41 protein-coding genes, 2 tRNA genes and 1 pseudogene are annotated in these 48,728 nt (G+C 37.1%); 27 read left to right on the plus strand and 17 right to left on the minus strand.

Going from position 1 to position 48,728, the window contains the following annotated elements; translation table 11 throughout:
* Window positions 1–140: 140 nt before the first annotated feature.
* The 13 genes and pseudogenes from sprA to Q0039_RS09470 all read left to right on the plus strand — a co-directional run.
* Window positions 141–5,726, plus strand: a pseudogene (gene sprA, locus Q0039_RS09410) (cell surface protein SprA); the annotation flags it as partial.
* A gap of 72 nt (window positions 5,727–5,798) precedes the next feature.
* Window positions 5,799–6,179, plus strand: coding sequence for a glycine cleavage system protein GcvH (gene gcvH, locus Q0039_RS09415; RefSeq protein ID WP_297512001.1), 381 nt, complete (start codon window positions 5,799–5,801; stop codon window positions 6,177–6,179).
* On the plus strand, window positions 6,172–6,537 hold the full coding sequence (locus Q0039_RS09420; protein WP_297512003.1) for a VanZ family protein: 366 nt from the start codon (window positions 6,172–6,174) through the stop codon (window positions 6,535–6,537). Before gcvH ends, Q0039_RS09420 begins: the two co-directional genes overlap by 8 nt.
* Before the next feature lie 68 nt (window positions 6,538–6,605).
* Window positions 6,606–7,349 carry a deoxyribose-phosphate aldolase gene (gene deoC, locus Q0039_RS09425; protein ID WP_297512005.1) on the plus strand — a complete coding sequence of 248 codons (744 nt, stop codon included), beginning with the start codon at window positions 6,606–6,608 and terminating at the stop codon, window positions 7,347–7,349.
* Window positions 7,321–9,444, plus strand: coding sequence for a gliding motility protein RemB (locus tag Q0039_RS09430; RefSeq protein WP_297512007.1), 2,124 nt, complete (start codon window positions 7,321–7,323; stop codon window positions 9,442–9,444). The genes deoC and Q0039_RS09430 overlap by 29 nt, the downstream gene beginning before the upstream one ends.
* Before the next feature lie 94 nt (window positions 9,445–9,538).
* The gene (cyoE, locus tag Q0039_RS09435; protein ID WP_297512009.1) at window positions 9,539–10,441 is read left to right on the plus strand and encodes a heme o synthase; all 903 of its coding nucleotides are present in this window, start codon (window positions 9,539–9,541) and stop codon (window positions 10,439–10,441) included.
* A 1-nt stretch (window position 10,442) separates the two neighbouring features.
* Window positions 10,443–11,021 carry a cytochrome c oxidase subunit 3 gene (locus tag Q0039_RS09440; protein WP_297512011.1) on the plus strand — a complete coding sequence of 193 codons (579 nt, stop codon included), beginning with the start codon at window positions 10,443–10,445 and terminating at the stop codon, window positions 11,019–11,021.
* A gap of 43 nt (window positions 11,022–11,064) precedes the next feature.
* Window positions 11,065–12,093, plus strand: a complete 1,029-nt coding sequence (locus Q0039_RS09445) for a cytochrome c oxidase subunit 3 (RefSeq protein WP_297512013.1) — start codon at window positions 11,065–11,067, stop codon at window positions 12,091–12,093.
* Window positions 12,094–12,112: 19 nt separating this feature from the next.
* A complete protein-coding gene (locus Q0039_RS09450; RefSeq protein WP_297512015.1) occupies window positions 12,113–12,463 on the plus strand; it encodes a cytochrome C oxidase subunit IV family protein in 351 nt (116 codons plus the stop codon).
* A 76-nt stretch (window positions 12,464–12,539) separates the two neighbouring features.
* Window positions 12,540–13,196, plus strand: a complete 657-nt coding sequence (locus Q0039_RS09455) for a hypothetical protein (protein WP_297512017.1) — start codon at window positions 12,540–12,542, stop codon at window positions 13,194–13,196.
* Between the two features lie 2 nt (window positions 13,197–13,198).
* Window positions 13,199–13,891: an SCO family protein gene (locus Q0039_RS09460; protein ID WP_297512019.1), complete on the plus strand. Its 693-nt coding sequence runs from the start codon at window positions 13,199–13,201 to the stop codon at window positions 13,889–13,891.
* A 3-nt stretch (window positions 13,892–13,894) separates the two neighbouring features.
* The gene (locus Q0039_RS09465) at window positions 13,895–14,440 is read left to right on the plus strand and encodes a DUF420 domain-containing protein (RefSeq protein WP_297512022.1); all 546 of its coding nucleotides are present in this window, start codon (window positions 13,895–13,897) and stop codon (window positions 14,438–14,440) included.
* The gene (locus Q0039_RS09470) at window positions 14,430–14,660 is read left to right on the plus strand and encodes a hypothetical protein (protein ID WP_297512024.1); all 231 of its coding nucleotides are present in this window, start codon (window positions 14,430–14,432) and stop codon (window positions 14,658–14,660) included. The genes Q0039_RS09465 and Q0039_RS09470 overlap by 11 nt, the downstream gene beginning before the upstream one ends.
* Here the strand turns inward: Q0039_RS09470 and Q0039_RS09475 are convergent.
* Window positions 14,657–16,042: a DUF4403 family protein gene (locus Q0039_RS09475; RefSeq protein ID WP_297512026.1), complete on the minus strand. Its 1,386-nt coding sequence runs from the start codon at window positions 16,040–16,042 to the stop codon at window positions 14,657–14,659. The genes Q0039_RS09470 and Q0039_RS09475 overlap by 4 nt on opposite strands.
* Window positions 16,043–16,170: 128 nt before the next feature.
* On the opposite strand from Q0039_RS09475, the gene Q0039_RS09480 reads away from it, so the two are divergent.
* From Q0039_RS09480 to tsaB, 3 genes are read left to right on the plus strand one after another with little or no spacing between them, the layout of a single operon-like run.
* Window positions 16,171–17,547, plus strand: a complete 1,377-nt coding sequence (locus tag Q0039_RS09480) for a TolC family protein (RefSeq protein ID WP_297512029.1) — start codon at window positions 16,171–16,173, stop codon at window positions 17,545–17,547.
* A 5-nt stretch (window positions 17,548–17,552) separates the two neighbouring features.
* Complete coding sequence (locus Q0039_RS09485; RefSeq protein ID WP_297512032.1) at window positions 17,553–18,842, plus strand: efflux RND transporter periplasmic adaptor subunit; 1,290 nt, start codon at window positions 17,553–17,555, stop codon at window positions 18,840–18,842.
* Between the two features lie 8 nt (window positions 18,843–18,850).
* On the plus strand, window positions 18,851–19,510 hold the full coding sequence (gene tsaB, locus Q0039_RS09490) for a tRNA (adenosine(37)-N6)-threonylcarbamoyltransferase complex dimerization subunit type 1 TsaB (RefSeq protein WP_297512035.1): 660 nt from the start codon (window positions 18,851–18,853) through the stop codon (window positions 19,508–19,510).
* 1 nt (window position 19,511) lies between these two features.
* Here tsaB and Q0039_RS09495 read toward each other — a convergent pair whose 3' ends face one another.
* From Q0039_RS09495 to Q0039_RS09540, 10 genes are all read right to left on the minus strand, one after another.
* A complete protein-coding gene (locus Q0039_RS09495) occupies window positions 19,512–20,339 on the minus strand; it encodes a mechanosensitive ion channel domain-containing protein (RefSeq protein ID WP_297512037.1) in 828 nt (275 codons plus the stop codon).
* 3 nt (window positions 20,340–20,342) lie between these two features.
* Window positions 20,343–21,182 (minus strand): pseudouridine synthase, encoded by an 840-nt coding sequence (locus Q0039_RS09500; protein WP_297512042.1) that lies wholly within the window; start codon window positions 21,180–21,182, stop codon window positions 20,343–20,345.
* Window positions 21,183–21,240: 58 nt separating this feature from the next.
* Window positions 21,241–22,020, minus strand: coding sequence for a glutamate racemase (gene murI, locus Q0039_RS09505; RefSeq protein WP_297512046.1), 780 nt, complete (start codon window positions 22,018–22,020; stop codon window positions 21,241–21,243).
* A 66-nt stretch (window positions 22,021–22,086) separates the two neighbouring features.
* On the minus strand, window positions 22,087–22,584 hold the full coding sequence (locus tag Q0039_RS09510; RefSeq protein ID WP_297512048.1) for an OmpH family outer membrane protein: 498 nt from the start codon (window positions 22,582–22,584) through the stop codon (window positions 22,087–22,089).
* A gap of 35 nt (window positions 22,585–22,619) precedes the next feature.
* Window positions 22,620–23,642, minus strand: coding sequence for an OmpH family outer membrane protein (locus Q0039_RS09515; protein ID WP_297512051.1), 1,023 nt, complete (start codon window positions 23,640–23,642; stop codon window positions 22,620–22,622).
* A gap of 34 nt (window positions 23,643–23,676) precedes the next feature.
* Window positions 23,677–26,388 (minus strand): outer membrane protein assembly factor BamA, encoded by a 2,712-nt coding sequence (gene bamA, locus Q0039_RS09520; RefSeq protein WP_297512054.1) that lies wholly within the window; start codon window positions 26,386–26,388, stop codon window positions 23,677–23,679.
* A complete protein-coding gene (locus Q0039_RS09525) occupies window positions 26,315–27,061 on the minus strand; it encodes an isoprenyl transferase (protein ID WP_297512057.1) in 747 nt (248 codons plus the stop codon). Before Q0039_RS09525 ends, bamA begins: the two co-directional genes overlap by 74 nt.
* A gap of 3 nt (window positions 27,062–27,064) precedes the next feature.
* Window positions 27,065–27,745 (minus strand): DUF6089 family protein, encoded by a 681-nt coding sequence (locus Q0039_RS09530; protein ID WP_297512061.1) that lies wholly within the window; start codon window positions 27,743–27,745, stop codon window positions 27,065–27,067.
* A gap of 164 nt (window positions 27,746–27,909) precedes the next feature.
* Window positions 27,910–28,794, minus strand: a complete 885-nt coding sequence (locus Q0039_RS09535; RefSeq protein ID WP_297512063.1) for an NAD kinase — start codon at window positions 28,792–28,794, stop codon at window positions 27,910–27,912.
* 4 nt (window positions 28,795–28,798) lie between these two features.
* A complete protein-coding gene (locus Q0039_RS09540) occupies window positions 28,799–29,461 on the minus strand; it encodes an acetoin utilization protein acuB (protein WP_297512066.1) in 663 nt (220 codons plus the stop codon).
* Between the two features lie 97 nt (window positions 29,462–29,558).
* Here Q0039_RS09540 and Q0039_RS09545 point away from each other — a divergent pair, with 97 nt between their 5' ends.
* Entirely contained in the window at window positions 29,559–30,272 is a 714-nt protein-coding gene (locus Q0039_RS09545) for a pyridoxine 5'-phosphate synthase (RefSeq protein ID WP_297512070.1), read from the plus strand.
* A gap of 64 nt (window positions 30,273–30,336) precedes the next feature.
* Window positions 30,337–31,101, plus strand: a complete 765-nt coding sequence (locus Q0039_RS09550) for an alpha/beta fold hydrolase (protein ID WP_297512073.1) — start codon at window positions 30,337–30,339, stop codon at window positions 31,099–31,101.
* A gap of 51 nt (window positions 31,102–31,152) precedes the next feature.
* On the opposite strand, the gene Q0039_RS09555 is transcribed toward Q0039_RS09550, so the two are convergent.
* Entirely contained in the window at window positions 31,153–31,971 is an 819-nt protein-coding gene (locus tag Q0039_RS09555) for a T9SS type A sorting domain-containing protein (RefSeq protein ID WP_297512075.1), read from the minus strand.
* Between the two features lie 98 nt (window positions 31,972–32,069).
* Here Q0039_RS09555 and Q0039_RS09560 point away from each other — a divergent pair, with 98 nt between their 5' ends.
* The 4 genes from Q0039_RS09560 (at window position 32,070) to clpX (ending at window position 36,095) form a co-directional block, all read left to right on the plus strand.
* A complete protein-coding gene (locus Q0039_RS09560; protein ID WP_297512078.1) occupies window positions 32,070–32,414 on the plus strand; it encodes a phage holin family protein in 345 nt (114 codons plus the stop codon).
* A gap of 94 nt (window positions 32,415–32,508) precedes the next feature.
* Window positions 32,509–33,843, plus strand: coding sequence for a trigger factor (gene tig / locus Q0039_RS09565; RefSeq protein WP_297512082.1), 1,335 nt, complete (start codon window positions 32,509–32,511; stop codon window positions 33,841–33,843).
* 283 nt (window positions 33,844–34,126) lie between these two features.
* Complete coding sequence (clpP, locus tag Q0039_RS09570; protein ID WP_297512084.1) at window positions 34,127–34,813, plus strand: ATP-dependent Clp endopeptidase proteolytic subunit ClpP; 687 nt, start codon at window positions 34,127–34,129, stop codon at window positions 34,811–34,813.
* A gap of 52 nt (window positions 34,814–34,865) precedes the next feature.
* Window positions 34,866–36,095 (plus strand): ATP-dependent Clp protease ATP-binding subunit ClpX, encoded by a 1,230-nt coding sequence (gene clpX, locus Q0039_RS09575; protein WP_297512085.1) that lies wholly within the window; start codon window positions 34,866–34,868, stop codon window positions 36,093–36,095.
* A 251-nt stretch (window positions 36,096–36,346) separates the two neighbouring features.
* Here clpX and Q0039_RS09580 read toward each other — a convergent pair whose 3' ends face one another.
* Window positions 36,347–37,870 (minus strand): GH3 auxin-responsive promoter family protein, encoded by a 1,524-nt coding sequence (locus Q0039_RS09580; protein ID WP_297512105.1) that lies wholly within the window; start codon window positions 37,868–37,870, stop codon window positions 36,347–36,349.
* A 66-nt stretch (window positions 37,871–37,936) separates the two neighbouring features.
* Here Q0039_RS09580 and Q0039_RS09585 point away from each other — a divergent pair, with 66 nt between their 5' ends.
* On the plus strand, window positions 37,937–38,737 hold the full coding sequence (locus tag Q0039_RS09585) for a DUF2797 domain-containing protein (protein ID WP_297512087.1): 801 nt from the start codon (window positions 37,937–37,939) through the stop codon (window positions 38,735–38,737).
* Between the two features lie 16 nt (window positions 38,738–38,753).
* On the opposite strand, the gene Q0039_RS09590 is transcribed toward Q0039_RS09585, so the two are convergent.
* A complete protein-coding gene (locus Q0039_RS09590; RefSeq protein WP_297512089.1) occupies window positions 38,754–41,327 on the minus strand; it encodes an AsmA-like C-terminal region-containing protein in 2,574 nt (857 codons plus the stop codon).
* A 143-nt stretch (window positions 41,328–41,470) separates the two neighbouring features.
* Window positions 41,471–43,228: a signal peptide peptidase SppA gene (gene sppA, locus Q0039_RS09595; protein WP_297512092.1), complete on the minus strand. Its 1,758-nt coding sequence runs from the start codon at window positions 43,226–43,228 to the stop codon at window positions 41,471–41,473.
* 135 nt (window positions 43,229–43,363) lie between these two features.
* On the opposite strand from sppA, the gene folK reads away from it, so the two are divergent.
* The gene (folK, locus tag Q0039_RS09600; RefSeq protein WP_297512095.1) at window positions 43,364–44,506 is read left to right on the plus strand and encodes a 2-amino-4-hydroxy-6-hydroxymethyldihydropteridine diphosphokinase; all 1,143 of its coding nucleotides are present in this window, start codon (window positions 43,364–43,366) and stop codon (window positions 44,504–44,506) included.
* A gap of 76 nt (window positions 44,507–44,582) precedes the next feature.
* Here the strand turns inward: folK and Q0039_RS09605 are convergent, their stop codons facing one another.
* Together Q0039_RS09605 and Q0039_RS09610 are read right to left on the minus strand one after the other, a co-directional pair.
* Complete coding sequence (locus tag Q0039_RS09605) at window positions 44,583–45,122, minus strand: RNA methyltransferase (protein ID WP_297512097.1); 540 nt, start codon at window positions 45,120–45,122, stop codon at window positions 44,583–44,585.
* A gap of 60 nt (window positions 45,123–45,182) precedes the next feature.
* A complete protein-coding gene (locus Q0039_RS09610) occupies window positions 45,183–45,650 on the minus strand; it encodes a DUF1573 domain-containing protein (RefSeq protein WP_297512100.1) in 468 nt (155 codons plus the stop codon).
* A gap of 145 nt (window positions 45,651–45,795) precedes the next feature.
* On the opposite strand from Q0039_RS09610, the gene mutS reads away from it, so the two are divergent.
* The 3 genes from mutS (at window position 45,796) to Q0039_RS09625 (ending at window position 48,702) form a co-directional block, all read left to right on the plus strand.
* Entirely contained in the window at window positions 45,796–48,402 is a 2,607-nt protein-coding gene (gene mutS, locus Q0039_RS09615; protein ID WP_297512103.1) for a DNA mismatch repair protein MutS, read from the plus strand.
* Window positions 48,403–48,533: 131 nt separating this feature from the next.
* Window positions 48,534–48,606, plus strand: a tRNA-Gly gene (locus Q0039_RS09620).
* A gap of 25 nt (window positions 48,607–48,631) precedes the next feature.
* Window positions 48,632–48,702, plus strand: a tRNA-Leu gene (locus tag Q0039_RS09625).
* Window positions 48,703–48,728 lie beyond the last annotated feature (26 nt).

A 48,728-nucleotide genomic window follows, 5' to 3' on the forward strand; every position in this document is an offset into this window, starting at 1 on the left:
CCCCAAAACCCCAAAACCCCTAAAGCCCTAAACTCTATTCTTATTAGTTAAAGTGAAGATTAATTCAAAAATAATAATTATTAAAATCTTTAGATAAATATTTACATGCTAATAATAGAATCTTCTAAAAGTATAAATATTTTAAATTCAATATTTTATATACAGATCCTTCACCATTGAACTACATTGTGGCGGCGAATACTACTTCACCACTACCCAATGACGTAAAAGACACTCCGTTAATGCGTGTTTTTTCAATGGATCAATTAAATTTTGCAAACGATCCGCAAACAGGCGGTGATGGATTTTTTGACTTCGTTCCAGGCTTAACAATTGATCAGCAAAATGGACGAATTATTTTTACCAAGGTAGAGCCTTTTGGACGCTATTTGTTTGAAAAATTACGAACCAGTCCAGGAGAGAATTACTTTGGGGATCCTATTTTAACTTCAGATTTTAATGCCAATCAGAATAAATATGTTTTCCGAACATTATACGCCAGCACTCAAGCGGCAGCCTTACAGGATAGTGAAAAGAATAAATTCCAATTAAGAGGAAAGTTCAAATCGGCGGGAGGCGATGGGATTCCTATAGGAGCATTTAATGTGCCGCAAGGTTCGGTTGTAGTTATGGCAGGCGGCAGACGTTTGGTCGAAGGTGTTGATTATACCGTTAATTATCAAGCTGGAAGGGTTCAAATTTTAGATCCTTCGCTTCAAGCTTCCAATACGCCTATTGAAGTTTCGGTAGAGAATAATTCTGTATTTGGTCAACAAACGCGTCGTTTTTGGGGAGTGAATGTTGAACATAAATTTAATAGTAAGGCTCTTGTAGGCGCTACTTTATTAAAAATGTCGGAACGCCCATTTACCCAAAAATCCAATTATGGACAAGAATCGGTAAATAATACGATATTCGGAATCAACACGAGTCTATCTTCCGAAGTTCCTTTCTTTACGCGATTGGTGAATAAATTGCCAAATATTGATACAGATGTAGCTTCCAATGTTTCGTTTAGAGGAGAAGTGGCGTTTTTGCAACCTGGAACTCCAAAAGGAGATCGATTTAACGGCCAGTCAACGTTGTATATTGAAGATTTTGAAGGTTCCCAAACGAATATTGATCTCCGTACGCCATTGTCTTGGTTTTTATCGTCAACGCCCTCGCGACCCACTACAGGTAATGTAGATTATTTTGATTTTAATGCGTCCAGTTTTCAATTAAATTATGGGTATAACCGCGCTAAATTAGCATGGTATACAATCGATCCTATTTTTTATACCCAGCGCCCCAGTGGAATTTCTCAAGACGATTTGTCAATAAATAGTACGCGACGAATTTATATGTCGGAGTTGTATCCGCAAACGGTAGTTGCTCAAGGGCAGTCGCAAGTTGTAAACACCTTGGATTTGGCTTATTTTCCTCAAGAACGCGGACCCTATAATTACAATCCCGATGCTGTTCCCTCTGGGATACTGCCCAATCCACAAAATAATTTTGGTGGTATAATGCGTCCATTGAATGCAACCAATTTTGAACAGTCCAATGTTGAATATATCCAATTTTGGATGATGGATCCCTATTACGATCCCAATAATCCCGGTGCTGCTACAGATCCTAACAATGCGGGACAATTGTATTTTAATTTGGGTGAAATTTCAGAAGATGTTCTACAAGATGGGCGTAAATTCTATGAAAATGGTTTAGGTCCAGGCCAAGTGGTTACCAATCAAACTTGGGGGAATGTTCCTGCCTCGCAATCGTTAATTTATGCATTTGATACCGATACCAATACCCGTAATGCGCAAGATGTGGGCTACGATGGTTTAAGCGACGCTGAAGAAACAACAAAGTTTAATGCATTTGCCTCGTTTTCTGATCCTTCTGCAGATAATTATACGTATTTTTTAAATACGGACGGCTCCGTTTTAGATCGCTATAAAAACTATAATAACGTTCAAGGCAATTCACCAATTGATGTTACCGATACCAATAGGGGTTCGACTACCATTCCCGACGTCGAAGATGCCAACCGGGATAATACGATGAATACTATAAATGCGTATTATGAATATAAAGTAACCATCAATAATACAGGAGCCCTTAGTAATGTTGGTGCCAACTTTATTACAGACATTCGGGAAACAGAAGTTACAGCGGCCAATGGATTGCCCGTAAAAGCGCGCTGGCTTCAGTTTAAAATTCCTGTAGCGACACCAACGGCAACCATCGGAAGTATTTCTGATTTCCGATCGATCCGCTTTATGCGTATTTTCTTGACTAATTTTAACCAGCCGGTAACCCTTCGCTTTGGCGCATTAGACCTTGTTCGTGGAGAATGGAGAAGGTTTACCAATACTTTGGATGCCTCCGATTCTGATCCTGAAGATGATGGGACTCCCTTTGATGTTCAAGCATTGAATATTCAAGAAAATGGTACCCGAAGTCCAATTAATTATGTAACTCCTCCAGGAGTACAATTAGAACAGTTATTCAATAACAATACATTAATTCCGCAAAACGAGCAGTCATTGTCGATTCGAGTACCTGAATTAGGATTGGAACCTGGTGACTCTCGTGGTGTATTTAAAAATGTAAATGTTGATATGCGTCAGTTTAAGAAACTAAAAATGTTCTTACACGCTGAAACGCTAACCGATGAAAGTGTGACATCATCTCCTTTAAACTGGGATGATACAAATGATGAATTGGTCGCGTTTATTCGATTCGGTAATGACGTCACAGACAACTTTTATCAAATTGAAATTCCGTTAAAGAAATCCCGATACAATCAAAATACCCCTGTAGATGTCTGGCCGGATGAAAATCAAATCGATGTAGCTCTGAGTTTGTTAACAGCGCTTAAAGTGAAAGCATTGAGCCATATCTATACGGCACCTGGCGAAATTTATTACAAACGCGAAGATGAATTGGATGCGTCGCTAGCCGGCAAAGTTAATTTGGCCACTTTGGGTATTCGAGGAAATCCCAACTTCGGATTAATTCGCGTATTAATGATTGGTGTAAAAAATAACACCAAAAAGCTCTATGACCCCTCCGACCCACGTTACCGTCGATTAGGAGGTGAAGTATGGTTTAATGAATTGCGTATTGCTGAAATGAGTAATAAAGGAGGAATGGCTGCTGTGGCTAATTTAGATGCAAATCTTGCCGATTTCGCAAATGTATCGGCCACCGGTAAATTGAGCACTATCGGTTTCGGTTCGATTGACCAAGGGCCTAATGAACGCAGTCGTGAGGATGTTTTGCAGTATAATATTGTTACCAATATGAGCTTGGGCAAATTATTGCCTAAAAAATGGAATATTAACCTTCCGTTCAATTATTCAGTTGGGGAAGAAATTATTACGCCAAAATATGATCCGTATTATCAAGACATCGAATTAAAACAACTAATCGATATTACAGAGGACGAATCGCAAAAAAGAAATATTCGCAACCGGGCGATTGACTATACCAAGCGAAAAAGCATTAATTTTATTGGAGTCAAAAAAGATCGTGGTGACAAACAAAAACCTCATTTTTATGATGTAGAAAACGTTACGCTTTCTTATTCCTACAATCAAACCGACCGCCACAGTTATGAGTTGGAAAACTACCAAGACCAACAAGTTAATACGGCAGTAGATTATACATTCGCATTTCAAAATAAGCCGCTGGAACCGTTGAAAAAAGTTAAAACGTTTCAAAAAAGTAGTTATTGGAAGTTGCTTAGCGATTTTAATTTTAATTTTCTACCCTCAAACATTTCGTTTAGTTCCAATATTAATCGCCAGTTGAACCGCCAAAATTACCGTTTGGTTGATGTAGAAGGAATTGGTTTAGAAACGCTTTATCAACGGAATTATTTGTTTAATTACCAATATGGATTTAACTACAATTTAACCAAGTCATTGAAACTTAATTTTAATGCTACTTCGAGTAATATTGTACGAAACTATATTGATGAAAATAATGTTCCGGATAATTCGTATACGCTTTGGTCTGACTTCTGGAATCCGGGAATTCCAAATACGCATAATCAACAAGTAACGGTGAATTATGAGTTGCCGTTGAGTAAAATCCCATTTTTAGCATTTATTAAACCAACATATACCTATAACGGTACGTTTTCTTGGCAACGTTCTTCGGTAGCTTTATCGAGTTATTTTGATGCAACTACCAATACGACCTATGATCTTGGAAATACGGTTCAAAATTCAGGTAACCATAAGTTGAATACCCAATTTAATATGGAAACCTTCTATAAGTATATTGGTCTCACAAAAACAAAAAAGAATACAAAAACAACGCAAACGGGACCACCAAAACCCGGACAAAAAGTAACCAATACTGCGGTTACTCCTACCTCAGAGCGAAGTGCGTTTGTTGAAGGGTTAATTGGCCTTGCAACCAGTATCAAGAATATTCAAATTAACTATTCCGAAAATCAAGCTACAGCACTACCAGGATATACACCAGGTCTCGGATTCTTTGGGTCAAGCAAGCCTTCGTTAGGTTTCGTTTTTGGAATTCAAGATGATGTGCGTTTTGAAGCAGCAAAGCGCGGTTGGTTAACCGATTATCCCAACTTTAACCAAAGTTATACGGAAGTTTTAAATCGAACATTAGATTTTACGGCCAATATTGATTTGTTTCCCGATTTTAAAATTGATTTATCGGGTAATCGAACGTATGCTTCCAATTTCTCTGAACAGTATGATGTGTCGAATGGCGAATATAACTCCCGTTCACCGTATTCAACTGGAAATTTCGCAATCTCAACCAATATGATTGCTACTTCGTTTAAAACTAGTGATGAATTTGGTTCGGCTGCGTTTAATCAATTCCGAGAAAACCGTTTGGTCATTGCGCATCGCTTGGCACAAAGCTATTATGCAGGTGGCACCTATGCCCTTGATGCAGAGGGATATCCCGTTGGATTTGGGAAAAATAGTCAAGATGTATTATTGCCCGCTTTTGTTGCTGCTTATACGGGTAAAGATGCCAATAAAGTTTCAACAGGGATTTTTAGAACCATTCCTATTCCTGGGTGGAACATAAAATATAATGGATTGATGCGTTATACATATTTTAAAGAGCGTTTTAAACGATTTTCAATTCAACACAATTATAAAGCATCGTATACGATTAATTCATTCCGTTCAAATATCGATTATCAAGCTGATGTAATCAATCCAGCGAATAACAATTTTTATCAAACAACAATTGTAGGTAATGTAAATATGGTCGAACAGTTTAGCCCATTGATTCGCATCGATTTTGAAACTAAGAGTTCGTTCAAATTGTTAATGGAAATGAAAAAAGATCGCGCACTATCCTTTAGTTTCGATAATAATTTATTGACCGAGCAGCAAGGTGTGGAGTATGTAATTGGAACCGGATTCCGTTTTAAAGATGTGGTAATTTCATCGCGTTTGGCCGATAATCCGACAGGGGTAATCAAAAGTGATATCAATATCAAAGTTGATTTATCGTATCGTAATAGTAAAACGATTGTGCGTTATTTGGATTACAATAATAATCAATTGGGTGGCGGACAGGATTTGTGGTCGGCAAGAGTAACTGCAGATTATTCGTTTAGCAAAAACTTAACTGCGATTTTCTTTTACGACCATACGTTTTCACAGGCTGTGATTTCAACCTCCTTCCCAATTACCAATATCCGAACAGGCTTTACCCTACGTTATAATTTTGGCAACTAATTGAAAACCTAAAAAAATCGTTTTTAAGTACGAGAATTAACCTTACATTTGACCCAAAATAATTAAATACAAATGAATATTCCTTCAAATTTAAAGTATACCAAAGACCATGAGTGGGTTTCTTTGGAAGGTGATGTAGCCACAGTTGGTATTACCGATTTTGCACAACGCGAATTGGGTGATATCGTTTATGTTGAAGTTGAGACTTTAGATCAAACCTTAGCACAAGACGAGGTGTTTGGTACGGTTGAAGCGGTTAAAACAGTTTCCGATTTATTTCTTCCTATGAGCGGTGAAATTATTGAATTTAATGAAGAATTAGAAACAACACCTGAAACAGTTAATACTGATCCCTACGGAAAAGGTTGGATGGTTAAAGTTAAAATTTCGGATGCTTCCCAATGGGATGGTTTATTGGACGCAGCTGCTTACAAAACTTTAATTGGTGCATAAACCCAATTGGTTTCTTTTTTTGGCTCTTATTTGGACCAGTCTAATCACTTGGTTGAGTTTGGTCACTATAGGATCCATAGGAGGAAGAATTCCTATACCGCATAAAGATAAAGGGGTTCACTTTATATTTTATTTGGTATTTGTAGTTTTATGGGTAAAAAGCAGATTAAAGATCAATAGACCTATTCTTTACACTGTTTTTTTAATTGCAATTGGATACGGAGTGAGTATGGAAATTCTTCAATATGCAATTACCAATAACCGTTCAGCTGATGGTTGGGATGTGCTTGCAAACACACTTGGTGCATTGACAGGATTACTACTTATGAAAAATAAATTAGAAAAAGCCGCTCATTAGGGTGGTTTTTTTATGGAATCGAATCAAGCTCATTGAGAATTTGTATTTTTGGAGCCAATACTTATCCAATGAATATTAAATCGTATCTGGATTCTACCTATTTAAAATTGCCGGAACAAGTTGGACTTTCGGAGGAGGAGCATTTGAAAGTTGTAAAAAACTGCATTCAAGAAGCAATAGATGAAGCTTTTAAGCTCATCATGATTCGCCCAGAAATGGTTAAAATTGCTCGTGAAATGATTGATGAAGCGGGTTCAAAAGTAGCGGTAGGTACAGTAATTGGTTTTCCCGAAGGGACAGCTTCATTAACCCAAAAACTTGAAGAAGCCAATCAAGCCATTAAAGAGGGAGCCGATGATTTGGATTTTGTTTGCAATTATCAAGCATTTAAAGCAGGAAATAACGCTTTGGTAAAACAAGAAATTTTGGAAGGCACGCGTTTAGGGCTAGAACACCATAAAGTTGTGAAGTGGATCATAGAGGTAGCAGCATTGACTCATGAAGAGATTATTCGACTGGCTACTTTGATTAAAAATGTAATTATTGCCAACTTTAAAGAACCGCAATTCCCTAACGTTTTTGTAAAATCATCAACTGGATTTTATCCCACTACAGAAGGTCTTCCCAATGGAGCTACGATACCAACTGTAGTGCTAATGTTAGAAAATTGTTGGCCACTACCCGTAAAGGCAGCTGGAGGGGTTCGCACAACATCTGAAGCGCTTGAGATGATTAAATTAGGTGTAAAACGAATTGGAACATCAGCTGCAAAAGCCATTGCTCATGGCGAAATTAGTACAACAGCATATTAAGATTATGAAAAAAATACTACTTGTATCATTCTTTTGGATTGGAGTATTGCTACACGCACAATCGTTTAAGCAAAATCCACCAGTGTTTCCAAATTGTTCAACTGTGGAGGGTGTTGAAACCCAACGGTGTTTTGATCGGGAAGTGCAGTTGTTTATTTTTCAAAACTTTAAAGCACCCGAACAGTTCAAAGGGACAGTTATTGTGGTTTTTGAAGTGAATGAGAAAGGCGCATTTTTACCTTTATTTATTGATGCTGCTGATGAAAATGTGGTCAAAGAATGCCGACGTGTATTTGCACTACTGCCCCAAGTTAAGCCTGCTACATTTAATGGAAATCCAACCTATGCCAAATACACGGTTCGTTTTTCGGTGCCTTTAATTAACCCCGATGAGTTACCAAAAGAACCTGTAATTGCAGCTCCTAAAGTGGTAGCCACTACAAAATTTCAAAAGGATCTGGAATTAAAGGAAATCGATAGTATGGTTTATAAGCCATTTTCTAAACCCCAATTTGAAAGCCGTTTGACAATACCTTTTTCGCATCGTGTTTATGGACAATTTGATTGGGCTTTAAACCAAGTTGGAGCTAATTCACACACGTCTTCACAGCCCTATTCCTATGCTGAAGTTGCAAAATATTATAATTTACGCGAAGCAAATCAAGCGCTAATGCTCAATAAAACCAGTTGGTGGGGGCGGAAATTATGGAATGAAGATTTAGTTGCTTTGCAGGGAGCCGATTATTGGTTTACCTTAAATCCGGTGGTTGATTTGCAATTGGGTATGAGTACACCGGCAGCGAAAAAACTAACCTATATCAATACCCGCGGAATTCAAATTCGTGGAGGCTTAGGCAATGAAGTGAATTTTTCAGCCACTATTTTTGAAAGTCAAGGGCGTTTTGCCGATTATTTCAATGCCTATGCAATGCGTTTAAAGCCTTCTGGTGGAAATCCTGCAACAATACCTGGAGTAGGAATCGCAAAAGATTTTAAAACCGATGCTTTTGATTTTCCTATGGCAGAGGCCTACATCAACTATGCGCCTGGTAAACATGTCGATTTTCAGTTGGGACATGGCCGAAATTTTATTGGAGATGGCTACCGCTCCCTTTTATTAACAGACGGCGTAAGTCCGTATCCGTATTTTAAAATCAATACGAAGTTTTGGAAAATTAAATACACCAACTTGTATACTTGGATGAAGGATAGCCGTCCGGAAGTTACCATTGACGGAACCTATGCAACTAAATTTGTAGCGAGTCATTACTTAAGTTGGAATGTTAATTCGCGCCTCAATATAGGCTTGTTTGAGTCGGTTGTTTGGTCCAATCAAAACGACCGTGGATTTGATATGAATTTTGTAAATCCAATCATTTTTTATAGAGCTGTAGAGTTTTCGTCGTCATCAAAAAGCGGTAATGCATTATTGGGCTTAACAACCAAATACAAATTCAGTAATAGTGTGAATTTCTATAGTCAATTTTTGTTGGATGAATTTTCTTTGGGTGAAATGCGCTCGGGGAAACGCAGCTGGAAAAATAAATATGCTTACCAAATTGGTTTGAAATACTATAATGCATTTGCTGTCGATAATTTAATGCTTCAAGTCGAATACAATGCCATTCGTCCGTATGTGTATTCCCATAGTAATGTTTTGACCAATTATGGGAACAATAACCAGAGTTTGGGGCACCAATGGGGAGGAAATACGCGGGAGTTAGTGGCCATTGCAAAATATTATAAAGGGCGTTATTACGCAACAGCTAAGGTCAATTATGGCATTCGTGGGTTGGATTTCAACACCGCTGAAGACAATTATAATTATGGGGGGGATATTTATTTGAATTATAATGATCTTCGTCCAAAGAATGAAGGTGTCGTGATAGGGCAAGGGAATAAAACATCCATTTTAATTGCCGATATTCAAGCGGGTTATACGCTTAATCCAACCACCAATTTAAAAGTATTTGCCAATTTAATATACCGAAATTTTAACCCAACTACTGAAACTACTCAGGTTAAAGACTCCAATACAACTTGGTTTATGGTTGGAATTCGGACCGATATTTTCAATTGGTATTTTGATTATTAAGAATTCAATAATATTTAAGTATTGTTTGTTGGCAAATCCTCTTGGATAAACTATTTTTGCACCCAATTAATACCTAATTCTTAAACGAATTACCTTGAATACAGTTACTGCGTCCCTACATCCGCTGAAAATTATTTTGGATTTCAAAGAAATAACCAAAGCCGGTCTTGCGGTTAGTGTTGTTTTTTCTTCTATTGCGGGATATTTATTAGGGGTAAGTGATAAAAACCCATTCAGTTGGTTAACTCTTTTTGTGTTGGCTGTAGGAGGATATTGTATGGTAGGGGCTTCCAATGCCTTCAATCAAGTCATCGAAAAAGACCTGGATGCTTTAATGGATCGTACAAAAAACCGTCCGGTACCTTCAGGGCGGATGGCACCCAATGTAGCTTTATTTGTAGCAAGTGCACTTACCATAACGGGTTTGATTTTGTTGTACTGGATTAATCCGAAATCGGCTATGTTTGGTGCGATTTCAATATTTTTATATACAAGTGTCTATACCCCTTTAAAAGCAGTTACCCCTTTATCGGTATTTGTTGGTGCTTTTCCGGGAGCAATTCCTTTTATGTTGGGATGGGTGTCGGCAACGAATCACTTTGGAATAGAGGCTGGGACCTTATTTTTGATTCAGTTTTTTTGGCAATTCCCTCATTTTTGGGCAATAGGATGGTTTTTATATGAAGATTACGAAAAAGCAGGATTTTTTATGTTGCCCACGGGTCAACGGGATAACCGTACAGCCTTGCAAATTATTTTATACACACTTTGGTTGATTGTAGCTTCTATTTTGCCAAGCTTTGGTTACACGGGGCAGTTGTATATAAGCACACCAGCTACTATTGCGGTATTGCTTTTGGGGCTGTGGATGTTATTTTATGCCGTTAAATTATACCGTTTACGCACGCCCAAAGCTGCACGAGTGCTTATGTTAGTTAGTGTTTCTTACATAACTTTACTGCAAATAATTTACATTACAGATAAATTTTTACGATAGTATGATGACAGCAATTGAAAATAAAGCGCGTACGGAAAGATCCTATAAATTACTATTGATTTTTGGGATGATCAGCATAGTAATGCTTTTTGCAGGGTTAACGAGTGCTATGGTGGTGAGTAAATCCCGCCCCGATTGGTTAAAGGATTATGAAATGCCCACTGCTTTTTTGATTAGTACGGTATTGATTGTACTATGCAGTCTCACATTTTATTTGGCACAACGATTTATTAAACAAGGAAACCGAACGATTACCACCTTCATGTTGTGGTTAACATTAGTGCTGGGAGGATTGTTTGTGTACTTTCAATTTCAAGGATTTGATCAGTTGTTTGCCCATCGGTTATTTCCAACCGGGAAGTCGGGTTCAATAACTATTGCATTTATGTATATCCTTGTATATGTGCACTTAGCCCACTTATTTGGAGGCATAATTTCATTATTAATTATAATTTATAATCATTTTAAACAAAAGTATACTTCAGCTCAATATATTGGAATTGAGCTGGGTGCGATGTATTGGCATTTTCTAGATGCCTTATGGTTGTATTTATTTTTATTTTTGTATTTCTTTAAATGAGAAAAAAATGTAAATTTGGGAACTTTTTTAACTACTATTTAATATGGGATCTACAGTTACTACAAACAATGGTGTAGCTAATGTTTGGAACGGCGGAGGCGCTGAACCGTTAGGAGCGAGCTATGGAAAGTTGATGATGTGGTTTTTCATTCTTTCGGATGCTTTAACCTTTTCTGGATTCATAGCTTCATACGGTTTTTCGAGATTTAAATTTATTGAAACATGGCCAATTGCAGATGAAGTATTTACACACTTTCCGTTTATGCATGGTGTGTCAATGCCTATGTATTATGTGGCTTTTATGACTTTTGTGCTTATCTTTTCTTCGGTTACTATGGTGTTGGCAGTAGATGCGGGACACCAGTTGAAACAAGGAAAAGTAGCGCTTTACATGTTTTTAACCATCATCGGGGGTTTAATCTTCGTGGGTTCTCAAGCTTGGGAATGGAAAAACTTTATCAAAGGCGAATACGGAGCTATCGAAACCAAAGGAGGTAGTATCTTACAATTCGTAAATTCAAAAGGCGAACACATCAAGTTATCCGATTTTGCGGTCACTCTTCCAGAAGAACGTGAGCAGTTAACACGAAGTAAAGCAACTTGGTTCATGTCTGAGCCATCATTGCCTTCGTATTCAGTTAATGAAGTAGTTGAAGGCTTCAAAAAAAATCCAGATGTTTTAGTTCGTACTGAAGTTATTTATTCTGAGGCAACTGCTAAAGGTGCAAGTGGTCTTCACCCAACCTTGAATCATGTAAAACACAAAACAATTTTAACGCGCGAAGAGTCGCTTAAACGTCTTGAAGCTGCAAAAATTGTTGTTGAAGGTGCTGATTTACACCGAAATGAATATGGAAGTAAATTGTTTGCTGATTTCTTCTTTTTTATCACCGGATTCCACGGATTCCACGTATTTTCAGGTGTAGTATTCAATATTATTATCTTTATCAATGTGTTATTAGGTACCTACGATAAAAGAAAATCCTATGAAATGGTTGAAAAAGTAGGTCTTTATTGGCACTTTGTAGACTTAGTTTGGGTATTCGTATTTACTTTCTTCTATTTGGTATAATTTTTAAAGGCAAAGAATCATGGGACACGAACACGTTTCTAATACAAAAAGAATTTGGCTAGTATTTGGTTATCTATCGATTATTACAATTGTTGAGGTAGCTTTAGGGATTAAACGTCCCGATTCATTATACCATTCCGATTTCTTAACGATGAATCTATTAAACTGGATCTTCATTATTTTAACTTTAGTAAAGGCTTACTATATTGTATGGGCATTCATGCACATGGAAGGTGAAACAAAGGCATTGCGTCGCGCTGTAGTGTGGACAGGGATTTTCCTAATTTTGTATTTGACCTTCATTTTATTAGCAGAAGCAGATTATGTTTTCACTGTTTTTAGAGATGCCACTATAAAATGGAATTTTTAACAACACATTATTTATAGTTTAAGGTACGCGATAGCGTACCTTTTTTTATTTTTGTATTAATGAAACCTACCGATTCATGAAAAAGAATATTGTCTTATTCATCTTATTTATATTGCCTATAGTGGCCTACCTTTTTTTTGCTTCTGGGGTAAATAGTTTTGCCAAACTACCGGTACTTACACCCACAATTCCTAATATCGAAACGTGGTCTACGCTCGATGGTAAAAAGGCAACGCTCAACAATAAGATTACCATTTTAGGATTTATTGGGTATGATGTAGAAAAACATAAAGGCGGTTTTTTTAATCTATATGAAAAAATTTATAACCGTAATAAGGATTTTAAAGATTTTCAAATGGTAATGGTCATGCCCCAAGGAACTCAGTCAAAAGTGATTCAATTACAAGAAAGTTTAAAAAAACTAGGGCCACAAACCAATTGGAATTTCATTTTTGCACCCCCAAGCGAAATCCAAAATTTCTATAATTCTATGAAGTTAGTTGGAAAATTAGACAGTCAATTGGGTACTCCAAGTGTTTATATTATTGACAAAAAGCGCAACTTACGTGGCCGCAAGGGGCAAAATAAAAAGGGCGAAGAAGAATACCAAGAAGGTTATAACACTTTTAAAGTGTCCGATTTATATAACAATATGATTGATGACGTGAAAGTTATCTTAGCGGAATACCGATTAGCTTTAAAAGTGAACAACAAAGCCAACCGCAAGATTTAAGGATGAAAAACAAATCATACATCGGACTTTCCTTTATTATTTTAGTTTTTGGAATTCTTTTTGTTCCAAAGATTGTGGACCGTATTAAAAACGGTGACGTAGTGCGTAATGATCGAATGAGTTTATCTTATGAAATTAAAAAAGATGCCGCCAAGTCAAGCTTAGTGATTATGGGTAAGGCCCCCGATTTTAAGTTAACTGATCAAAATAATAAATGGATTACTAATGCAGATTACAAAGGGAAAGTGTATGTATTGGAATTTTTCTTTTCTACTTGTCCGAGTATCTGCCCCGTAATGAATAAAAATATGGTTCGGCTTCAAGATACGTTTAGTACTAATCCTAATTTTGGAATTGCTTCCATTTCTATTAATCCCGAAAATGATACTCCAAAGGTTTTAAATGAACATGCAAAAAAAATTGGAGTCACTAGTCAAAATTGGCATCTATTGACGGGTGATAAAAACTATATTTTTAATCTTTCCAACAAAGGATTTAATATTTTTGCAGGAGAGTCTAAAGAAAAAGTAAACGGAGGCTTCGAACATTCTGGCTTGTTTGCTTTGATCGATAAAAATGGTGCTATTCGCTGCAGAAGAGATCAACACGGCAATCCAATTCTGTATTATGATGGATTAGAAGAAGCTGGAATAAAAGCAATAACAGAAGATATAAAACTACTTTTAAACGAATAAAAAATGGAAAATACATCCCTTGTAGAAAAAAAGTTTAAGACCCCTATTATTTTGGTTTCAATCTTGATTCCAGTTGCTGTGGCGGTTTTATTTTCAATAAAATTAAAAGATTTCGGAATCAATGTAGAGCCGTTATCCTTTTTGCCTCCAATTTATGCAGGGATTAATGCAATTACAGCCGTATTATTAGTTTGGGCTGTTGCCGCTATAAAAAAAGGAGACCGCAAAAAACATGAAAAATTAATGACGGCAGCTATAGCTTGTTCTGTGGTTTTTTTGGTGATGTATGTGGCGTATCATTTAACTTCAGAATCCACAAAATACGGGGGCGAAGGTCTATTGCGTATTGTATATTTCTTCATTCTAATTAGTCATATTACCTTATCGGTAGCTATTATTCCTTTAGTACTTTTCTCGTATGTGAGAGCACTATCTGAACAATTTGATCGTCACCGTAAATTGGCTAAAATCACGTATCCTTTGTGGTTATACGTGGCTGTTACAGGAGTAATTGTGTATTTGATGATTTCGCCCTACTATGCGCAATAATCGTTTTTTAGCCGCAATTGTTTCCATAGTATGTTCATCGGTAGCTCTAGGGCAGTGTGCGATGTGTCGCGCTTCTCTCGAAAGTGAAGGTAATGTTGAGAAAGCAGAAGCGGTTAACGACGGTATAGTTTATTTGATGGTTTTTCCCTATTTGTTAGTTGCAGTAGTGGGCTTTGTTTTGTATCGAATGTTTACCAAGAAAAAGCAAACCGAAGGTTAATCCATTCCATCAATTTTAACGTTCATTTTACCATTACCATTAATGAACGCAATAATAAGATCATTGGTTAATTCTATTTTTTCAAATTCCAATTCTCCAATACTACCATTAATAAAAACTCCTTTCATTGGAGAAAAATTACTCAAATAGTAGAGTAAGTTCTTTTTGCCTTCTTCCATATTGGGGCGAATAGAATAGCGACAAGATTCCTGCATTTTACGAATGATATACCCTTGTAATAACCAATTTGCGGCTTTGGTAAGCAGTCCTTTTGTGTTCAATACATAATCTAGGTTCTCAAAATAGATCTCCTTATTTACAGGGTCATATTTTGGTATTCCCGATAAATAAATAGTACCCGTTATACTGCCACTCAAATTCAAAGCGATAATCATTCGGCCATCTTTCCCCCATAAAGCAACTTTTTCGACTTTTATTTTCCGATTTCCCGATGTAAATTCTTGTCCTTTAAAGTTCTGAGAAATTAATTGGGAAGCATTTTCATAGGTTGTAATTGCAGCAATAGAAGCAGTGGTGCGTTCTGGAAGTTTTGCCGCCGCTTTAAACGATATTGCATTTCGATCCATCCCCGACTTTGGCTGTTGACCTACTATAGTTGTCATCCCGCATTTGAGTCCTAAGTTCATTGCAATTTTAGTTTTATCCAAAACGGCATCCGTAACATATACTTCCATTGGGATTAATTTAAACCAGGCCTGATAAGCTTCGCTGGTTAATAATGGTTTGCTTAGGGTTTCCAATACATCCAAAACATAGGGCTTAAAATCGCAGGATTTGTTAATTGCTGCATCAATTTTTTGAGCCACTTTCGCTTTGAATAATGATAGAGTAGGGTTGATAATATAGGTTATCGGAACATTCTTACCGGCAATCTGCAGCGTCGGACTTTCACTCCACACCACATCTTCAATCGTGCTTTGGGTATTCATGGTCCAATTGGATAATTGGGCATCACTCAATAGGGTTATTGTTCCATTTAAATTAATCTCTCGTGTGTCATTCAAACCTAAAAAATCGGTTCCATATTTGAGTTTTGCCCATATTTTAAGAGGAATAATGGATTGTATTTTTCCATTTTTTTCTTCCAATTGAATCGTGGCTGTTTTCCAAATTTTCATTTCTGTTTTGTCATCTTCTAGATTTGTATCTTCATAGATTAATCCGTTCAATGACTTGTTGAGTTGTTGCTCTATCTCGCGTAAACTTATTTCCAAGGGCATGCTTATAAATGAAGTTGTGGTTTTATAGGCCATGTCTACATTAGAGGAGCGTGTTGGTTTTTCTGCAATAATTTGTTGTGTTCCTGAACAAGCGCTAACGATGAGCAGCAAAAGCGGGAGTAAAAGCCATTTTGTTTTCATAAAATTCAGAAAAATTTAGGCGTGAATGTAACAAAAAATCAATAAATCCGTCAGATAGTTAACGTTAAAATAGTAACGTTTTTTTATTTCGCTTACCTTTGTTCTGACTTGAATGAATTCGATTTCGCATGAAAAATAAATGTATCTTGATTTGTCTTATAGGCCTCTTTTTGGTAACTAACCTCGGTTGGAGTCAAACAAAACCTTGGACTTTGCGCGAATGTGTTGAATTTGCGATGAAAAATAATATTTCGATTCAACAATCGGAATTAGATTTACAGGCTAGTCAACTTACAAAAAAAGATGCCATTGGAAATTATTTGCCCAATTTGAATGCCAATACTTCCCATTCTTGGAATATTGGTTTGAACCAGAATATTACAACCGGTTTGTTAGAAAATCAAACGACTCAATATACATCAGCTGGGCTCAATTCAAATGTTACGATTTATAATGGGCTACAGAATTACAATCGTTTACGCCGGTCCAATTTGAGTATTCTTTCCTCCCAATACCAATTGGCTAAAATGAAAGATGATATTGGATTAAATGTGGCTAATTCTTACCTGCAGATTCTTTTTAATAAAGAAAATTTGAAAGTACAACAAGAGCAATTGGCCAATGATGAAAAGCAATTGAAGCGCGCTGAAGAATTGGTTAAAGTCGGAGCTGTTCCCCGTGGCGATTTATTAGATGCACAAGCAACTGTAGCCGCCGACCAACAACGGGTTATAGCCGCTGAAAACACCTTGTTTTTGTCAAAGTTGAGTATGACACAATTGTTGCAATTGGAGGATTTTAAGAACTTTGATACTGCCGATACAAGTTTTGAGGCCGTCCTGAGCTTACCCCTTTCCGAAACACCAGAAACGATTCTCGCAAAAGCGAAACAAGAACGTGTGGAATTAAAAATTGCCCGTACTAATTTAGCAGGTGCCGAAAGTGATTTAAAAATTGCTAAAGGAGCTTTACAGCCCTCAATAGTTGGTTTTTATGGCTTCGGAACACGTGCTAGTTACGCTGATCGTATTATTGGTGTTGATGCAAATGGGAGTTTTATACTGACAGGTCCTAAGTCGTTGATTGACCAATTTAGTGACAATAAAGGACATAATTTTGGATTCCAACTTTCCATCCCGATTTTAAATGGATTTAATGCTTCCAATGCAGTTTCCCGCTCAAAAATAGCTTTAGAACGTTCAAAAATCGCTCAAAAACAAGCGGAATTGGATTTGGAGCGTAATGTGTTTACTGCGATTACCGATGCGAAAGGTGCTTTGAATGCCTATGAATCGGCTCGGTCTGCGTTGAGAGCACGTAGAAGTGCATTTGAATATGCCCAAGAGAAATTTAATGTAGGAATGATGAATAGCTTTGAGTTAAGTCAAGCACAAACTTTGTATAGTAATGCGCAATCGGAATTGATACGCACCAAATACGATTATATTTTTAAAGTTAAAGTCGTAGAATTTTATTTTGGAATTCCCATTGTGGATAAATTGTAATTAGTATGGACAAAAGAAAGTTAAAATGGACAATCGGCCTACTTAGTGTACTTATTGTAGGGTTAATAGGACTCTCCAAAATGGGTGTTTTTGGCGATCGCGAGACTAGTAAAGAAGTTGAATTAGCCAAAGCCGATGAAATAACAATTGTTGAAACCGTTTCTGCTACCGGAAAAATACAACCCGAAATCGAAGTAAAAGTTTCTTCACAGGTTTCGGGAGAAATTATTCAATTGCCTGTAAAAGAAGGACAATCTGTAAAAAAAGGCGATTTATTAGTAAAAATCAACCCCGATATTTATACCTCAGGATTAAACCGAACGGTATCCAATTATGCAGGAACAAAGGCGGGTTTGTCGCAAGCTGATGCTTCGTTTAAAGAAGCTCAAGCCAACTTTGATCGTAATAAAACGCTATTTGAAAAAGGGATTATTTCTAAATCGGATTGGGACAAGGCGGTGGCTAATTTTGAAGTTGCAAAAGCCAATAAACAAGCAGCCTATTTCAACGTTAAAAGTGCAAATGCATCTGTAGTTGAAGCTAAAGATAATTTGGGGCGTACTACGATTTATGCGCCGGCAGACGGAACTATTTCTGTTTTGAATGTAGAATTGGGTGAAAAAATTCTAGGCACCCAACAAATGGCAGGAACAGAATTGCTGCGTGTAGCCAATTTAAATAATATGGAGGTTGAAGTCGATGTCAACGAAAATGACATTGTGAAAATAAATATCGGTGATGCAACAAATATTCAAGTCGATGCCTATTTAAAGAAAGAGTTTAAAGGTATTGTTACCAGTATTTCCAATTCGGCAAGTACGAGTACAACTGCCGACCAAGTAACTAATTTTAAAGTGAAGGTCCGAATACTAAAAGAATCCTATGCCGATTTGTTGGAAGGTAAACCGGCTACGTATTCCCCATTTCGCCCTGGGATGACGGCAACGGTTGATATTATCACCAAGCGTAAAGAAAAGGTCATCGGTGTGCCTATTAGTGCGGTTTTGGTAAAATCGGATACTACGGCTAATCCTGTTGAAACAATGTCAGATGAAGAAAGTGAGCAGCCAAAAACCGTAAAATCGAAGAGTGATAAAAAATTTGAGTGTGTTTTTGTTAAAGTTAACGATAAAGCACAAATCCGCGTGGTTAAAACAGGAATACAAGACGATACCAATATAGAAATAATTTCGGGCCTCAAAAAAGGAGATGAAATTATTATAGGGCCGTATACTGTTGTTTCTAAAGATTTAAATTCAGGGGATAAAATAAAAAGCAGCAATGCTTTAAAATAAAAATAAAAATGGCCTTACTATTGGCTTTAGAAACCGCTACTCGAAATTGTTCGGTGGCTTTATCCAACAATGGAAAAGTACTTGCTTTTCGAGAAGTAGCAGCACAAGGGTATACCCATGCCGAACAACTTCATGTGTTTATTGAAGAAGTCTTAGCCGCCGCTGGAATTGGATTTTCCGAATTGGATGCAATTGCTGTAAGTAAAGGGCCGGGGTCCTACACGGGTTTGCGTATTGGAGTCTCAGCGGCTAAAGGACTTTGTTATGCGCTGCAAAAACCCTTGATTGCCATAGACACCTTAACTGTTTTGGCCCATGCGGTACCCCAAACGGATGGCACGATTATCCCGATGATCGATGCGCGAAGAATGGAGGTATATGCTGCAATTTATAGTGGTGATAAAAAAATAATTCGTCCGGTTCAAGCCGAGATTCTTACATCGGAAAGTTATGCAACCGTCCCAGGTACTATTTATGTTGTTGGCGATAGTTCAGACAAAGCCAAAACTGTCTTGCAAGATGAACGCTTTCAATTTTTGGATACGGTACAATTTCCTTCGGCACAAGTTTTATCTTGTTTAGCATTTCAAAAGTGGCAATTACAAGAATTTGAAGATGTGGCTTACTTTGAGCCCTTTTATTTGAAAGATTTTATGCTTTCTAAGTAAGTTATTTAGCCCCCTCTCGAGCATAAGGTTGAATTATAATTCCTTTTTCATCAAAGGCGGTTTTGCATTGTTCCAAGATATCGGATGAAATGCAATTAAAGTCTTCATTTTTGCACCAAGGACGTATCGCCAAATGAATCGCATTGTCGGTTAAATCCCGCACCATAATCTCGGGTTCCGGTGATTTTAATATATTGGGATGATTTAGTACGACGGCTTTGACAATTTCTTTGGCTTTTTTAATATCGGTGTCATACGACAATGAAAAAACCAAATCTGCTCTGCGTTTTCCGGCAATTGAAAAATTAGTGATTATTCCATTAGACAGAATTCCATTGGGGATAAAAATAGTTTCATTGTTTCCAGAGATCATTTGGGTAACAAAAATTTGAATATCCATAACGGTGCCTACAACTCCTTGTGCTTCAATTGTGTCACCAACACGAAAAGGTTTGAAGACAATAATTAATATTCCGCCGGCAAAATTTGATAATGAACCTTGCAGCGCCATTCCTATTGCAAGTCCGGCAGCACCTAAAATAGCTACAAATGAAGTGGTTTCAATGCCGAGTTTAGAAATAAACGTAACAAATAATAATGCACGCAAACTCCACAACAAACTACTGGATAAAAATTCAGCTAGCGTTCGCTCAACTTCTTTTCTCTCCATAATTTTCTTTGCCATACGTGTGATGAAACGAATAGCATAAAGACCTATGAATAGGATAATTAAAGCAGAAACTAAACGAGGTGCGTAATCGATTAGTACATTATAAAATTCAACGGAGTAATCTTTAACAGAAGTAACATATTTGCCTCCTGAAGCCATTTCTTAAATATTTTTTAAGTTAATGATTTCTTGATCGGTTAGATGGCGAAAAAATCCGCGCGGTAAGTTTTTCTTGGTTAAGCCGGCAAATGATACGCGGTCAACTTTTATTACATCGTATTTGAAGTGTTCAAAAATGGCACGTACTACTTTCACATTGGCGGTTCTTAATTGAATCCCAATTTCAGTTTTAGGTTGGTTTTCTATATAACTTATTTCATCAGCATAAATGCGATGCCCGTCTAAAGTAACTCCAGCAGCAATACTTTCTAGATCTTCAAATTTCAAATTGCGATCAAGGGAAACTTGATATATTTTCGTTGATTTTTGCTGTGGTTTGGAAAATTTCAACACCAAATCAGTATCATTAGTTAAAAGGAGTAAACCGGTAGTTGATTTGTCCATTCTACCAACGGGTTGTAATTTGGTTTTAGTCGTTCCTTTTAATAATTCTAAAACATTACGTGAACTGCCACTATCTTCACCAGAGGTAGTAAAGTTTTTGGGTTTATTTATCAAATAGTATTCTTTCTTACCGGGTGTAATTTCGGTGCCGTCAAAATTAACCACATCACCAGGTTTCACTTTAAATCCCATTTCAGTGATTACTTCGCCATTTACTTTTACATTGCCCGAACGGATATAAATATCAGCATCGCGTCGAGAACAAATACCCGAATTGGCCACATAACGGTTTAAGCGAATTTCGTCTGGATTTTCTTTAACCGTTTGTTGCTCCTTCTTTTTGGGAGCCGAAAATTTTTTAAACGGCTTATCATTCCCCTGTGATTTGGGTTTGAAGCTGGGTTTTTTGCCCGATCGATTGGAGTTAGAACGATTCATTAACCTTTATTTTCGGTAAAGATACTTCTTTTCTTAGAACTGAGGGTTGCGCATTTTCTCAAAAATCATTTTGAATCACTGCATACTGCGCTCCCACGAAAAATTGCAACACCTTTGGGGTTGTATTGGTATAAAAAACTTGGTTTGACGGTTGTGTCGGATCATGAAAGCCACAATGATCGTGAATCATTTTTTGCGTTTGTCGAGCTACAGCTTCTCCCGAATCTATGATCTGTATCGAAGAGGGAAGTAACGCTTTAATCTGAGGTATTAAATAAGGATAATGGCTACAACCTAATACCAAATAATCAATATTAGCGGCAATCATCGGTTCGAGATACGTTTTGAGCAAGGTTTGCATTGCAGGGCTATTGATTTCTCCGGCTTCAATTAATTCGACCAAGCCATGGCCAATTTGCTCCATGAACGTAACATTTTTGTACTGCTGCAAGCTGTTATGGAATAGTTCGCTGTTAATTGTCCCTTTGGTAGCTAATATTCCAATTTTTTGGGTTTTTGAATGCAATGCTGCGGGTTTAATTGCCGGCTCAATTCCAATAAACGGAACATCATAGTTGGCTCGAAGTACTTTAATGGCATTTGTAGTTGCAGTATTGCAGGCTACTACGATAATTTTACAATTATGATTTAGTAGAAATTCAGTGTTTTTGCAACTTAACGCGATAATTTCATCTTTAGATTTCACCCCATAGGGCGCATTTTTACTATCGGCCAGAAATAAGGTATTTTCATTAGGCATCAATTGATGGATTGCCTTCCAAATGGAAGTGCCCCCAATACCTGAGTCAAAAAGTCCTATCGAATTGTTATTAAACATACACAAAGGTAAAAAAAATGCCCGTGGTAATTATACTACGGGCATTTCAATGGATTGTTTTGTTTTTTAGAATCCTAAATCTTTTTTAACTTCAGCAGTGATATCAGGACCATCCGCTAATAATAAGCCAGAAGCATCAAGAACATATTGGTATCCTTTTGCTTTTCCTACTTTTGAAATAGAGGCTTTGATTTTGTCAATTAATGGCTTCATCAATTCTCCTTCTTTCTTTTGTAATTCTGTTTGAGCAGTTTCTTGAAAATCGCTGATACGTTTTGCCATATCTTGCATTTCTTGTTGACGCGTTTGATTTACAGCATCTGAAACTGTACCTGATTCTGCATCGTATTTTTTTGCTTTAGCTTGATATTCTTCAACTAAAGTTTTATAGTCTTTACTGTACGATTCATTAAGTTTTTCCAATTGCTTTCTAGCTTCAAGAATAGAAGGCATTTTTGTAGTGATTTCATTCACATCAACATGAGCAGTTTTAGCTTGAGCTTGAGCAGTTTGCATTCCGATAATGGCTACTACAGCTAAAATGGCATTTTTAAACGTTTTCATCATTTTGAATTAAATTTAGTGTTTCAATATTAGTATTAAGGTTTTGCAGTGCGCACACTGTCTTTTGCTTTTTTAGCAGCTTCTCGAGCTTCCAGCTGTTGTTTCCGTCGTTCTTCGGCCGCTTTTTTACGATCTTCTATTAATTTTTTACGGTCTTCAACCGATTTGGTTTTGGCAGCTTCTCGTTGCGCTTTGGCTTCATCTGCAGCTGCTTTATTTTCATCCGCTTTTGAAGTATTTGTTTTGTCTATTGTTGAAGTTTCCGTATTTGGCTTTCCTTTCGATGTATCAGAAACTGTGCCAGTTTTTTTATTGTTTTTTTCTTCCAATTGCTGCTTGCGTTTTTCATCCGCTGCTTTTTTGCGTTCTTCGGCAGCTAACTTTTTCTCTTCAATCATTTTCAAACGGGCTGCTTTACGCTCTTCCATTTGTTTTTGACGCTCCGTCATTTCTGGATTGTCAGCTATCATGTCTTCCAACTTTTCTTTGGATTCTTCTTCCTTCAATTGTTTTTTTGACATTTGCTGTCTTCGTTCAGCACGAGTTAACACACTAATGACGCGATCACTAATATCGTGTTTTTTAGCCGCAAAAAGCATCGTTAAATCTGATGATTTGTCGAAAACATAATCATATTTTCGAGCTTCAGCTAAATCTTGAACCGCATTAAAAACTTGATCTTGAATTGGTTTTACTAAAGTTGCTTTTTGAACCACTAGGTCGCCATTTGGGCCAAATCGTTTTTGTTGATAATCTAATAATTCTTTTTCTTGGAATGCAATTTCTTCTTCGCGCTCTTCGATTAATTCTTTTGTTAAAAGGACTCGTTCGGTTTTTAAGACTTCTTTTAACTTTAAAATATCATTTTTTTTTGTTTCAATTTCTTGTTTCCATTTTTCTGCTTTTTGGTCCAATTGGTTTTTAGCTTCCGCATAGGCAGGTACTTTATCCAAAATATAGGCCATATCAATATAGCCTACTTTTATACCGCGGGATTGTGAAAAACTCCAATTTATAGAAGCGAGAATCACAAAAAAAAGAAAAATCAGTTTTTTCATAAAGATGCGTATTAGCATTGCTTTAGCAAATATACTAAAATTGTTGTCCAATAATAAAATGCGTTTGCCATCCGCCTATTTGTGTCGTACCCGGGATATAATCAAAGCCATGAGCAAAGTCAATACCCAATAAACCAAAGGCCGGCATGAATACACGAATACCAAAACCGGCAGATCGTTGTATAGCAAACGGATTATAGTCCTTAAAATTGTCATACGAAGCCCCACCTTCTAAAAAAGTGAGCCCGTAAATTGATGCGGCCGCTTTTAAAGTTATAGGATAACGCAATTCAAGGGAGAATTTATTATAAATCGTCCCACCAAAAACAGACGATAATGATTGGTTTGGATAACCACGTAATTGGATCATTTCACGGCCGTCTAATGAAAAGTTGGCCAATCCATCTCCTCCAACAAAGAAGCGTTCAAAAGGCACAACTCCTCGGGAAGCATTATAAGCGCCCAAGAATCCAAATTCAGATAAGCTACGTAAAACTAAATTACCTCGAACTTTGGTGAATACTTCACTTTTAAATTTGATTTTATAATATTCTAGCCAGTTAAATCGTTTTTGGTCGTACTTCGATTGGTTTAAATCGGCATCCAAATAATTGTCCACTTTTGCATAGGTTCCATCCTCCAATTTTTTAACATAATCATTCGGAGTGATTCCACTGCTTGCCGCAATCATCGTATTCGGGTCAAATTTTAATTTATATTCAGGGGATTGTTTTAATGCATCATAATCGATTTTACTTATCAACGAGTAAGGAGGCGAAAATTTGGTAGAAATACTAAATTCTGATCCACGGGTTGGATAAATCGGATTGACACCCTTATTATTTCTTGTTAAACCAAGGTTGATTCCAAAATTGCGCGAACTCCCGTTCCCAAAATTAAATAATCCAGTATTGTAATTGTTCAAATTGTAGTATTGGAAACTTAGATTTGACGATGCTACAAAATAATCATCAGGTATGGTTAATCGTTTTGCTAAACCTACAGATACCGTAGTGATATCAAAGCTTTTGGATCGGTCTACACTATTGATTGAACCGGTAAATAGAAACTGTTTACTTTGTGAAATCGATGTCGAAAAACTCACGGGCTTTTTCCCGCCAAACCAGGGTTCTGAAAATGAAAAACTATAGGTTCTAAAAAAGGTACTAGCTTGAAGACGCAACGATAATTTTTGACCATCTCCCATAGGAAGCGGGTGATACGCTTCTTTTTTAAATAGGTTTTGAATGGAGAAGTTATTAAATGAAAGTCCGAGCGTTCCGATAAAACCTCCGCCGCCATAACCCCCTTGGAGCTCAACCTGACTGGATCCTCGTTCAACTAAATTGTATTCAATATCTACTGTACCCGCAGTGGGATCTACATTTTTAAATTTAGGATCAATTGCTTCGGCATCAAAGAATCCCAATTGTCCAATTTCACGAACGGTACGTACCAAGTCATCTTTACTGTATTTTTCACCCGGTTTTGTTCGTAATTCACGATAAATAACTTTGTCGTTGGTTTTGTCATTGCCGACTACTGAGATTTTATTGAAATAAGCCACGGGGCCTTCAATTACTCGTATTTCAAAATCGATGGAGTCTTTTTCAGTTTTTACTTCTACTGCATTAATTGTCGAGAAAAGGTAGCCATTGTTTTGGTATAAATTGGTAATATCCTCTCCATCAGGTTTTGTTTTATCAGAAATACGTTTTTCTAATAAAACACCATTATACGTTTCCCCTTTTTTAATTCCTAGTAAGCTCGCTAGTACTTGATCAGAGTAGACGGAATTTCCTAAAAACTTAATATTTCCAAAATAATATTTATTACCCTCTTCAACTTTAATTTTTAAAGCGAGTTTTTGTTTTTTCTCATTCAACCAAACCGTATCTGAAACAATACGCGCATCACGAAAACCTTTTTCTTTGTATTTATCTACAATTTTTGTTAAGTCCTCGGTGTATTTGCTTTTGATAAATTTAGAAGCTTTAAAAACACGTATTAGATTACGTTGTTTAGTTTCTTTCATTGCTTTGCGCAACTTAGCATCGGAAAATTTTTCATTCCCTTCAAAATCAATCGAAGCAATTTTAATTTTGTTTCCTTTGTTGATGGCAACCAACATATTCACTTGATTTGAAGTGGTGTCGGTGGGTGTGGTCTTTACAATAACTTTGGTGTTGAAATACCCTTCTTTTTTGTACTTGTTTTCTAAGTAATTTCGCGTTGTTGTAATTAAATTTTCATTGACAATTTTTCCTTTAGTCAATGCGTTTTCTTTAATAAGATCTTCAATTTTATTTTTTTTAATACCGTTAATACGAACCTCATTCAGTTTAGGTAGTTCAACAATGTTTAAATCTAGGTCTATGGTGTCTCCGCGAACATCCCCTACATAAAAGTCAATGTCGCTGAACAAGCCTAGCTTCCCTAATTTTTTGATTGCATTACTAATTTGCTCACCGGGAACCGTGATTTGTTGTCCTTTTTCAAGTCCAGCAAAGGTAACCACCGTCATTTGGTTGTAACTGATTTTTCCGGTTACATTTACATTTCCGAGTATGAATTTTTTTCCCTGTTCAAAAGGCAGTCGGTTTTCATTTTGAGCCGATAATTGGCTACTCATTCCTATGAATAAGAAAATAAGAAATACTATTGCTCTCATCTTAGGATATATGGATTTGTTCGCTCGTTTTTCCAAATCTTCGTTCTCTTTTTTGGTAACTGATAATGGCTTCATACAAATGTTCATCCGTAAAATCAGGCCACAAAACATCGGTAAAATAAAACTCTGCATAGGCAATTTGCCACAACAAGAAATTACTAATTCTGTGCTCCCCACTGGTTCTGATTACTAAATCAACATCGGGTAAATTGTGTGTGTAAAGATGTTGATTAATAATCGAATCATCTATAGCCTCAATTGAAATTATATTATTTTTAACTTTGTCACTTATCGTTTTAACAACATTTAATAGTTCTTCCCGCGACCCATAACTAATGGCGAGTGTTAACGTCATTTTCGTGTTGTCTTTGGTTTTGTCTATTACATCCAATAGTTCGTTGCGTGTAGTCTTTGGGAGAAGTTCCAAATTGCCAATAGCGTTTAATCGAATGTTGTTTTTTTGAAGGGATTTGAGCTCTGATTTTAAAGATTTAACCAATAATTTCATTAAAGTTTCCACTTCTAATTTGGGTCGGTTCCAATTTTCGGTAGAAAAGGCATATAAAGTCAGATAGCCAACACCTAATCGGGCACAAGTTTCTACGGTTGTTTTCACAGATTTTGTGCCGCGTTCATGGCCAAAAGTTCGCAACATCCCTTGTTTTTTAGCCCAACGACCATTACCATCCATTATGATTGCAATGTGTTGCGGTAAATTATCCAAATTTAGGTTTTCAAACAAACTCATAATTTAATCTGCACAAAAGCAGGGTTTATTTCCAAAGGTATAGGTTAATGTAAATCCCGAGAATACATACCAATCCTTACTTGTTAAATTGCCAAATTGAAGACTTTGTAAATCTTCGTTTTTGGGATTACTTCCGTCTAAATTATCGGTTAAAGTATAGCGCGCGCCCACTTCAAAACCTAAAATCCAACTATCGGTAATATTGCCTTTTATTCCAACAATCATCGGAATAGAAAATGTTCCACTATTGATATCTACTTTGGTGCGTCCGTTTAAAACATACAGCTCATCATAATTGGTCAACGATACACCGGTAAATACATAGGGTGTAAATTGTTGTTCCAATTGATGCAAATCGAATTCAAAAAAATTAAATTCCATTCCGGCAGTAATTTCGCGAACCGTATTCGAAAAATTATACCCCCTTTTGTTTCGTCCGGGCACCTCAGAATCAATGTCGTTTGCGCTAATTTTTCCCTGAATGAACGATAATCGATACGCGTGACGTGTGCTGCGGTTCCACTTGTACAAAACACCAAACGAAAATTCATTAGGATTAATGTAGGTGGTTTTACCAACGTCGCCAATATAATTTGCTCCCCCCAAGAAAACTCCAACTTCATGTATTTGAGCGTTTAATCCGGAAAAACAACTAATTAAAATCGCTAAAAATAATCGTTTCATTAAATGAAAAATAGCGTGCAAATATAATAATTATCAGTACTTAATGAACATTCAATCTCGATTTCTGATAAATAAAAATAAACACAATTCGACTTAAAAATAGTTGGACTTTGTACAGCCCGAACTACAAACGAAAAAAAAGTGTTACTAGTGTGCCCAATGCGTTAATTTCTTTTGTCTTCTCCCCATAGTAATTTGCTTCGTAATGTGGTTAAAAAACTCTCTTCTGGGATTTCAACCATACGAATGGTAAATGGATTTTTTCGAATGACTAAAGTTTCATTTCGATTTAAAGTTGCAATCCGTGAATCCAAAGACACCATGTAGTTTGCTTCTCGTCCGGATACTTGAAGTCGAATTTCTGTTGAGTCGGGAATAACTAGGGGGCGGGCATTCAAATTATGTGGTGCAATTGGAGTGACAACCCAACTTTGAACGTCGGGAGTTAGCACAGGTCCGCCACAACTTAATGAATAACCTGTAGAACCTGTGGGTGTTGCGATAATTAAACCATCGGCCCAATAGGAAGTAAGGTATTCTCCATTTAAATAGGTGTCAATAGTAATCATTGATGTAGTGTCTTTCCGACTAACCGATACTTCATTTAATGCAAAATTGAGTGTGCCAATGGAGGGGTTGTTTGGTTCACATTCCAGTTGTAATAAAGTGCGCTCTGAGATTGTATATTTTTGATCTAAAACCAACTGAAGAAATTCCTCAATATTATCTTTTTGCACTTTGGCCAGAAAACCTAACCGACCGGCATTGATGCCTAATATTGGAATTCCAGAACCGCGTACAAAAGTAGCAGCACGTAAAATAGTACCATCGCCACCAATACTAATCATTAAATCAAAGGAGATGTCCAGGTCGGAATGTGTTTCAAATGTGGCATATTCCTTTTTTAAAATTTGTTCGTTACAAAGAATTTTAAGAAATGCTGCTTCGATTACCAATTCAACGTGGTTTTTCTTTAAAAATAAAAAAATGTCCTTGATAATTGGACGGGTGTCATTTTGATAATATTGTCCAAAGATGGCGATTTTCATACCATTAAATATTTAAAAAACGATTAAGATAATCCGATCGTTCTTTGAGGTTGTTCAAGTATTGATCTTCGTGATGCTCAGAAACTATTTCATAATTATACCTTCGAAATGTTTGAATGATATCATTCATTGGACCAATGGCAATTTTTATAGTAATTACGATACTATCGTTTTGGGCATCAGAAATAAAAACACCCAAAACGCGACCGTTATTGCTCTCGATAATTTGGGTAATTTGACTCATGGAATAGTCGTTAATGCCTTTTCGAATCACAATAACACCTCCTTGTTCTTTTAAAAAAGGTGTTTCGTAAAAGAATTTTACAATAGCTTCCAGCTCATAATATCCCAGATAGGCATTCGTTTCATCGTCTAAAACCGGTACAACATTACAGTGGTTTTTTGCAAAAACTTCTAAAACATCGAGCCACATCATGCTTTTTCGACTGAAAAATCCCTCCAATGCATAGCGGTAATCTACTAGTTTTTTGTCGCTATCCAAAGTTTCTACATCATCTGCTGCGATACTTCCGATATATATTCCTTCATTTAGTACAGGAAAATGAGAGAATGATTCCGCCTCAAAAAAATCTTGCGTGGCCGCAATAGTACTATCGCAAGCTAGTGCAGGGTAATCGTTGCTGATGTAATCGTTTATTTCCGTCATTGAGCATTTTCTAATTACAGTGCAAAATAATCATTTTTTTGGTTCTCTAATGCGGATTTTAACTTGTATTTTTGTATTTCAATTTGAAAAAAGCAGCATGACGAAATTAAGTGTTAATATCAATAAGATTGCCACCTTGCGGAATGCCCGTGGCGGGAATGTCCCCGATTTGCTTAAAGTTGCCCGAGATGTTCAATCTTTTGGTGCTCAAGGAATTACTGTTCATCCCCGTCCCGATGAACGTCATGTGCGTTATCAAGATGCGCGTGATTTGCGGAAAATCGTAACCACAGAATACAATATTGAAGGAAATCCGCAGCATAATTTTATTGATTTGGTACTCGAGTGCCGCCCTGAACAGGTAACACTTGTCCCCGATGCAGTTGGAGCCATTACATCGTCTGCCGGCTGGGATACGCTTAAAAATCAATCGTATTTAAAGGAAGTGATTGCGGAATTTAAGCGTAACGGAATTCGAACTTCAATATTTGTAGATCCCATAGAGGCAATGGTTGAAGGGGCTTTAGCAACAGGTACAGACCGTATTGAATTGTATACGGAACAATTTGCGCACAGCTACGCCCTGGGTGATACTCGCGGAATTGAACCGTACCAAAAGGCAGCCGAAAAGGCGCTTGAAGTCGGACTCGGTATCAACGCGGGTCATGATTTAAGTTTAGATAACATTTATTTTTTTAAACAAAACATCCCAGGTTTATTAGAAGTTTCTATTGGTCATGCTTTAATTTCTGAGGCATTGTATTTAGGATTGGAAAATGTAGTGAATATGTATTTGCAAAAATTGAAATAAATCAAATACCGATTTTATGACCTACAAGTAATTGGTTTCAACTCATAACTCATAACTTTTATAAATGTTGTTTTCTAGAATAGAAGGCGAGGGAATGCCGCTAATCATCATCCATGGATTTATGGGGATGTCGGATAATTGGAAATCCTTTGCAGGACAATATGCCGCTTTGGGCTATCAGGTTCATTTATTGGATTTACGCAATCACGGGAAGAGTTTTCATTCGGATATTTTTACGTATGAAGATATGGTTCAAGATATAATTGATTACACGAAAGCCCATTCAATTAAAATGATGGATATTATAGGTCATTCAATGGGTGGAAAAATAGCAATGCTTTTGGCAGTACAGCATCCAGGATTGGTACGTAAATTAGTAGTGGCAGACATAGGTCCCAAATACTATGCGCCTCACCATCAAGAGATTTTGGCTGGACTCAATGCGGTTGATTTTTCTATTCAGCCCGATCGTGCTCAGGTTGATGCTGTGCTTTATCCGTTTATTCCCGATTTTGGAACCCGGCAGTTTTTGATGAAAAATTTGTATTGGAAAACTCCAGGACAATTGGATTTTCGTTTTAATTTAAAGGTCTTTAATGCCCAAATTGAGCAAGTTGGTCAAGCCTTGCCCGAAAATACCCAATTTGAAGGAGCTACTTTATTTATTCGTGGAGGCAATTCGAAATACATTCTAGATACCGATTGGCATTCAATTCAAGATCACTTTCCTAACGCCGTACTAGCGACCATTCCCGGCGTAGGGCATTGGTTGCATGCCGAAAATCCAGCTGCTTTTTTTGATAGTACCAGTCGCTTTTTAATAGCATAAATAAAAAAAGGCCTTCAAACGAAGGCCTTTTCGATATTCTCAACTAAATAATTAGTTTTTGATAAATTTCTTAACCGCTTTACCTGCTTCTGTCTCAATGTTTACCATGTAAACGCCTGCTTGTAAATCACTTGTATTTACAGCGATATCCTCAGTGCCATTAGCCGCTACAGTTTTAATAGTTCTTCCGTTGATGTCAACGATAGAAACACTATTGATTGCTGTAGTATTGCCATTTTTAATGTTTAACACATTGTTCACTGGGTTAGGGAATGTTGTAAATGAAGAAGATAAAACTTCATTAACACCTAAATTACCAGAAACCACTACATCATCAACCGATAATGAGTCAGCATCATTTCCTACATAGTCAAATTGAATTTTCACATTTGAATTACCAACATAAGGTGTTAAATCCAAAGAAATCGCTAATGTCTCATAGTCAGTATACACACCATAATCTTCTTCTGCCCATAAAACAGTCCAAGTGGTACCACCGTCAATTGAAACACGTGCTAATAAATCGCCGTTTGGAAATGGATCTACTTGATATTCGTATCCAATTTTAATGTTGAAATTCCAACTAGCATCAGAATAACCCGCCAAACTGAAAGAAGGACTCGTTAAAGCCGCATCATTGTCTTGTGCAATCCAAGCAATACATGCCGATTTACCACCTGTGATGTTGAAGGTAGCTTGGCCAGAAGCATTGAAGATTGTTGTAGTAAAACCCCATGGGCGTGTGGGCACTAAAGTGGTAGCATCCCATCCCGTTGGAGGCCATGTAGTTCCTTGGAAATCCTCAGTTAAAACCTGAGCCGTTCCGAATAAAGAAACTAGTAATGTTAAAGAAAGTAAAAGTTTTTTCATGTGTTTAAAATTTATTAATTACAAAGCAAAGTTAGCAATTTATCATTTCCAAACAATTTTTTTTACCTTTATTGCTGTTAATTTTTATGAATTTTTTTATGAAACTTATTCTAAGAGTGGTTATTACAGCTTTGCTAGTGCTAATTTTACCTTATTTTTTTAAAGGTATCGAAGTAAATTCCTTGGTTACCGCATTTAAAGTTGCCCTAGTTTTGGGGTTGTTGAATTTTTTTATCAAACCTATTTTTGTATTTTTTACACTGCCTTTTACCGTTTTTAGCTTGGGTCTCTTTTTGTTGGTCATCAACGGAATGATTATTATGCTTTGCGATTATTTTGTTAAAGGATTTGATGTTCAAAATATCGGTTGGGCCATCTTGTTTAGTGTGGTGTTGTCGCTTTCACAATCTTTGGTTTATAAACTCACCGAAGTAAAAAAATAAGACTTTAAAAATCAATAGTCTAAAACTTGGACGGGTTGTAGAAAAGTTATACTTTTGCAACCCGATTTTAGTTAGTAAAAATTAGTACAATCTCATGAATATTACAAGAAATAATGTGGACGCTTTAAATGCAGTAGTAACTGTAGAAGTGAACAAAAGCGACTATGCAGACAAAGTTCAGGCTGTTTTAACCAACTACCGCAAAACCGCAAATATCCCAGGATTCCGCAAAGGTGCAGTGCCCATGGGTCTTATCCAAAAGCAATACGGCAAAGCAGTGTTATTGGATGAAGTGAACAAATTATTACAAGAAAGCTTGAATAATTATTTGGTCGAAGAGAAACTAGATATTCTCGGGAATCCACTGCCCAAAGTAACTGACGATTTTAACTGGGATACCGATGACTTTAAATTTGAATTCGAATTGGGACTCGCACCCGAGTTTGCAGTTGATTTATCGGCAAAAACGAATGTGGTAAAATACACCGTAGTAGCCGATGAAACGATGTTGAATGCACAAATTGCGCGTATACAAAAACAATACGGTAAAGTAATTGCCAAAGACACCGTAGCCGAAGGAAATGATGTAGCAGGTATTTTTGCCAATGAAGCGCGTGGTATTAATAATCGCACTACACTGGATTTGGAAGATTTAGCCGATAAAAAAGCAGTAAAAGCGATTTTAGGTAAAAAAGTTGGCGAAGTTGTGACACTCAATACAAAAGGATTGTTCAAAGATGATCACAAATTGATGGATGTATTAAATATCGGTCATGATGATGTACACGGTTTAGCTATTGATGTAACATTTACTATTGACGAAGTAATCGGTTATGAGCCTGCCCATCTAGACCAAGAATTGTTTGATCGCTTATTTGGTCCTCAAACGGTAACGTCTGTTGACGAAATGAAAGCAAAAATAAAAGAAGATGCGGAGCGCCAATTTGTGCAACAAGCCGATCAAAAATACTTGAACGATGTAACGGAGTTTTTAGTAGAATCGACCAAGTTTGATTTGCCTGCCGCTTTTCTAAAAAAATGGATCCAAACAAACGGTGAAAACCCTATTGCAGCTGAAGAGGCCGAAATTGAATACGAGCGCTCTGAAAAAGGCTTGCGTTATCAATTGATTGAAGGAAAAATCATGAAAGATCATAACCTTCAGATTACATTTGATGAATTAAAAGACTATACCGGAGGCTTAATCAAACAACAAATGGCGCAATTTGGCCAAATGAATCCAACGGAGGAAGATATCCAAGGGATTGTAGCACGTGTAATGACAAATCAAGATGAAGTACGTCGCCTTTCGGAACAAGTGATGAATCAAAAAATGTTGGATTTATTTAAAACCAAAGTAAAAGCCAAAAACAAAGAAGTGAACTACGAAGACTTTGTGAAAGCAATGTATGGAGAGTTGAAACACTAATCAAAAATAATTCTTATATTTGAGCGTCAATGTCGGTCCGATTTTGGCGCTTTTTTATTTTGAAGCCAATCCGGCTGTTTGCTCTATCTTTTGTTGTTTTGCTTTTTAGTAAATTACTAAAAACAGTACAAGTATATCGGCAACAAAACAACAAAAGGATGCTGCTCCCATCCGGGCTAAACCAAAAGCATTCAACAGGATGAGGTCTTTAAAAAAATGCCAATGTTGAACAAAAATTGTACAAAATTTAAAATTTCTAATTTAAAATTTCTAATTCATACACATGGACTTCGGAAAAGATACGAGAGCAAGACTCGAAATGGCAAATCAGTTTAAAAAGTTTGCAACAAAAAAGCAGGGTGTAAATAGCCTATATTATGATAAAATCATAGCGGGAATGACGCCCTACATTATTGAAGAGCGACAATTGAATGTTTCTCAACTGGATGTTTTTTCCCGTTTGATGATGGACCGTATTATCTTTCTTGGAACTGGAGTAGACGATTATGTAGCCAATATTATTCAAGCGCAGTTATTGTTTTTGGAGAGTGTTGATGCGTCAAAGGATATTCAAATTTATATTAATTCACCCGGAGGTAGTGTTTATGCGGGCTTAGGTATTTATGATACGATGCAATATGTAAAACCCGATGTTGCCACTATCTGTACCGGTATGGCGGCTTCGATGGGTGCAGTATTGTTGTGTGCTGGTGCTGAAGGAAAACGTTCGGCCTTACCGCATTCTCGCGTTATGATTCATCAACCTTCTGGCGGTGCACAAGGGGTAGCCACTGATATGGAAATTAATTTGAAAGAAATGTTGAAGCTCAAAGAAGAGTTGTATCAAATTATTTCTAATCATTCTGGACAATCGTTTGATAAAGTGTACAAAGATTCAGAACGCGATTACTGGATGATTGCTGATGAAGCAAAAGAATACGGGATGATCGATGAAGTTTTGCGAAGATAATTCAATTTATAGTTTACAGTCACAGTTTATAGCGACTGCCAATTAATTAACAATGGCTAAAGAAATTTTAGAATGCTCTTTTTGCGGGCGAAAAAAACCAGAAACGAATCTTTTGATTGCTGGAATTAATGCACACATTTGTGATCGTTGTATCGAGCAAGCACATGGAATTGTAGTGGAGGAAATTCGCACTAATAATCCAACAAAATTACCTACAGACCTAGTTTTACAACGGCCAAAAGAAATTAGAGCTTTTCTTGATCAATATGTGATAGGTCAAGAACAAACCAAAAAAGTATTGGCTGTTGCAGTTTACAATCATTACAAACGTTTGATTCAACCCCAAGCTACCGACGAAGTGGAAATTGAAAAGTCCAATATTGTTATGGTTGGACAAACAGGTACAGGTAAAACGTTGGTTGCAAAAACAATTGCACGGATGTTGGATGTGCCCTTAGCTATTGTAGACGCTACGGTACTTACAGAGGCGGGTTATGTTGGTGAAGATGTAGAGAGTATATTAACGCGTTTGCTTCAAGCGGCCGATTACGATTTGGCTAAAGCTGAACGGGGTATCGTTTTTATCGATGAGATTGATAAAATTGCCCGAAAAAGCGACAATCCATCCATAACGCGTGACGTTTCGGGCGAAGGGGTGCAACAAGCATTGTTAAAATTGCTCGAAGGAACAATAGTGAATGTTCCCCCTAAAGGAGGCCGTAAACACCCCGATCAAAAATTTGTGGAAGTGAATACGCAAAACATATTGTTTATCGCTGGAGGGGCATTTGATGGAATCGAACGCGTTATTTCTAAACGATTGAACCGTCAAGCAATGGGGTATAGTACCACCCAAAAAGAAGCAATCGATAAAGACAATTTGCTGCAATATATTATTCCAAAAGACTTAAAAGATTTTGGTTTAATTCCAGAAATTATTGGTCGTTTACCCGTATTAACGCACATGGATCCCTTGGATAGACCTACCTTACGGGCGATTTTGACCCAACCGAAAAATGCCTTAATTAAGCAATATGAAAAATTATTTGCTATGGATGAGGTGCAACTATCGATAAGCGAAGAAGCACTCGATTATATTGTAGACAAAGCTTTGGAGTATAAACTCGGTGCGCGTGGACTACGTTCGTTATGCGAGGCAATCCTTACCGATGCCATGTATGAAATGCCGAGTAATGATGAAAAGGTCTTAGACATCAATAAAGAATATGCAGAACATGCACTAAGTAAAAACTTATTAAAACGGTTAGAAATTGCTTCTTAAAAAAAAGTAAATAATCAAATTGCCCTAAAAAATAATCACTTTATTTTTTGGGGTATTTTTTTTGAAAAAGGGAAATGCCCGTTTTGCTAGTACGCAATAATGGTTTAACTAGGTGTAGTAAAGTTTTGTATCGGTAGGTTGGGTTCTTCGATGGTTTTAAGATCAACACATCTGCGTCCATAGCATTTCATGCGTTTAGGTCCGCACGAGAGCAAAGAAAGTATACCAATTAGTACTAGAATTCTTCTCATTTACTTTTTCTCTTTTTGAAGTGCTAATAATTCTTCTACATACGTTCTTTGGTTGGATAAACGCGGAATTTTATGTTGTCCACCCAATTTGTTTCGTTCCTTCAACCAATCGTAAAATAGGTTTTCTCGGGCTACTTCCAACTTTAATGGGTTTAGCGTCATGTTGTGATACCGTTTGGCTTCATAATCAGAATTAACCGATTGCAAATTGGTATCTAGGAGTTGTGCAAATGCGGCAATCGATTCGGGTGCCTTTTCAAATTCGACAATCCACTCATGCGCTCCTTTTTCTTTATTTTTCATAAAAATGGGAGCTACTGTGTAGTCTTTAATTGTACATTTTAACTCCTTACAGGTTAACGCTAATGCTTTGTCGGCATTTTCCACCATTAATTCTTCCCCAAATACATTGATGTGATGTTTGGTTCGCCCTGTAACGCGAATACGATAGGGGCTGATGGAGGTAAAACGCACGGTATCACCAATCATATAGCGCCACAGTCCCGAATTGGTCGTGATAACAACCGCATAGTTGGTCTCCAATTCAACCTCTGCCAATCGGATGATTTTTTCATGAGGCGTTCCCAAGGTGTTCATTGGGATAAATTCATAAAAAATCCCATAATCAAGCATTAAAAGCAAATCACTGGAATAATTTAAATCCTGAATAGCAAAAAAACCTTCGCTAGCATTGTAAATCTCATAGTATTTAAAATCGCTTTTAGGAAGCAGTTGTTTGTAGGGTTCACGATAGGGTTCAAAACTCACCCCTCCATGAAAATATACTTCTAGATTGGGCCATAATTCTAATAAATGACTGTGATTGGTCTCGTTTAAAATACGTTGCATTAAAACCATCATCCACGAGGGCACTCCCGCAAAACTAGTTACATTTTCATTTTTAGTTTCCTGAATAATGGCTGCCAATTTGGATTCCCATTCGCTCATCAACGATGTTTTATTGCTGGGAGTACTACTAAATTCGGCCCAAAGCGGCATATTTTCAATAAGAATAGCTGATAAATCTCCAAAATACGAATTGTTGTTGGCATAAATTTGAGAGCTCCCTCCTAAACGTAAACTTTTTCCCAAAAACAAACCCGATTCGGGATTGTTATGAAGATACATGGCGAGTAAATCTTTACTGCCTTTGTAATGGCAATCCTCTAGGGCTTCACTACTAACGGGGATAAATTTACTCTTTGCGTTAGTGGTACCACTGGATTTAGCAAACCATTTGATAGGCGAATGCCAAAATATATTTTGATACCCTTTACGCGTTTCTTCGATTAACGGTTCCAGGTCTTCATAATAGGATACGGGAACCCGATCAATAAAAGTTTGGTAACTCGTAACCGATTTAAAATCATACTTATTCCCGATGACCGTCTCCTCACAATTGCGAATAAGATTCAAAAGTAACTCCTCTTGAACTTCATTGGGGTATTTTAAAAACAGTTCAATCTGATGAATGCGTTGTTTTAAAACCCACGAGGCAATAGAATTGATTATGGGAAACATAATTAAAATGTTGAATTATGAATTAAGAATGATAACTTTACCAAATATACTACTATTTATAAATTTAGCATGATATACGAAGGCATACTAACCAAAATGCAAACCGAATACCAAAATCCAATTCAATACTACTTGGTGTTTGAACACGCATTTTTACATATGAATCAACTTCTGGGTAAATCTATTGAAATTCATCATACCGGTTACCAATGTTTGAATTGTAGTAAAAAGAAAAAAATCTTCCGACAGGGTTTTTGCTATGATTGTTTTATGAATAGTGCTTCTGCGGGTGATTGGATTATAAAACCCGAACTAAGTAAGGCCCATTTGGACATTGAAGATCGCGATTTAGCTTATGAAAAACGGGTTCAATTGCAACCCCATATTGTGTATTTAGCGTTGTCTAGTGAAGTCAAAGTAGGCGTAACTCGAAAAACGCAAGTGCCTACACGCTGGATTGATCAAGGCGCAATTCAGGCATTGCCCATAATTGAAGTGCCCAATCGGTACTTAGCGGGAATTACAGAAGTTGCCTTAAAAAGTTACTTTGCTGATAAAACCAATTGGCAAAAAATGCTTAAAAATGAAGTTCCTGTTGTAGATTTATTGGCAGAACGCGAAAAAATTGCTTCGATTTTACCTGCCGAAGTGCTTGATTTTTTTCATCCAACACCGGATGATTTGTTTGATTTGCACTATCCGGTTATGCATTATCCAGCTAAAGTGACGAGTCTGAATTTGGAAAAAACCCCGCAATATACAGGTCAATTACAAGGAATCAAAGGACAGTATCTGATCTTCGATGACCAAACCGTGTTTAATGTGCGGACGTATGAAGGTTTTGAAGTACGTCTACAAATAGATAAGTAAGACGCACATTTTACCTTTATTTCTTCCGCCCCAATAACCCTTTGAGTACATCATTAGCCTTGTTTTTTAGGTCTTCTTTTGTTTTGGATGTAGTTGTATCTCCAGGTTTGGTGTTGCGATCGATTATTTTATCTAATGCAGATTTTCCTTTAACGATAAGCTTTTCTTTTTGTTGTTTGACAAGATTGGTTACTAGGGCTTTTGTTGTGGCTTTGCCATCGGTTTGTACTTTCGGATTGCTAAAGGATCCCGTTAATTTGGCATTAATCGGCACATGATCCAATTTTGCTTTTTCCGTTAGGAAAAGTTTGCTCAATAGTGAATTCACTTCAGGGCCCAAGTATTTGGCAGGCACATCAAAATTCAAATCATAGTTCATCGATTGGTCAAAACCATGGGTGCCACTAACAGTTACTTTGATGTCTTGGTAGTTAATGGTAAAAGGTTGTACCGAAACTCTACCCGCTCTGAACGCAACCGAGGCTTTTATATCGTTTACATTTATTTTTTTTAAATCGATAAATTGCAATTGTTCGTCTAAGGAGCGCAACAGTTTTGATTGATTTGAATTGATCGTCGTCGATAGTAATTGTCCCATTAAATTGCCCGAAATTGAATTAATATCGGGTGTTAATGCAAGGGCATCTAAGTTGCCATTTACGTTGAGTCTTGCATTGAGTTTTCCGTTAATTACCGCTGCAATAGGGGCAATTTTTGTCAACATATTGAGTTGTGTAAATGATTGGGCAATGTCTACCTGATTCAATCCTAAGTTCATGTTGAATTTAGGCGTTTTTTCTTTAGTGTTAACCGCACCGTTTAATTCAATTTGTCCTTGAAATACTTCTGTTTTTACATTTTCAAGCGTTGCTTTTTGATCGTTAAGAATCAGTTTTCCAGTACAATTTTTCAAGGTTAAATTATCATACAAAACAGTGGTCGCTTTTGCAGTAAGGCTACAGTCTAAAAATGCCGGTATTTTTAAAGGAGCGGCAGCTTTTTTTGATTCGTTAGTTGACGTATTTGTTGTCGTCATAAAATCGTTAATCGCTAGTTGATTTGAAGTTAAGTTGAAATTTCCTTGAAGATTTTCCTTACGGAATAGAAACCCATAAAAATTTTCTAAAACACCATTAGCTGCAATGTCACTTTTGCCCGTTTTAGCTTCAAATTGTTTTAAATTGACCCGACTTGTATTAAATACGACAGCTATTTTTCGAATATCCATTGTTTTGCCAGAAGCATCGGTATATTGAAATCCTGACAAGTCGATAGCGCCCGCATTTTTTATCCGAGCATACTCCTTTTTTTCCACCGAGGCCATATCAAAAGCTGTGGTTACATCGGCTTTTAAAATGCCCGATAAGGGTTTTTTGAGCTGGATTGGGTAAGCTTTCGAAAAATTAGTTAAATTAATTATCCCTTTCAATGCAGCATTGACTTGTGTATTTTCTGCAATATTTTTAAGGGTGGCTTTCGCATTAAAAACATCCTGATCAATAGCAAATGACAATTTATCAATAGCGACATAGGTGTCATTCATGTCTCCTGTTTTATTGACAATTTTGGTGTCAATATGGATGTTTTTTATAGCTTTTGGTAAATTGGGATATTGAAACGATGCATTATCGGACGCAATCGCAATGGAAAATTTAGGAACGGATGTTTCGGTCAATTGCCCTTTTGCAAATCCTTTCACACCAAAAGTCCCCGTAGTTTTTACATTTTCAATACTACTTCGGTAAGCTGCTGGAATCAATCCAAGGAAGTTTTTAAAATCGGAAGTAGGCGTTTCAAATGTTAGATCATAGATTTGCCGATTAGCAGCCATTTGAATAAAACCATTGAAATTCAATGGTAAATCGTTGATTTTTGCTTCGTTTTTTTTGAAACTGTATTTGCTTTGATTAAGGTCAATTCCCAAAATAGCCTTTAGGGTAATTGGAACCCGATTCATATAGTTCATTTTATCCATTGACAGCGAAACCGAAGTTGTTGTTTGGGTATCTAAATCTAAAACAGAGTTCCTAAAATCGCCTATGCCCGAATGTTGAATGCTGTCGAGTTGCATTTTGATTTTTGAACCTTCATCGGTATATCGGAACGTATAATTAGCGATTTCATACGACTGAATTTTAAATGCCAAAGGTTTGCTTTTGGATTGACTTTCGGTGCTTTTTTTGTCTTTGAGTGCGATAGAATAATTGCCAATACCTTCTTTATTGATAATAATATTAAGCAATCCATTTTTTGTAGCAATAGATTCAACCGAAAGGGGTTCGTCGGCTCCGTTAAACAATTCACCAATTCCCATTTTTAGATGCAATTCGTCAAAAGCTACTAGCGTATCTCCTTCAAATGGTGCTTTGTTGATAATCGCCATTTTTTCAATTGATACAGTTGCTTTTGGAAAATTACGAAACAAGCTAAGATCAGCGTCTTCAAACCGCACGGTTGCGTCTACGCTTTCGTTGAGTGCGCGCTCAATACGCGCTTTGATTTGATCCTCAAAGAAATAGGGGATTGCGAAAGCGAGTAGTAGCAACACCCCAAGGGTAATTCCCGTAATTTTAGCAATTTTCTTAACCATTGAATTTGATTTTAAGTAATTTAAACAACAATTATGCCTAATGCTACGGTTGCTTAAACAAAAATACGGATTATGGTCCAATTGGACAGCGCTTAGTGTTTAAAAGCATAAAAAAACCGCCTTATAAAAAGGCGGCTGGTCTATTAATCGATTTTCATTTCATAGGGTATACGGGTCATCACTCCTTGCTGCTGTGAAATCACTTGAATACGTTGCAGTAGGGCATAATTTTGTTCACCTAATTGCTCTTTTAGCAAAGCGGATTTACTTTGTATTAGACCCATATCTTCAAAAAAGGCCAAGACTTCTCGCTCGTATTCCGGATAATCTTGGATGCGGTATTTTTTTGTTTTACCTAATTTTGCGGCTTCTGCTATAGCAGCTTCGAGACCACCAATTTTATCTACCAATCCAATTTTAAGAGCATCAGATCCGCTCCAAACCCGTCCTTGACCAATAGCATCAACTTGCTCGGTTGTAAGTTTTCGACCGTCGGCTACTCGTTTAATAAAAGTGGCATACACCCGTTCCACTCCTTCTTGGGCAGTAGCCCGGAAATTGGGGTCCATTGGCATAAATACACTATAATCTTGTGCGTTTGGATTTGTTTGTACTTGATCTACCGTTAAACCTATTTTTTGTCCCAGTGCGGTCAAGTTTGGAATAACACCAAATACACCAATAGATCCTGTAATCGTCGTTTTTTCTGCAAATATCTTATGGGCATTGCATGCAATATAATATCCCCCCGAAGCGGCATAATTACCCATCGATACAACTACAGGTTTTATTTTTTTTGTTAACTCAATTTCCCTCCAAATTAAATCCGAGGTCAATGCATTGCCTCCCGGACTATCAATTCGTAAAACAATGGCTTTGACCTCTTCGTCTCGGCGTGCTTCTCGAATTGCGCGACGCATGGCGCCATCACCAATTACATTAACATCTCCTTCGCCAGCTGCAATTTCTCCTTGAGCATAGATGATGGCAATTTTGTCTGATGCTTCCAAATCAATGAAAGCTGTCGCTTTATCTTTAGCATAATCAACGATAGCTACGGTATTGTAATCTTCATCTTTTTCTACTTTTAACGCTTTACGGATAATGTCGTCGTAATGATCTTCGTAAGTAATGCCATCGACCAAACGTGTTGCTTTAGCGAGCTCGGGTGTACGTGCGCCTAAATTGTCGGCAATTGTGTTCAGTTGCGCTACAGAAATCTTCCGACTTTTAGAAATATCCACCAATAAGGCGTCCCAAATAGATTGGAGTAACTGTGAAGTTTGTTCTCGATTGGCCGTACTCATTTTATCTTCCAAAAAGGGTTCTACAGCGCTTTTGTATTTGCCGTGGCGAATCACTTCCATTTTTACGCCCGTTTTTTCTTGGATACCTTTAAAAAACATGATTTCAGCTCCTAATCCTTTGAACTCAAGAGCACCAACGGGATTTATATAAATTTGATCTGCAACGGAGGCTAGGTAATACTCCTTTTGCGAATATTCCTCTGCATAAGCATAAATAAATTTACCCGATTTTTTAAAGTCTTCCAATTGGTCGCGTAACGCTTTGGTTTGGGCAATTCCAAGTTGGGAGTTTACATTTTTTAACGAAATTCCTTTAATGTTGTTGTCGGATTTTGCATATTCGATAGCATTAGTAATATCTACTAAACCGTCGTGATGGGCCGTAAATTGACCAATATCCGTAAAATTAATTTTACCTGCATAATCCAATTCAACTTTGGATAAATCCAATTCGATTACCGAATTTTCTTTAATAACAACGGTTTCTTCATTACCGCCAAAAAGTGCTGCAATAAAAATCAATCCGAAGAATGCAATCATGAAAAACAGAAAAATCCCTACAAGGGTAGCCAGTACATTACTTAAAAAACGCATACTATAAATTTTTAGAAGATTAGTTTAGGTTTGCTCAAAAAAGTTACATGTCGAACATTATTTTTAAAAAAATAGTTATTAACACTACTTTTAAAAATAGGGTTTTATGAATAAGTTTTAGTTATTTTGTGAGCTATGAATTTTCAAAATCAAATCGTACTCTCATTGGGCACCAATACAGGCGAAAAGTTAGCCAATTTGGAGCGGTGTATCGATTTGATTCATCATAAAGCGGTTACAGTTATTGCTGTTTCACCTGTTTATGAAACCCCATCTTGGGGATTTGAAAGCGGATCTTTTTACAATTGTGTTGTTTTGATACACGCGCACAAAACCCCACATCAATTACTCAAAAAGATTTTGAAAATAGAACGCGAAATGGGACGGGTTCGATCTGCTGGTACAAGTTATGAAGATCGGATTATCGATATCGATATAATTGCGTTTGATGAAGACCAAATCGACACAGAGTCGCTTACTATTCCGCATCAATTGATGCAGCATCGCCGGTTTGTATTGCAACCACTCGTTGATCTCTTGCCGCAATGGCGCCATCCTAAACTGTACAAAACGGCTGAAGAATTATTAGCCCATTGCTCAGATTCTAGTGATTGCATACAGGTGGCTAACCTTAAGTCGCGTTTGAGTTCTATAGCGCTCAATCAGTTTAATTATATTGCAATTGAAGGAAATATAGGTGCAGGAAAAACAACGCTTGCAACAATGATGGCCGAAGATTTTAATGCAAAAACCGTTTATGAACGTTTTGCAGACAATCCTTTTTTGCCTAAATTTTACAAAGATCAAAATCGGTATGCCTTTCCACTGGAAATGTCGTTTTTAGCCGACCGCTACCAACAAATTGCTGATGATCTTTCCCAATTGGATTTGTTCAAAGATTTTGTTGTGGCCGATTACCATATATTCAAATCGTTGATTTTTGCCAAAGTAACGTTGGCAGAGGATGAATTCCGTCTTTACAATACGTTGTTTTCTATTATTTATAGAGAAATGCCCAAGCCCGATTTGTATATTTATTTGTATCAAAACACCGAGCGACTCTTGCAAAACATTCGAAAACGCGGACGAAGTTATGAGCAGGAAATTCCCGCCGCATACCTCGAAAAAATTAATAATGGGTATTTGGATTTTATTAAAACCCAACAAAATCTCAATGTTTTAGTCCTTGATGTTTCCGACTTGGATTTTGTTAAAAATCAATCCGACTATATTTATATACTCAACGAAATTCAGAAGAAAATTACCACTTTAAAATAAAAGTGCTGCTTTGGGTCAATTGAAGGGGTTAATGCTCAAACAAAAACCAATAATCAACTTCTAGAGAAAAGAGATTTTAGGGTTGCCATTTGTTCATTTTTTGATAGAAATCCCAAATTACAATCCCGGCACTAACAGCAATATTTAAGGAATGTTTGGTGCCTAATTGTGGAATTTCAATACACCCATCCGATAGGCGTATTGCTTCTTGCGAAACTCCATAAACTTCATTGCCAAAAATTAAAGCATATTTTTGCTGCGGTATGGGTTGGAAGCTATCCAAAAAAACGGCATTTTCTACTTGTTCAACGGCATAAATAGTGGTATTTTCTGATTTTAAGCTCTTTAATACATCAACGACATTGTTTTGGTATTCCCAGGCCACGGTTTCGGTTGCGCCCAATGCGGTCTTGTGTATTTCTTTGTGTGGGGGTACAGCGGTAATGCCGCATAAATAGATTTTTTCAATTAAAAATGCATCCGAAGTTCGAAAAACAGAACCAATGTTATGCAGGCTTCGAATATTATCTAAAACGATGCTAATGGGCGTTTTTTTTGCCTCTTTGAAGGCTTCGACAGATTTTCGTTCCAGTTCGCTGTTGGCTAATTTTCTCATGGGGTAAAAATAAAAAAAGCACCCGTTAAGAGCGCTTTTTCTATACAAAAAAGTATTTTTTTAACTTTTAATTGGTGCAGCAGCAGGAGTAGCCGGTTGTGGATCGGGAAGTACATTTCCTTTAATCGTTAAAACTTTAGTTTCATTACCCACTGCGTTGGAACGAACAGTTACGTTTTTAGTAAACTGACCTACACGATCCGTAGCATATTTAACACTAATAAATCCTTTTTGACCGGGTTGAATAGGGTCTTTAGGAGGAGTAGGAACAGTACAACCACATGAACCTTGAGCGCTTTCTATAACCAACGGTTTGTTTCCGGAGTTGGTGAACACAAATTGACGGTTACCATCGGCATTGTGCTCAATAGTTCCGTAATCAATTGTTTCGTTTTCAAAAGTAATTTGAGGTCCGTCAACAGATTGCGTAGGTTGCGCTGGCTGAGCAGTTGTCGATTTTGCATTGGGAGTTTGCGCATTGGCCAAACCCATATAAAATAATGCTGCAACCAAAAGAATTTTTTTCATGGTCTATAAAATTTATGTTTTACAAGCAAATTTAACAAAAAAACCCAATCAATTTTCAAAACCTATGCAAAAATTCATGCTGCTTTTTCGTGAAATACAGGGACAGATTTAGTAAATTCGTACCACATTTTTAATAATTAGCATTGTGGCGGCCCAAGGAAAAAGCACCAAAGAAACACCCTTAATGAAACAATATAACGAGATAAAAGCAAAGTATCCCGATGCTTGTTTGTTGTTTCGTGTAGGCGATTTTTATGAAACCTTTGGAGAAGATGCCATTCGTGCTTCAAAAATATTGGGTATTATTTTAACCAAACGGGGTAATGGATCAGAATCAGAGACTGCCTTGGCTGGTTTTCCCCATCATTCGTTAAATACCTATTTGCCAAAACTTGTAAAAGCGGGATTACGGGTTGCCATTTGTGATCAGTTGGAAGATCCAAAAATGACAAAAACCATCGTAAAACGCGGGGTAACTGAATTGGTAACCCCCGGTGTAGCGATAAATGATGAAGTACTACAAGCCCAATCCAATAACTTTTTGGCTTCTGTTTTTTTAGGTAAAAAAATACACGGCATTGCTTTTTTAGATGTGTCTACCGGGGAGTACCTAACGGCAGAAGGCAATGAGGAATACATAGATAAGCTTTTACAAAATTTCACTCCTGCAGAAATTCTTGTTCCAAAAAATCAAAAGAAAGACTTTCATGCTGCTTTTGGCGAAACCCATACTACTTTCTTTTTGGAAGATTGGATTTATAAAGAAACGTATGCCCAAGAAAAATTGACCTCCCATTTTCAAACCAACTCATTAAAAGGCTTTGGTGTAGATGGATTTGTCGAGGGTATTATTGCTGCAGGGGCTATATTGTATTATTTGTCAGAAACCCAGCATAATAAGCTGCAACATATTTCCAATATCCAACGTATACCCGAAGATGCCTATGTGTGGATGGATCGTTTTACCCTTCGGAATTTGGAATTATATCACAGTTATAATCCCAATGCAGTTACGTTGTTGGATGTTATTGATAAAACGCTATCCCCTATGGGGGCGCGCTTATTAAAGCGCTGGTTGGCGTTGCCGCTAAAAGATATCGCAACCATTCGATCGCGACATGAAGTGGTTCATTATTTCACAACCCATACGGAGGAGTTGCGCCAAATACAGTTTCAAATTAGGCAAATTTCCGACTTGGAGCGCTTGATTTCAAAAGTGGCAACCGGTAGAATTTCGCCCAAAGAAGTCCTTGTTTTAAAAGTGTCTTTAGATGCAATCTTGCCTATAAAATCGATTGCGCTCTCGAGTTCGCAAGAGGCGGTTCGCGTTATTGGAGACAGTCTTCATGCATGTGATTTATTGCGTGAGAAAATAGCTACTACACTCCATCCCGATGCTCCTGTTGCGCTTTCAAAAGGAAATACAATCGCTGCAGGTGTTGATGAAGAGTTGGATGCTTTGCGCGCTATTGCTTTTTCTGGTAAAGAATATTTGGAGGCAATTGAGCGTAGGGAGTCCCAACGAACCGGAATCACCTCATTAAAAATTGCCTTCAATAACGTATTTGGATACTATATTGAAGTACGAAACACCCATAAAGATAAAGTTCCAGAAGATTGGATCCGTAAACAAACGTTAGTGAATGCAGAGCGGTATATTACCGAAGAATTGAAAACCTATGAGACGAAAATTTTAGGAGCGGAAGATAAAATTCATCAAATCGAATCACAACTGTTTGAGCAATTGGTCAATTGGTTGGGTTCTTATATCAAGCAAGTACAATTGAATGCTAGTTTAGTAGCGCAATTGGATTGTTTAGCATCATTTGCTCAGTTGGCGATGGATCATCAGTATGTTTGTCCGGTACTTGATGATAGCTTTGAATTGGAAATAAAAAATGGACGACATCCTGTAATTGAAAGGCAATTGCCGGTGGGTACACCCTATATTGCGAATGACGTGTACTTAGATCGTACAACCCAACAAATCATTATGATAACGGGGCCTAATATGTCGGGTAAATCTGCGATACTCCGTCAAACAGCCTTAATTGTTTTGCTTGCGCAAATTGGAAGTTTTGTGCCCGCCGAAGCAGTGCGAATGGGGGTAGTCGACAAGATTTTCACACGAGTTGGTGCAAGTGATAATATTTCTATGGGTGAATCTACCTTTATGGTAGAAATGAATGAAACGGCTTCGATTTTGAATAATATTTCAGAGCGAAGTTTGGTGTTGTTGGACGAAATTGGACGCGGTACAAGTACTTATGATGGAATTTCTATTGCATGGGCTATTGCCGAGTTTTTGCATGAACATCCCGCACGTGCAAAAACATTGTTTGCAACACATTACCATGAGTTGAATGAGATGACCGATTTATTACCGCGTATTCGTAACTACAATGTTTCGGTCAAGGAGTTAAAAGACAATGTTTTGTTTCTTCGCAAGTTGGTTGAAGGGGGCAGCGCACATAGTTTTGGTATTCATGTGGCCAAGATGGCGGGAATGCCACAAACAGTGGTTCAAAAAGCCCAAAAAATGTTGAAAAAGTTGGAGAAAAACCACTCGTCAGATGCATTAAATGGGGTAAAAGCAATGAAAGATGAAATGCAATTGAGTTTCTTTACTATAGATGATCCAATTTTGGAAGAACTCAAAGCAGAAATTTTATCCATTGACATTAATACATTGACTCCCGTTGAGGCATTGATGAAAATTAATGAAATAAAACGGATGCTTCAAGCGAAGTAAAGTTTGGCTTTCAAGGGATTAGCTATTGCGCTAATTTTTTTCTAAATTTCGCTTGTAGAATCCATTTTAAGTGTTACATTTGCATCCGCAATCGCCAGTAAAGTGGTTGCTGTTCTTTTAAAAATTGAAATGCGAAAATAGCTCAGTTGGTAGAGCGCAACCTTGCCAAGGTTGAGGTCGCGGGTTCGAACCCCGTTTTTCGCTCTAATAAATAAACCAATGCTCGAGTGGTGGAATTGGTAGACACGCTGGACTTAAAATCCAGTGGGTAGTAATGCCCGTGCGGGTTCAAGTCCCGAATTAAAAAAAAAAAGCTTCAAACGAAA

Source organism: Flavobacterium sp. (assembly GCF_027484945.1).
Lineage (GTDB): Bacteria > Bacteroidota > Bacteroidia > Flavobacteriales > Flavobacteriaceae > Flavobacterium.

Bases quoted from the DNA above. Each gene is read 5' to 3' on its own strand.
- murI (WP_297512046.1), bottom strand. From the start codon at position 22,020: ATGTTTAATAACAATTCGATAGGACTTTTTGACTCAGGTATTGGGGGC.
- Q0039_RS09460 (WP_297512019.1), top strand. From the start codon at position 13,199: ATGAAAAACAAATCATACATCGGACTTTCCTTTATTATTTTAGTTTTT.
- clpX (WP_297512085.1), top strand. From the start codon at position 34,866: ATGGCTAAAGAAATTTTAGAATGCTCTTTTTGCGGGCGAAAAAAACCA.
- Q0039_RS09560 (WP_297512078.1), top strand. From the start codon at position 32,070: ATGAAACTTATTCTAAGAGTGGTTATTACAGCTTTGCTAGTGCTAATT.
- Q0039_RS09465 (WP_297512022.1), top strand. From the start codon at position 13,895: ATGGAAAATACATCCCTTGTAGAAAAAAAGTTTAAGACCCCTATTATT.
- Q0039_RS09590 (WP_297512089.1), bottom strand. From the start codon at position 41,327: ATGGTTAAGAAAATTGCTAAAATTACGGGAATTACCCTTGGGGTGTTG.
- deoC (WP_297512005.1), top strand. From the start codon at position 6,606: ATGAATATTAAATCGTATCTGGATTCTACCTATTTAAAATTGCCGGAA.
- Q0039_RS09440 (WP_297512011.1), top strand. From the start codon at position 10,443: ATGATGACAGCAATTGAAAATAAAGCGCGTACGGAAAGATCCTATAAA.
- Q0039_RS09610 (WP_297512100.1), bottom strand. From the start codon at position 45,650: ATGAAAAAAATTCTTTTGGTTGCAGCATTATTTTATATGGGTTTGGCC.
- Q0039_RS09510 (WP_297512048.1), bottom strand. From the start codon at position 22,584: ATGAAAACGTTTAAAAATGCCATTTTAGCTGTAGTAGCCATTATCGGA.
- Q0039_RS09450 (WP_297512015.1), top strand. From the start codon at position 12,113: ATGGGACACGAACACGTTTCTAATACAAAAAGAATTTGGCTAGTATTT.
- Q0039_RS09495 (WP_297512037.1), bottom strand. From the start codon at position 20,339: ATGGCTTCAGGAGGCAAATATGTTACTTCTGTTAAAGATTACTCCGTT.
- Q0039_RS09530 (WP_297512061.1), bottom strand. From the start codon at position 27,745: ATGAAACGATTATTTTTAGCGATTTTAATTAGTTGTTTTTCCGGATTA.
- Q0039_RS09525 (WP_297512057.1), bottom strand. From the start codon at position 27,061: ATGAGTTTGTTTGAAAACCTAAATTTGGATAATTTACCGCAACACATT.
- Q0039_RS09605 (WP_297512097.1), bottom strand. From the start codon at position 45,122: ATGAGAAAATTAGCCAACAGCGAACTGGAACGAAAATCTGTCGAAGCC.
- Q0039_RS09540 (WP_297512066.1), bottom strand. From the start codon at position 29,461: ATGACGGAAATAAACGATTACATCAGCAACGATTACCCTGCACTAGCT.
- Q0039_RS09445 (WP_297512013.1), top strand. From the start codon at position 11,065: ATGGGATCTACAGTTACTACAAACAATGGTGTAGCTAATGTTTGGAAC.
- Q0039_RS09550 (WP_297512073.1), top strand. From the start codon at position 30,337: ATGTTGTTTTCTAGAATAGAAGGCGAGGGAATGCCGCTAATCATCATC.
- Q0039_RS09455 (WP_297512017.1), top strand. From the start codon at position 12,540: ATGAAAAAGAATATTGTCTTATTCATCTTATTTATATTGCCTATAGTG.
- tig (WP_297512082.1), top strand. From the start codon at position 32,509: ATGAATATTACAAGAAATAATGTGGACGCTTTAAATGCAGTAGTAACT.
- sppA (WP_297512092.1), bottom strand. From the start codon at position 43,228: ATGCGTTTTTTAAGTAATGTACTGGCTACCCTTGTAGGGATTTTTCTG.
- bamA (WP_297512054.1), bottom strand. From the start codon at position 26,388: ATGAAGCCATTATCAGTTACCAAAAAAGAGAACGAAGATTTGGAAAAA.
- clpP (WP_297512084.1), top strand. From the start codon at position 34,127: ATGGACTTCGGAAAAGATACGAGAGCAAGACTCGAAATGGCAAATCAG.
- Q0039_RS09545 (WP_297512070.1), top strand. From the start codon at position 29,559: ATGACGAAATTAAGTGTTAATATCAATAAGATTGCCACCTTGCGGAAT.
- Q0039_RS09555 (WP_297512075.1), bottom strand. From the start codon at position 31,971: ATGAAAAAACTTTTACTTTCTTTAACATTACTAGTTTCTTTATTCGGA.
- Q0039_RS09475 (WP_297512026.1), bottom strand. From the start codon at position 16,042: ATGAAAACAAAATGGCTTTTACTCCCGCTTTTGCTGCTCATCGTTAGC.
- Q0039_RS09430 (WP_297512007.1), top strand. From the start codon at position 7,321: ATGGCGAAATTAGTACAACAGCATATTAAGATTATGAAAAAAATACTA.
- tsaB (WP_297512035.1), top strand. From the start codon at position 18,851: ATGGCCTTACTATTGGCTTTAGAAACCGCTACTCGAAATTGTTCGGTG.
- Q0039_RS09500 (WP_297512042.1), bottom strand. From the start codon at position 21,182: ATGAATCGTTCTAACTCCAATCGATCGGGCAAAAAACCCAGCTTCAAA.
- Q0039_RS09535 (WP_297512063.1), bottom strand. From the start codon at position 28,794: ATGAAAATCGCCATCTTTGGACAATATTATCAAAATGACACCCGTCCA.
- Q0039_RS09470 (WP_297512024.1), top strand. From the start codon at position 14,430: ATGCGCAATAATCGTTTTTTAGCCGCAATTGTTTCCATAGTATGTTCA.
- gcvH (WP_297512001.1), top strand. From the start codon at position 5,799: ATGAATATTCCTTCAAATTTAAAGTATACCAAAGACCATGAGTGGGTT.
- Q0039_RS09515 (WP_297512051.1), bottom strand. From the start codon at position 23,642: ATGAAAAAACTGATTTTTCTTTTTTTTGTGATTCTCGCTTCTATAAAT.
- folK (WP_297512095.1), top strand. From the start codon at position 43,364: ATGAATTTTCAAAATCAAATCGTACTCTCATTGGGCACCAATACAGGC.
- Q0039_RS09480 (WP_297512029.1), top strand. From the start codon at position 16,171: ATGAAAAATAAATGTATCTTGATTTGTCTTATAGGCCTCTTTTTGGTA.
- Q0039_RS09485 (WP_297512032.1), top strand. From the start codon at position 17,553: ATGGACAAAAGAAAGTTAAAATGGACAATCGGCCTACTTAGTGTACTT.
- Q0039_RS09585 (WP_297512087.1), top strand. From the start codon at position 37,937: ATGATATACGAAGGCATACTAACCAAAATGCAAACCGAATACCAAAAT.